Here is a 57,671-nt window from a genome sequence, read left to right on the forward strand (position 1 = left end):
TCTTCAGGAGAATAGAGGCTTCTGAGAGGCGTTAATTTAAATGACACAGTTCCCGTTACACTCCCTAGTTATGAAAAAGGAGTTTGAAACTATCCTTGCCATATACTCTAATGGCAATCAAATGGATAGACAAGGTTTTGAGAAATGTTACAAGTTGTTCTTTTTTGGTTTAACTGAATTTGAGAAGTCGTATCCTCATGACACTAGTTTCATCGAAGTTCTCTATAATGCTAGGAGAAATCATGAGCAGCCGTCGAAACAATCAATTACTACTAACAAGGCTAGAAAGGAGTTTTCACAAACCGCACAGCTCTATTTTAATTACAAGCCCTATTCCGGGCATGAGCAAAGGCTCGGCCATTACTTTCGCCATCTGTTTTTAACAGTGAAAACAATTGCCAATAGTGAGTTAATTCCCTCTTATGAACAAAAAATGAAGTTTCTAAAAATATTAAGAGCACAGCTTTCCAATCATGAACAAGTCCTATTATTTTACAACTGGCTGGGTGGATTTGGAAATAATTGGGAAAATGATAAAAATTCGTTTTTCGCCGAATATGGTATGATTCACAATCTACCTCACAATACCTTATTTCATGACAAGTACATTACCGACAATATTAACCATTTAAGAAACACAAAAGTAAATTATAGAAAGGGTAATATGTTTGAAATAGATCGAGGCAACGCATATCTGAACTAATTGATGCAGTATACAATTTGCGGGAAAGCCTTTTAAAAAGGGAGTAAGCCCTAAATTTCGGATTTTACAACATTTGTTTATAAAAAATAATCCTTTTTAATTTAAAGAATTCAGTTTCATTAAAAGTATCTAATGAAGTTCGTAACTTCATGTGCCACTTCGCCCATACCAATACTGTCACTTTACCTTTTTGCTTCTTCTTTATCTTCTGTTTATAAGTTACTTTAATAACGCCTGCGGCGGGCCCTCCTAAGAATAGAGGATAGATTTTGGAGAAATAACGAAAAAATTTACATTGCTTCCATTATCTTATATACAAGCATACCTAGGTTTCTATTATCTTTTAATTAAAGGGAGATGTCGGTAACGCTCTGTTCTAACTACCTCCTATCTTATCTTTCCAAGGGCAGCTGTTATTTGATGTCGACTAGTTGAACGATCTTGTCAGCTGAATTTTCTATATTTAATTTTAATCACGGAAAATGCAACGAGGCGAGTTTTGGGCTTGCTATTCAACCAGTCACAAACTCATTCTTATAAATGATTGATATAAAATCTATTTTCGATATAGCTTTTTCTTGGGTTATTAATGAATCAAACTTATTTATTAAGACGCTAACGCTACCTGTGTTATATGTTGCTATAACAAAAGGTTGGAGATGGATTTACAAAAAAATCAAAGACGCGAATGAGAAAAGAAACCTACACCCATTTTATAGTTCGCAAACTATAAAATATGCTAAGCAAAATTACATCAGAACTAAATGCCAAAATATAGATCCCGCAAACGAGTTAAATTATAAAAGTACCTTTGCATTTAGTACGAAAGAGGATTTGTTGTCATTTTTCTTAAATAAGGTTTTTAAGATTAAAGATAACGAGACAAGATTCTATTTGATACTCGCAGATTCAGGGATGGGTAAGTCAACGTTTATGTTAAACCTTTTTTCAAGAGCTACATCGCTCATGAGTTGGTTTTCAATAAAAAGCAAAATTAAACTGTTTCCATTAGGCGAAAATCTTCCAGATCTTACTGCAAGAATACAACGAATCGAAAACCAGCATGATACAATTCTGCTCTTGGATGGGTTTGATGAAATCCCTACTGTCGACAACAATAATAATATAAAAGAGAAGTTTGATCATATCATTGATCTAGTTAAAAATTTCAAGACTGTGATTATAACATGCAGAACTCATTTTTTTTCTTCCGAATTAGATGAACCCTTCGAACTTAAAGTCAAGAAGTTCAATACAAATGGTAATGGATACCATCAGGTAAAAAAACTATACATATCTCCATTTGATGAAATTGACATAAGGAAATATATTAATAAGAGTTTCAGAATTTATCAGTTCCGTAGGAAGAAAACTGCATATGAAATAATACACAACACAGGCGATCTAATGGTTCGGCCGATGCTGCTTTCATATATAACTGATTTAACGGAGATTAATCGGCAAAAGCTAAGGAGCAACTTCGAAGTTTATGAGTCTCTTATCGATTCTTGGATGAACAGAGAATCCAATAAATATGAAGTTTCAAAAAGACATGAGTTTAAATATAATCTAGTATATTTTACATACTCCGTAGTTAGATATATACACTCTAACTATGAAACAAACGGCTTATATATACCTCTTGAAAAAGCTGTCAGCATAGCTGAATCCTTTCAGATAAACTTAGACGATATTGAAATTAAAAGTCGTTCATTATTGAATAGGAATTCTTTAGGCGATTACAAATTCTCACATAAATCGATTTTTGAGTTTTTCATTGCTTATCTTTCATATATGGGTAGAGATATTGATGGAGACATCTATAGTTTCCCATTCGATCTTTCACTATATGATGAGTCAAAAAACTTTATTGAAGAAATCATTAAATTCGACAAAACTGAGTTTCTACTTCCTGTAATTGACGAACGTAAGGACACTCAGAATTACAACAAAAAGCTTTTTGCGGAGATAATGAAAAGAAGAAATTTAGAAATTAACATTGAATGGCTTACTGAAAGGTCTTTCAAACTCAAGCGAATAAATACTTGATTTTTTACACATAACAATACAATTTTATTAATAATGCTTGCAGCTATCCCTAGTAAAACAAGGAAAAGTGATTTTTGCAAGAATTTGTCATTGTACCTCATTCATTAAGAGGGCCAACTTCCGAAGCACAAGCAATTAAAGCAATATCCAAAGTCTGGTAATACCCCTTAAAAAGAGAGATTATCTTATTTTTTGGATATTGCAAATTGTAGATAATTAAAGCTCTGGCATAAATTCCTTTAGTCGCTCGTCATTAACCTCTCCTAAGCCCCTCAAGTAATTGAGTGTTACCACCATGTTTGAGTGTTGAAGAAGTTCCTGAAGAATGTGCAGATCCTTTGTTTTTTTATAAACGTTTACCGCTGCTGTGTGTCTAAATGAATAGATTGTCTGGTCCTTCTGAATTAGCCCGATATTAAACATCTTTGCTTTTGCTCTAGACCACTGCGTGTTTAAGTAGCTAACATTATACGGCTCGACCGACCTACTCATCAAATTAGTATGTGGGTTGAGCCCTATATTTGCCAAATGTCTCAGTTCTGATTGGACATAAGGAGGAACATTAACAATCCTGATTTTTTTACTTTTGTTTTCGCTACCAGACAATTTGATTTTCGTACAATCATCGCTTATATGTCCGATACAAAGTAATCTGGATTCCTGATGTGGACGCAAGAAACATCCGTAGGCTAAAAGGCAACATAGGTGAAGGTTCGGGTAGTTAGGTTTCAAGAACTCTAATATTGATTGTAATTGCTCTTTGCTATATATTTTATGTAGAGATGCTTTTTGTTTCCTTCTTGAGGAAAGTTGTACCGGGTTTTCGGTTATCAGTTTCGTTCTTAAAAGCTCAGAGAATAACACGCTAAGTGTCCTACGTTTGTTCATGTAATGTGTTGCAGATGTGTTAAATTGATTTAGAAAGCGTTCAACTTCTCTTGGATTTAGCGCTGATGGACTGCCAGATAGTTGCTCAGCCGGAAGAAAGGACAAGAATTGCTGCAAGACTTTCGCTAAATCTCTTTTGTAAGTCAAGCTTAAATCCGAATTCATTTTTGTGGAGTGAATCAACTCCAATGCATTCTGCAAAGTTGGTTGATCTGTCTTAGGTGAACTCTGTAAAGGACTCCAACCCGAATCCAAAGCCTTGGTAATTTCAAATGCGAGCTTACGGAACTGCTTCAGTCGATCATTATATGACTTGCAATTATTAGGATTGATCTCCAGATTGATCTTTTTACCATTATACTCTCTTTGTCTTTTACCATCGTAATAGTAAGTTACATAGCCCCTCTGAGAAAGGTCCATGATTAAAATAATTTTAGGTTCAGTAAACATAATTTGGCGCATATATTGGCGCATAATCTTCTTTACATCATAAAATCGGTGTTTAAACGATAGCTCAGTCGGTAGAGCAAAGGACTGAAAATCCTTGTGTCGCTGGTTCGATCCCAGCTCGCACCACGAAAAAGCTTCAGAGAAATCTGGAGCTTTTTTGCGTTATACGCGGAGAACATGCCGCATATTACAAACGCTTACAATGTAACACCAACGTTCGCCGCCTTCTGGGACAAAGAGCGTGTTGGTGCATTTGATCAGCTGGTGGCAGAGGAGCGTTTGAAGCCAAAGGAACTTCAGGTTGTTATTGAGAATTATCTGTATACGGAGCAGGAGCCACTAGGTGACGAGATTGTGAATATGCTTGAAGAAAAGCCTAAGATTCTGACAAGAAGAAATACGATAGATCGTGTACTGGAGAAGGTCAAGAAGTTTGTTAATACCTTCTTTGATGGGGTGAATAATAAGGCTGCTTAGGACAGAATTGATTTAATTATTATACCCTTTCGGGTCTTTAATAGCCATTTAAGTAGTATTTGTACCCTAACGGGTGCTATTTAGGTGTAATTTTGTATATTGTACCCCTAAGGGTATAGTTATGCGATCAATTATCGAATATATAAAGGAGTCCAGGAAGAAGAACGGTATGACGCAAGAAGATCTGGCCTTCAAAGCTGGGGTTGGCTTACGTTTCATTCGCGAATTGGAAAGAGGGAAACCAACTGTCCGCCTGGACAAGGTGAATGATGTGTTAAATCTATTCGGAAAAGAATTAGGTGTAACTGATAAACAGCGGGAAAATGATCAATAAAGCAAAAGTTTTGTATAGTGGTCAGCTGGCAGCATACCTCGAAAAAACAGATAATGGATACAGCTTTACGTATGATCAGACGTATTTGAAGAGCCAAAATCCCAAGCCTGTTAGTCAAACACTGCCGCTGAGTCCTTATGTACAGACCAGCCGCATTTTGTTCCCCTTCTTTGACGGTCTGATTCCAGAAGGATGGTTGCTTAACGTCGCAAGTAAGCACTGGAAAATTGACAGATCGGACCGCTTTGAACTGCTCATCACCTTATGCCGGGATACCATCGGTGCTGTAACAGTTGAACCAATTGAGGAGGAGGTTGTAAATGGCTAATTGTCTCTTTTGTTACCAGGAATTAGAACCAGCAAAAGCATACCATGCCAAATGTTGCAAGAAGTTCTTCGGGACAGAGATACTTCCCGACTTGGATATAAACCAGGCAATGCTGGATGAACTTGCCGAAGAGACAGTGAATAAACGTATCGCTGTAACAGGCGTCCAACCGAAGTTGTCTCTGGATCTAGAGCATAGTGCCGCCGGTCAGCGGCTCACCATTGTCGGTCTTTGGGGAAGATATATTCTAAAGCCTCAGAACACAGAACTGAAGGCAATGCCGGAAGTTGAAGACCTAACCATGCATCTGGCTGAGCTATTTAGAATCAACACCTGCCAGCATGCCCTCATACCAATGGGAGATGGAGCTCTTGCCTATATTGCAAAAAGATTTGACCGGGTCGGAAATACAAAAATCCACATGGAGGATTTCTGCCAACTCGGCGGATTTCAAACTGAGCAGAAGTACGACAGTTCCTATGAGCGATGTGGTAAACTGATCACCAAATATTGCAGCAATAGTGGGCTCGATTTGTTGACCTACTTTGAGGTTTTGGTTTTCTGTTTTCTTAGCGGCAACAGCGATATGCACATGAAAAACTTTTCCATCCTTTACCAGGGGGATGAGATTGTACTTTCTCCGGCTTACGACCTGATCAACAGTGCGCTCGTTTATCCAAAGGATAAGGATGACGTTGCGATGCTTTTAAGCGCAAAGAAGAGTAAAATCAAACTTATAGACTTTGAAAATCTTGCGAAATCTTTAGGTCTCTCAGAGAAAGTATTCCAGCGCGTGATAGGTAAATTCACAAGTGCGCAGGATAAGGTTTTTGAATTAATTGACCGCTCATTTCTTAGCAATGAATTTAAAGATTTATACAAGCAGATTTGGCGGGAACGCAGGGCGCGGTTAACTCTATAAACACGAATAGACTGTTAAAAGATAGATCACCATTTTAACGCAACTATTTTAAAGCTAGTTAGATTTGCGAATGTGCTAGCTGATCAGCTGATTCGATTTACGCAGCTGGCGCAATGCCCCAGTAGACCATAGTGCCCATAAGATCAGCACGGGCTGAAAAAATAGTCTTCCTAATCTTTTCCCATCAGTATCTAATCCAAAAGCGCTCTTGTGCCCGGTATACTGCGCAATGTTTCCTGGAAATACCAGCACGTAGAACACCGCCAGAAACAAACCTGTATTTACTCGTTGCTTTTTCCAGAAGATCAGGGTTAAACCCAGCGCGATTTCAACAAAGCCGGAGGATACCACCGTAAAGTCTTTGGGTAAGGGCAGGTAGTCTGGAACCTGCGCCTGAAATGCCTTCCGCTGGAAAGTCAGATGTCCGAGGCCGGCGAAGACCATGAATGTGCCAAGCAGGATTCTTGCTGCTTTCTGGAGTGTACTGGTTTGCTGCTGTTGCTGGATTTTCATGTTTGTTTTTTTAGTTTAACAAAGCTGACGAATGAATGTTTAAGGCGGTAAAGCCGGGTACTCGCAGATGTACTATCTTTGGCGCCAGATTTACAATTATGACTGCTCATCTAGATAATCCGATTTGGTCGGCCCTAACTTCAGACTGCAAACCGCTCGGTAACGGGACCCAGGTGGCCAAATGTTTTCTCCCGGATGTGGCACCATTCGGAGCAGTGCAGGAGGATACGTTTGAGAACTTCCAGGCGCTGTATGACCTTTGTGCTGCGGAACAAGTTGTGGTGCTGTTCTCACCAAAGGACCAGTTGGATCCTGCCCCATGGACGATGATCAATCAAGTGCCAGGCATTCAGATGGTGTTTGAAGGAGCTATTGTGCCGTCCGCGCTAGAAAACAGGACTGTACCCTTAAGGGAAAAGGACGTGCCGCAGATGCTGGCGCTGACGAGTCTTACACAGCCTGGCCCTTTCCTGCCGCGTACCATTGAATTCGGTGGGTACTATGGCATCTTCGAGGGGGAAATGCTTGTTGCAATGGGTGGTGAAAGGCTTCAGGGGGACTTGTCAACGGAAATCAGCGCAGTATGCACCCATCCTGATCATGCAGGTCGGGGATTTGCAAACGCAATTTTAACCCGTGTCATTGAGAACATCAAGCAGAAAGGCCGTTTGCCCTATCTGCATGTTCGTGCTGATAATACAAATGCGATAGCGCTTTATCTTAAGATGGGTTTTGTGCAGCGATCGGTCATGAACTTCTACATTCTTAAAAGGTAATCCGCACCTGGTGTAAAATGAACAGTTTCCACCTACTTGTAACTTGCAGGTGAAAACTGTCTTTTCATGCTAATTGGCTAGTGAAAAGCTGATTGGGATATTATACTTTACCCGCACCTGCTTGCCATTCTGCACGCCAGGTATCCAGTTTGGACTTGCTTTTAAAACGCGCACAGCTTCTTCATCTGTTCCGCTGCCAAGGCTTCTTAAAACCTTGATGTCTGTTAATGCGCCGTTCTTTTCCACGACAAAGGAGACGAAAACCTTTCCTTGAATGTTCTGCTCCGCAGCCATTAACGGGTATTTGATAGCGCTGTTCAGATACTTGTAGAACTTGTCCATCCCGCCCGGGAATACTGGCGCCACCTCCAGAATTGCAATGTCATATACCTGCGTATCGTCAACCACTGCTGTAGCGTCCTTTTTTGGCCCCTCACCGGCAGTTTCAACAATCACGATTTCCGCATCAGGAGAACCGGCAATAGTTTTCTGCCCCGGATCTGCGTTTTGAAGTTCTTTAATTTGCGGTGGTTCGACGTCTCTGACCATCGGATCTGGAAGCACTACAGGCGGTAAAAACTTCACCTGATCCTGCCTTGCAGCCGGCGGTTCATTAGCTGGTGGCGGCGGTGTTTCCGGATTTACAGCAGGGGGCGGCGCAACCACAACTTCTACCGGGTTGGTTGTTACCTCTACAGGTGTGGGTCCTTTGATTAAACTGATAATTCGTGGGCTGAGGAAGAGGAGAAGGAAGAATGTTCCGGCATAAAGCAGTGATTTGGAAGTGTTCGCATCACTTTCACGCCGCAGCGCATATGCTCCATAACTTTTGTTTTTCTGATCGAAGATCACGTCAAGCCACGCTGCTCTGTGCAACTTAATTTTGGAACCAAACATAACATTAAGGATTAGGTAAATAGATTTATTTTAAATTGAGGATGTCTCGTATGGCGCTTTTCCATAAAGAATCCACGAAAGAAAATAAACCAGTTAGCGGTCCTTAAAGTGAAGACATGCTGACGAAGCTCTTATCGGACTTCCCATCGTCATAGAAATACAGCACGAGGATTACAGGTGTAGGTGTATTTTGGTTCAGGCGGTCTGCTACATCGACACCCACCGCAGCTTGTTCAAGGCTTCTTAAAACTGCCTTTTGAAGGTTCCTGTTCTGGAACTTCTTCAGACTACTCACTTTGGTGATGGAAAGGTTGTTATTTACATCTACCTGGAAAACCGCAAACCGATTATTGTTCCTGTAGCCTTTAATCAGTTCTAGTCCTTGCGGCGATACATTCAGCCCTTCAGCATTTAGCTTTACGATCCGCTGCTTGTAAAAGAAATTCAGCACCTGCGCTTTCATCTTCATTTCTTTCTTAAAGTTGCGGTCGGCATTCGGATATTCCGGGTCCGTAATTCTCCTGGTGAGATCAACACTACCTGAACAATAATGAAAGCTGAGTTTACCCTGAAACTCGTCTGCAAACACGATCCAGGTTGAATTTACTTTGGGCAAAAAAGCACAGGAACTATTAAGATTGCTATGAATCTTTATGGTGGATAGCCTGGGACCTTTATACACGTCGAGAATCTGAATATCTGCATCATGGTATTCTTCGTTAGTCGCGTCCGGCCGGATATCGAGCAGTCGGACTTTGGCGACGAACCTGGCATTTTCAAAGTTCCTGGTGATGGTGGAAAAGGAACAGTCACACGCAAGCGCTGGGACTGAGAAAAGCATGAAAGCGGTGAGGAGGAGTGCGTTAATTTTAAACATACATTGAATGTAGAAAAAAGTGCAATCTATTGCAAATCTGATCTATAACTTCATCCCATATGCTTATTCTGGATAAGAATCATTCCGACCAACAACTCTCGGATTTGTTTGTTAATATTGCTGAACCAGCGCCCTATTTATACCTTACCGCACCTATGTCATATTTTGCCAAATCCATCCAAGACGTGCTCTCTGAATTGAATGTTGATCCTGCTAAAGGCCTTTCAACCGATGAACTTACGAAGCGGCAGCAGCAGTACGGGCCAAACAAACTGATTGGCAAAAAGCGTAAGAGCATCCTTCAATTGTTCGTCGCACAACTGCAGGACTGGTTGATTTACGTATTGTTTGTGGCCGTGGTTATTACCCTGTTTATGGGCGAATACGTCGATGCAGTCATCATTCTGATCGTAATCATCCTGAATGCGGTACTTGGTGTGGTGCAGGAGATTAAAGCAGGAAACGCCATTGAAGCCTTGCAGAAAATTGCCTCCCCAAAGGCGATTGTTAAACGAGATGGCAACATAAAAGAAGTGGATTCTGAGACGCTCGTCCCAGGAGATATTTTAGTGCTGGATACCGGCCGATTTATCGCTGCAGATATCCGGTTGATTGAATCGGCGAATCTGCAAGTGGAAGAATCTTCCCTGACCGGGGAATCTGTTCCCTCTAGCAAAGAGGCCGATGAAGTGCATGATGAAGATACCTCCCTGGGTGACCGGAACAATTCAGCCTTCATGTCTACCCTGGTCACGTATGGCCGTGGGATAGGGGTCGTTACTGCGACAAGCATGGAAACGGAAGTCGGCAAAATTGCCAACATCATCGGCAATGAGCAGGAATCTAAAACACCACTTGAAGAAAGGCTGGACAAGCTTGGGAAGACCCTGGGTTTGTTGGCGATTGGCATCTGTGTGTTCATCTTCATCGTGGCCTGGTTTCAAGGGCGCGAGTTGCTGGAGATGTTCCTAACGTCAGTTTCTCTGGCTGTAGCTTCAATCCCGGAGGGCCTTGCGGCCATCGTGGCTGTGGTGCTTTCCATCGGCGTCACCAGCATGTCTAAGCGCAATGCCATCATCAGGCAGTTGCCGGCAGTAGAAACCCTGGGCTCTGTGAACGTTATCTGCTCCGATAAAACGGGCACGCTCACGCAGAACAAAATGACCGTCACCAGAAGCTTTACCCTTGATGGAGAGCAGGAAATTTCCGGGGAGCAGGAGGGTACGCCCGACACGCAGCTGCTCGCAAAAGCTATGGTTCTCTGCTCAGACGCAACCTATGAAAATGAGGAAGGCACCGGAGACCCTACGGAAATCGCACTCCTCATATATGCCGATAACCTGAATGTAAGTCGGCAAGCCCTGGCCAAAGAAAACAAGCGGATTGGGGAATTTGCATTTGATTCCGACCGTAAGCTGATGTCGACCCTGATTGAGTCAGACGGAAACTTCCATGTTTATACAAAAGGAGCCATAGATAACCTGCTAGACAAATGTACCCACGTACTTGAACACGGAAAGGAAGAACCCATCACAGATGCACATAAAAAGACCTTCCTGAATGCAGCAGACCAGATGTCTGACCTTGCCCTGCGTACCCTGGGTGTCGCTTATAAACAGGTAAATGGCCCTTTGCCGGCGGATGAAATGGAACAGGATCTGGTGCTGATCGGCATGGTCGGCATGATCGATCCACCACGACCTGAAGTCATAGAATCTGTAAAGCGCGCGAAAGCGGCAGGCATCACCTGCGTCATGATCACTGGCGATCATAAGAATACCGCTTTCGCCATTGCACGTGAACTCGGCATTGCCGATGATATGAAACAAGCACTGACCAGTCAGGAATTAAATGCCATGGCTGAAGCAGATTTCATCGCCAACGTTGAACAATATCATGTCTTTGCAAGGGTATCGCCAGAGGATAAGGTGCGTATTGTGCGTGCGCTGAAATCCCATGGTAACATCGTATCAATGACCGGCGATGGCGTGAATGATGCCCCTTCACTCAATGCCGCTGATATTGGTGTCGCCATGGGCATCACCGGGACAGATGTTGCCAAAGGCGCGGCAGACATGATCCTTACGGATGATAACTTTTCTACCATTGTGGTCGCCATTGAACAAGGGCGTAACATCTACAACAACATCAAGAAGTCTGTGATCTTTCTCCTGACCTGTAACCTGGGTGAGGTTATCACGATGTTCGTAACACTCAGCATTGGCTGGGAAGTGCCACTCGTGGCCACGCAGCTGTTGTGGATTAACCTGATCACCGACTCGCTGCCAGCTGTGGCTTTGGGTATGGATCCCGGTGATCCGGATGTGATGAAGGAAAAGCCCCGTGGCAAAAACGAAAGCTTCTTCGCTGGTGGCAGTGGCTGGAACGTGCTTGTAGGTGGTTTGCTGATCGGGATGCTTACGGTAATTGCCTTTTGGTACGGCTATTACGAACATGGGGTAAGTCCTTTTGATCACAGCGTAGATGCCGCCGTTGTGGAATACGCAAGGACTATGGCCTTTATGGTGCTTGTAGCCAGCCAGCTTTTCTACTCCCTGGCCATTAGAAATCATGTGAAATCAATCTTCAGCATCGGGCTGTTCAGCAACAGGTACCTTGCCAGCGCGATTGTACTTGGTTTAGCATTGCAATTATTGGTGATTGGCATTCCTTTCATGCAGGATGCATTTGGATTACAGATGCTGGATCTCAAAGGTTGGGTGATGGTTATTGCACTCGGACTAGTGCCCTTGTTCTTAAGTGAGTTTCTGAAGATCTTCCGTAGGAAACATCAGCCAGCCTAGCACAAAAAAATAAGTCTATTTGCACCCAAACGCCACTGCTTGCGTATATATCATCTAAAACGACACTGTGAAAATACTCCTGACCGGCGTAACCGGCTACATTGCCCAACGATTATTACCTGTGCTGCTGGAACAGGGCCATGAAGTGGTTGCCTGCGTGCGGGACAAACACCGCTTCAATTCTGTTTATGAAACTTCCAGGCTCCAGATTATAGAAGTAGATTTCCTTAAAGAAGAGACTTTACAGCACATTCCCAAAGATATTGATGCTGCTTATTACCTGATCCACTCGATGTCTACACAGGCTGCGGATTTCGCTGAAATGGAAAAGATCTGCGCGACAAACTTCAAGGTTGGCCTGGAGAAAACAGCAGTGAAACAGGTCATTTACCTCAGCGGCATTGTTAACGATACCGGGTTATCGAAACACCTGAGCTCCCGCAAGAATGTCGAAGATGTGTTGGGTGAGGGGAGCTTTGCTTTAACGACACTGCGCGCGGGCATCATTGTTGGTTCTGGTAGTGCCTCTTTTGAAATCATCCGTGACCTGGTTGAAAAGTTGCCCATCATGATCACTCCGAAATGGCTTAAAACCAAGTGCCAGCCCATCGGTATCCGCAACGTGGTAGAGTTCTTATGTGGGGTGCTGGGCCGTTCAGATACCTACAATCAATCTTATGATATCGGTGGAACGGAAATCCTGACCTATAAAGAAATGCTTTTACGCTTCGCGAAGATCAGAGGTTTAAAGCGGAGCATCTTTATTGTCCCAGTCATGACGCCGCGGTTGTCTTCCTATTGGCTTTACTTTGTTACCTCCACCTCATATGTACTCGCAAAGAACCTGGTGAACAGCATGAAAGTGGAGGTTATCTGCACACCTAACAACCTGGCAGAACGCCTCGGGATTCAGTTGTTGGATTACGATACCTCGATCAAACTTGCATTCGACAAGATTGAACAAAACCAGGTGCTTTCCAGCTGGAAAGACGCGCAAACCAGCGATTTGTTCAAGAACAGCCTCACGCATTACCTGGATGTTCCGGTTAATGGCTGTTTCAAAGATGTGCGGGTTCGGCAGGCTGAAGATCCAGCGCTGGCATTGCAACGGATCTGGTCTATTGGCGGGAAAACAGGCTGGTACTACGGTCGCTTTCTCTGGCAGATCCGCGGGATCATGGATCAAATGGTTGGTGGTGTAGGCATGCGGCGGGGCCGGAAGAGTGACTCGGAAATCTTTGCCGGAGATGCGCTGGACTTCTGGCGCGTACTCATCGCCAATAAACAGGAAAGGAGGCTCCTGCTGTATGCAGAGATGAAACTGCCCGGCGAAGCATGGCTGGAGTTCCGGATGGATGATCAGGATGTGCTTACGCAAACCGCAACTTTCAGACCTTTAGGTTTGTTCGGCCGCATTTACTGGTATTCCGTACTGCCATTTCATGGTTTTATTTTCAGGGGGATGATCGACAACATTGTTAGGCCTGCAAAGCCGATTGTAAGGAAATCATCCATTTAAAATCTTTATATTCGGCGCATCATTACGCCGCCAATGTTTCTCGGACGACTGACTTATCGCTTTACACTGCTCTTATCATGTTTGATATTGTTTCTCTGCGCTCCTGCATCAGCTGAAACACCCACCCCTCAAGCTCAAAATGGGATCCTTGATCTTCGCAAACATAACATTACAGAAAACATAACCTTAAATGGTGAATGGTTGTTTTACTGGAACCAGCTCCTGGAATCTCCAGCACAGATCAATCAAGCAGGGCTGAAAGTTCCAGTCCCGAAGATCTGGACAAAATACGATATCAATGGAAAGTCCTACCCTTCAGCAGGCTTTGCAACCTATCAACTCACCGTTTTACTGCCGAAAAATGCAGGATTACTGCGCATTAGTATGCCTGAGGTGTACACATCTTATAAATTGATTATTAATGGCCAGGTGGTATCAACCAATGGCAGGGTAGGGAAGACGGCCACCGATTCGGAGCCGCAGTGGCAAAACAAAGATGTTGATCTTCAACTCGGCGCGGATACGTTGAATATGCTGCTTCAGATATCAAACTTCACGCACAGCAAAGCAGGTATTGCCAAGCCCATTTTTATAGGTCCCAAGGAATTCGCCAAGCTGGACCGTAAGCGTACAGAGGCTTTCGACTTACTCTTAAGTGGCTGCTTGTTCATGGGGGGATTGTTTTTCCTGGGCCTCTACCTTTACGGTAATCGTGATAAAGCCATCCTGCTGTTCGCCCTTTTCGCAGTGGTATACAGCTACCGCATGATTGGTGCCGACAATTATGTGCTCCATAGCCTTTTCCCTGATATCAACTGGTACTTTGCCATCCGTATCGAATATGTAAGCTTGTTTGCGGCCATCGGCCTTTTTGGCTTGTATAGCCGCTTTCTCTATCCTGAGGATATTAACAAATACGTGGTGTATGCGATAGGCACCATTTGCTTTGGCTTCGCCGCAGTGGCCCTGGTAACGCCGCCAATGTTCTTCAGTAGTCTGATCAACCCTTTTCTGGTTGTCACGGTATTTTGCCTGTTATACGTGCCCTACCTCTATATTCATGCTTGTCTTAAAAAACGGCAGGGCTCCGTCTATGCGCTTGCAAGTGCATTTGCCCTGATGTCCGTGTTTACGATTTCATTGCTCCATTACTGCGGATTGATCCCACAATTACAACTCCTGAGCTTTTTCGGCTACATCGCCTTTTTCTTCCTGCAATCATTGGTGCTCTCGCACCGTGTTTCTTTCGTCCTAAAACAAGCGGGTGACCAGGCAGCAGAAGGATTGGTGGCCAAATCGGAATTCCTCAGCACCATGAGTCATGAGATCCGCACACCGCTGAACTCTGTTATCGGTATGAGTCACCTGATGCTTAAAAATGACCCCCGACCAGATCAAACAAAGCTTCTGGACGTGATCATTTTTTCCGCGAACAACTTGCTCAATATTGTGAATGATATTCTCGATTACAGCAAGATAGAAGCTGGCAAGATCACCTTCGAGGAAATTGAAATGGACATCCCGGCCTTGGCAAACAACCTGGTGACCAGTCTGGACAGTGCTGCGCAGGATAAAGGCATTACGCTAACCTTACATCTGGATGAATCCCTTAACTACCGCGTAATCGGCGATCCAACCCGTGTATTTCAGGTGATCAGTAATCTGGTGCACAATGCCATCAAGTTCACGGCGGAAGGCGGGGTATCCCTGCACATCAATGTTACGGATGTTGATGATGAAAATGTAACCATCCTGTTCCAGGTAAAAGATACGGGGATTGGCATATCTCCAGAAAACCAGCTTCGCATTTTCGAGCGCTTTACACAGGCGGATTCTTCCACGGTGAGGAGTTTCGGTGGTACTGGGCTTGGCCTGGCCATCACCAAAAGAATTCTGGAGCTGCGAAACTCCACCCTGCAGGTTAAGAGTCAACCCGGAGAGGGATCGAACTTTTTCTTCTATCATGTTTTCAAGAAGACAAGTATCCTGATTAAGCCGAAGAAGACAGAAGATTTCAAAGTGAGTGACAACAAGCCATTCTCCGGATTGGAAATCTTGCTGGTAGAGGATAACCCCATGAACGTCATGGTTGCAGAATCCTTCCTTAAACGTTGGGGGGCAACGGTGGACGTCGCCGTAGACGGGGGTGACGCACTGGAGAAGGTAGACACAGCACGGCATAAGCTCATATTGATGGACTTGCACATGCCCGTTATGGATGGCTATACTTCCTCTATTGCCATGCGGGCGAAAGGCATAAAGATTCCGATTGTAGCGTTAACAGCAACCTTGCCTTCGGAAATTGAAACCAAACTGGCAGAAACAGGCATTGATGATATTCTGGTGAAGCCCTTTTTGCCAGATGAGTTGTTCCGCAAGGTTTACCACCATATTATCCAGGAGAATTAAGTAACGGTTTACATTTGAGTACCTTCAAGTACTCAACGGAATACCTTGCATTTGGTTAATGCTTGATATTTTTACCTTTGATACTTTAAGCCAGGTACCTGATATGAAATTCCGACTATTACTTTTTTTCACGCTGCTTACTCCATTTACAATTGTACATGCGCAAACAACACCAAGCTTTCGGACCCCGTCACGCGGCTTTGTGAGTCTGGAGCCCGCCCCACACTGGTCTCATGCCCTGCTTACCGGGAACGGTACGATGGGCGCATTGGTCATGGGGCAGCCGCATGAAGAAACCCTCATCTTCAGTCAGGCAGATCTTTATATCCCGCTAAACGAACCCAAACCACCAATCAATCAGGCGAGTCGCCTGACGGAAATCCGGAAGTTGCTATTGGAGGGTAACGGTGAAGCTGCGGCAAAGATTCCGGTAGACCAACGTAATAAAGAAGGTTTCAACATCGGCCGCGATCCCTTTATTCCAGCTTTTGACATGCAGTTGTCGCAAACGGCCGCAAAAATAAGCCGGTACCAGCGGAGTGTAAACTTCGAAACCGGGGAAGCAATGGTAACCTGGACTGATGATAACGGCACTTTCGAGCGCCGGGTGTTTGTATCCAGGGCCGACAGCATCATTGTGGTTTCCATCAAGGGTGACGCAAAGATCAACATGGGCATCGACTTTGCGCAAAGATCCATCCAGCCAGATCAGGCAGATTTCGTCAAGGCTGGTATAGCAACGGTAAAGCCAGCTGCGGAAGCCGGATACCTGACTTACCAGTCTGAATTTAAAAACCACTTCAAAGACGGTTTGCAGGGCTATGAAGGTGTAGGACGACTGATTCTCAAAGGCGGAAAATCTGAAGTTAAAGGCACCAGGCTTCAGATTACCGATGCAGACGAAGTGTTGATGCTCATTCAAATTAAACCATCTACAAACTGGAAAGCTTCGCAACTGGAGTCCATCAAGACCCGGCTAAATGCCATAAACAGTACCTATACAGAACTGCGGGATCGCCATGCGGCGATACACAACAAGCTTTTTAGTCGTTCAAAGCTAACGCTTCATGCAGATCCGGCAAGCATGCAGCTAAATACCGAAGCATTATTACTTCAAGCGAAGGATAGTGTTCCTGCGGCATTGATCGAGAAAGTGTACGATGCGGGCAGGTATAACATCATCAGTGCCATGGGCACCAACCCACCAAACCTGCAGGGCATCTGGTCCGGCACCTGGACCGCGCCATGGTCGGCCGACTTCACGCATGACGGCAATCTGCCTTCCGCCATTGCCAGCGTGCTTAGCAGCAACATGCCCGAGCTGATGGATGCCTACTTCCGCTATATGGAAAGTAAGCTGCCGACCTTCCGTGAAAATGCGAAAATGCTTTACGGCGCAGCGGGCATCCATATTCCTGCGCATACAAGCAATAACGGCCTGGATACCGACTTCGGAGATATCTGGTGCCTTACCTATTGGACCGGCGCAGCCGGATGGGCTGCCGATTTCTTCTATGACTATTATCAATACACGCAAAATCGGGAATTCCTGAAAACGCGTGCCTATCCTTTTATGAAGGAAGCTGCTGCTTTTTATGAGTCTTTCTTAGTTGTAGGTGAAGATGGAAAATACGTATTCAACCCCTCGTACTCGCCAGAGAACAATCCGGGGAATGCCAAGTCACAAGCGGTGATCAACGCCACTATGGATGTGATGATTGCACGGCAACTGCTCAGCAACTGCATCGCGGCAGCAAAGACACTTTCCCTCGATGCACCCAAAGTGAAGGTCTGGTCGGAGATGCTCAGCAAAATGCCGAAATATGAAGTTGCCACCGATGGTACCCTGCGGGAATGGCTATGGCCGAGATTGGAAGAAAACATGCCGCACCGACATGTTTCACAGCTGTATTCCCTTTACAACAAAGCTGATGCAGACATCATCAGCAATCCGGCACTACTTGCTGCCGTAAACAAGACCATAGAGGGGAAAATGAACTTCAGGGAAGCAGAAGGCGGTGGTGAAATGTCCTTCGGACTTGTACAACTCGGACTTTCAGCAGCGCACATTGGTAATGCGGAGAAAGCAAAAACAGCGGTAGACTTTCTGGCATCCAAGTACTGGTCTACAGGTATGGGTTCCTTTCACAACGTCGCTGAACTATTCAACACAGACATCAGCGGTGGACTGCCTGCAGTAATTCTGGAGATGTTGGTTTACGCTGAACCAGACATGATTAAACTCCTGCCAGCTTTACCTGCAGCCTGGAATAAAGGTAAACTGGAAGGCGCGCTACTACGTGGAAATGTACAGCTGAAGAACCTGGAATGGGCCGGTAAACAAATCAAAGTGACTTTGAAGTCTGGGGTAAGGCGTACGCTGACGCTGGTGATGCCGGCAGAAGTAGAAAGCTTAAAAATCAATGGTTTTACGGTAAGCCCATATCGCATCAAGGACCGGAAGTTCCAGCTGAACCTGTTACAAACAAGGGATATGGATTTGGAAATTATGCTTAAGTAGCAGCGTTTGAGCCCTGAAGCAAGTAAATTCTTTGCCGAATATGCTTGTTTCAGGGCTTAAGTTTTTTATTTTCGTTGATCCAAATATACCTAATGGGTTAGCACCAGAATATAAATGTTGCAGCAAAGACTACTTGTTTTCCTGACACTGCTCTTTACCTATGCTGCGGCTTTTGGCCAACAGAACCAGATACAGTTCGCCAGGCTGGACCTCTCCGACGGGCTTTCCCACAATCAGGTAAACACCATCCTAAAAGATACCAAAGGCTTCATGTGGTTCGGAACCCTCTCCGGATTAAACCGCTACGATGGCTATCAGTTTAAAACCTTCAGAAATGATCCCCGTGATACCACATCCATTGTGGATGATTTTGTCACTGGCATTTACGAGCTGCCCGACCATAAACTGTATATAGATACCCGAGGTGGCCCCAATATCTACAATAACGTTAATCAGCGTTTTATAAGGGATGTAAAAGGCTATCTGAAATCCCTGAATATTAACGCCGATGCTATTCGCGACATCATCCGTGACGATGCGGGTAACTTCTGGTTTAATGGTCTTGAAGATGGTATCTTCAAGTATGATCCGCTCAGGAAAACAACATTACACCTAAACACCTTGGGCCAAGGTACGAGTGCACTGGACCGGGCGCCGGTATCTGGCATTCAGAAAGATGTGAACGGCAACATCTGGGTCATCCACCGTAATAAAACCATTGAACTGCTGGACCGCAATACCGGCAAGGTGCGTAAGCAGTTTAAGAACCATCAGCTGAAACAAGCTTCTCAATATCAGGACTTCCGGCTTTTTGTAGATCGGGACCTTGATCTCTGGATCTACACCATCAATACTCAACATGGCATCGATTACTATTCCCCTTCAACGGGTGTGAGTCGTTACCTGGATAAGCGTCCCGGTGTATTAAACAACAACCTTATTGCAGGTTTGCTACAGGATGACCGTGGATTAATATGGATTGCAACAGATCATGGTGGCGTAAACCTCCTGTCGAAGCAGGACTTTAAAGTCCGGTATCTGCTAAACAAAGAAGATGATCTGAAAAGTCTTAGCCAGAATAGCATCACTAGTCTTTACAAAGATCCTACAGGTATTATCTGGATCGGTACTTTTAAACGTGGACTAAGCTATTACCATGAAAAGATCCTGAAGTTTCCGTTATACAGCCATCAGGGAGTAAATCCAGGGGGACTCGTGTATGATGATATCAATCGCTTTGTGGAAGACAAACAAGGGAATCTTTGGATCGGTACTAATGGGGGCGGCTTGTTTTACTTCAACCGCAAAACCGGCACCTTCAAGCGTTTTCAGCATGATGCAGCCGACCCGGGTAGTCTAAGTAACGACATCATCGTTAGCTTGTATATTGACAAGTCGGAAACGCTCTGGATCGGGACTTATTTCGGCGGACTTGACCGGTTTGAGAACGGACGTTTTTACAACTATAAACATAATGTAGCGGACCCGGCCAGTCTTGCGGACGACCGCGTCTGGGATATTCTGGAAGATCGGAAGGGAAGGTTTTGGGTAGCCACGCTAAGTGGTGGATTGGATTTACTGGATCGTAAAACGGGTAAGTTCTCCCATTATAAAGCGGGCATGCAGAACAGCATTGGCTCCAACTTTATATCCTGTCTGCTTGAAGATCGTGCTGGCAACATCTGGGTCGGCACCTCGGATGGCATCGATAAACTAACACCGACAGGTAAGTTTGAACATATCGTTGCCCAGCCAGGTAAGAAAAGCACCTTACTCAACAATACCGTTTATGATCTGATGGAAGACAGTAATGGCTTCATCTGGATCGCTACAAAAGATGGCTTAAGTCGCCTGAACCCCGCAACGATGGATTTCCTAAACTTCGATGGGCCAAATGCCTTGATGGAAAAAGCAACCTTAAAAGTTATAGAGGACAAACATAAAAACCTCTGGGTAAGCACATCAAACGGACTCTTCAAAATCATTGTGCAAAAAGACCAGCAGAACCGCTTTGCATACACCATTCGTAAATTTGATGAAGATGATGGGCTGCAGGGAAGCGCCTTTAACGCCAATGCGGGATATAAGACACGAAAAGGGGAGTTGCTGTTCGGAGGTGCCAATGGCTTTAATCTCTTCAATCCCGACGACATCAAAACGGACAATACCAAACCATTGGTTGTGCTTTCCGAATTGCAAATCTCCAATAAGACCGTCGGCATTGGCGAAGCGCTGGATGGCCGCGTGCTGCTGAACAAGTCCATCGTTTTCACCGATACCTTGCAGCTAAAATACAGTCAGAACAGCATTACCCTGAGCTTTGCGGCGCTTAATTACTTTGGGCCACAAAAAATCAAATACAGGTACAAGCTTGAGGGTTTCGATAAACAATGGCAGGAGCTTCAGGAAGACATCAGGCGCGCCACTTACACCAATATAGATCCGGGAACATACGTATTCAAAGTCGTGTCTACGGATGCTTCGGGCAATTGGTTGAACAATCCGGCCAGCGTCCATATTGTCATCCGTCCACCCCTCTGGCGAACCAACTTCGCCTACATCATGTATGTCATGCTGATCGGCGGGTCCTTGCTTTACCTGCGGCACCGGGGCATAAAACGGGCGAGAGAGGAATTCCTGATTGAACAGGAGCGCCAGCAAGGCAAACGCCTGCACGAGCTGGGTCTGTTGAAAATCAAGTTTCTCACCAATGTGAGCCACGAATTTCGGACGCCATTATCCCTGATCATCACCCCTCTGGAGAAGCTGATCAAACAGGCGAACGACTCTGAGAAACAGCAACTCCAGATGATCCAGCGCAATGGACGGCGATTGCTCAACCTCGTAAACCAGTTGTTAGACTTCCGTCGCATGGAGGTGCATGAACTGAAGTTACACCCAAAAACAGGCGACATCATCGCCTTTATCAAGGAACTATGCCTTTCTTTCACCGATGTTGCCGACCGTAAACACATCTCGCTGAACTTCAAAGCAGACCGGAGCAGCCTGATCACGCTGTTTGATCACGACAAGATCGAACGTATCCTCTTCAACCTCTTGTCCAATGCTTTCAAATTCACGCCACAAGGCGGAAGTGTAGGCGTGGCGATAAGCACCCGGTATACTTTGCAGAACAAAACAGAACTGGTCTTAAAAGTTATTGATACAGGCATTGGCATCGAACCAGATAAGATCGACCGCATCTTCGAACGCTTTTTTCAGAATGAAGTCCCAGACTCTATCGTTAATCAGGGCAGTGGCATTGGGCTTTCCATCACGAAGGAGTTTGTAAAACTTCATGGCGGTGAAATTAAAGCAGAAAGCATTGTGAATGCAGGGAGTACCTTCACCATCACCTTAAGCTTTGCAGAACAGGACGCCTTATACAACAGCGCCCTGCCGCAACATGCCTTATTCATCAGCGGCAAAGCTGAGGATCGGAAGGAGCAGCATGCGCTGGACCCGAAAAGTAAAAAGCCAGTGCTGATGTTGGTAGAAGATAATGACGACTTCCGTTTCTACCTCAAGGACAACCTTAAGGAGTTCTACCAGATCGTTGAGGCCGTAAACGGACGGGAGGGCTGGCAAAAAGTGTTGGCATTGCATCCGGATCTTATCGTCAGCGACGTGAGTATGCCTGAAATGGATGGCATTGAACTCTGTAAGAAAATTAAATCAGATAAGCGCAGTGCACATCTTCCGGTTATCCTGTTAACGGCACTGACCACGGATGATGAACAACTTACGGGACTGGAGACTGGTGCAAACGACTACATGACCAAGCCCTTTAATTTCGAGATCCTGTTATCCAAGATTCGAAATCTTCTTGCCCAGCAGGCGCTCAGCAAGAAGACTTACCAAAAGCAGGTCGACTTCAAACCACAGGAATCAGAAGTGGAGTCTGTAAACGATAAGTTCATCAGACAGCTGTACCTGCAAATTGAAAAACATCTTGGAGACAGCAATTATAGTGTTGATCAGCTCAGCGCAGATATGAATATGAGCCGCGTAGGTTTGTATAAAAAGATCGTGCCTTTAACCGGAAAATCACCTGTGGAGCTGATTCGTTCCTGCCGGCTGCAGAAGTCCAAAGCACTGCTCGAAGCACAGCTCAGCATTGCCGAAGTTGCCTACCAGGTTGGCTTCAGCAACCCTAAACATTTCAGTAAATACTTCAAGCAGGAATTCGGTATTCTCCCTTCTGCTTACGCACAGTCGCGACAGCCAAAGACGCCCGTAGGGTAAAATCAGGCCGCTTTGTTAACATTTTGATACCATATTGTTATCATTTGTATCCCTTCTTTAAAGCTCCATTAAGATACTTTTAGGTTAATAAACCGAATGTAAACCATCATGTATTCTTATGAATAATTTTAAGGCGAAATCCTTATTGTTTATGGGCAGCTTTTTCCTGTACCTCCACGTATCTGCCCAGGAAGGTAAAGACTATGTTAAAACCGCTAAAGGCATAGAGGTCACCCTTGGCCACTCCCTATCCGGCATCAAAAAGTTAAGACTCGAGCCGGTCACAGATCAGATCATCCATGTTCGCGGAATCTCCGCCATTGCGGAAGGCTTTCCGGAAAGTAAATCTTTAATGGCCATCAAAACCAATAGCGACGTAAAGTTCAGCGCAACATCAGACGCGCAGCGCGTATCCCTAAGCACTGCAGCTGTTAAGGTCGAAGTTTCTAAAGAAACGGGTCTGATCACCTACCGCGATGCCAACAACAACATCTTACTCGCGCAAAGCAAAATCGCAGAACCTGCATTAAAGGCTAAAGTATTCAATGGCGAACCCTCGTATCAGATCACGCAAATCTTCGATGCACAGGAAAATGAAGCTTACTACGGCTTGGGACAACACCAACAGGGTATTGTTAATTATCGCGGGAGAAGGGTAGACCTGGTACAATACAACACAGAAATTGCGGTGCCATTCGTGATTTCTAATAAGAACTACGGCATCCTATGGGACAACTATTCAATCACCCGCGCTGGTGATATTCGCGATTATGAACCGCTGAGCGCCATGCGGCTCTTTTCAAAAGACAATAAAGAAGGCTGGTTAACCGCCAGCTATGCTAATAAAACAGAACCCAATAAGCCCTTATTCACCACGGCAGTTTCTGAGCTTTCGATCAACTGGCTTACAGATCAGCACAAGTTTCCATCCGACCGCATCAAATTACAAGATGCATTGGTTACCTATGAAGGTTCCGTTTCCAGCGGGCTGTCTGGCTTGTACCAGCTGCAACTTAAATATGCCGGTTACATCAAAGTATGGTTTGATGGCAAGTTGGTTGCCGACTACTGGCGCCAGGCATGGAACGCCGGTTCTGCAGTGCTTGACCTAAACCTGCAAAAAGATAAAAAGACAAAAGTAAAGATCGAGTGGATTCCCGATGGTGGCGAATCTTATATCGGACTGGAAGTGCTGCCACCAGCACCCGAGACGCATAAAAACACTTTCGCACTAAGCTCCGAATCGGGCAGTGCATTAGATTACTATTTCATTCAGGGTAATGATGCGGATCAGGTGATCTCCGGATACCGTACCGTTACCGGCAAAGCTGTATTGATGCCGAAATGGGCTATGGGCTTCTGGCAGAGTCGCGAGCGTTACAAAACGCAGGACGAAATCCTCGCTACGGTAAAGGAATTCCGCAGCCGTAAAATTCCTTTGGACAACATCGTGTTGGATTGGTCGTACTGGAAAGAACCAGAATGGGGAAGTCAGTCCTTTGATCCTGCGAGGTTCAAAGACCCGGATCAGATGATCAAAACCATCCACAACCAGCATGTTAACCTGATGATCTCGGTATGGCCAAAATTCAACAAAGGGTTCGACATCTATGATGAGTTCGACAAAAACAACTACTTATATAAGCGCAACATCGAAGATGGTCGTAAAGACTGGATCGGTAAAGGTTATTCAAACACCTTTTATGATGCTTTCAACCCGAAAGGTCGTGAGGCATTATGGAGCCTGATGAACAAGCGCCTGTACAGTAAAGGTATTGATGCCTGGTGGATGGATGCGACTGAGCCAGACATGCACTCGAACCTGCCTGTAGAGATCCGTAAGGAGCTGATGACCCCGACCTATGAGGGTTCTGCAACAACCTACTTCAATGCTTTTCCTCTTGTAAACGCTAAAGGTGTGTACGAAGGGCAGCGTAAAACGAACCCACAGGATCGCGTATTCATCTTAACACGTTCTGCATACGCCGGTCTGCAACGTTATGCAGCAGCAGCATGGAGCGGTGATATTGCTTCCCGTTGGGAAGATATGAAAGCACAGATCGGTGCTGGTATAAACTTCTCGCTATCTGGAATGCCTTACTGGACCATGGATATCGGTGGTTTCTCCGTAGAACGCCGGTATGAAAAGCCCAATGAAGCCAACCTGGAAGAGTGGCGCGCACTTAACACACGCTGGTTCCAGTTTGGTACTTTTGTGCCTCTGTTCCGTGCGCACGGTCAATATCCATTCCGTGAAATCTACAACATCGCACCAGAAAGTCACAAGGCCTACCAGTCTATGTTGTACTACAACAAACTGCGTTACCGCCTGATGCCTTACGTGTACACACTTGCCGGTATGAGTTATCAGAACGATTACACCATTATGCGTGGTCTGATGATGGACTTTCCGCAGGATCTGAAAGCATCAAATCTTAACGATGCCTATATGTTCGGTCCTTCCTTATTGATCAACCCGGTTTATAACTATGAAGACACCAAGCGGAGCTTATACCTGCCTGCTGGACAAGGCTGGTATGATCTGTATTCAGGGAAATACCTGAAAGGTGGCCAGCAGATCAATGCCGATGCACCTTATGAAAGAATGCCGGTATATGTAAAAGAAGGATCCATCATCCCGACCGGACCGGAGTTGCAATACACTGCTGAAAAGAAAGCCGATCCACTAACCGTATTCGTTTACGGGGGAAAAGATGCATCATTCACGCTGTACGAAGATGAAGGCACCAATTACAACTACGAAAAAGGCGCTTTCTCTACCATCACCATGAATTACAGTGAAGCAAACAAAACTTTGAGTATTGCAGACCGAAAAGGAAGCTTTAAGGGGATGTTGCCAAGCCGGACCATCCGCGTGGTGCTGATCACAGCCAACAATGCGAAAGCACTGGACTTCGATCAGAAAACAGAAAATGTGATTAAATATTCAGGTAAGGCGACTTCCCTGAAGCTGAAATAAACAGCACAAAACCAACCAAATATAAATGAATCAATTATTTACTCAATCGTTATGAACGGAATGAAGACGAAACCCCGTATTAAAAAAGCAGGCTTTTACCTGCTGTTTCTACTCTCGTTGCTTGTTCTGGCACCCCCTTTATTTGCACAGCAAAGGCAAGTTAGTGGTAAAGTGACCGGAGCCGGAGACGGACAGCCCATCCCAGGGGTGGTGATCAAAGTTAAAGGTAAAACTGGTGGCACGGCCACGGATGCCAATGGTAACTATACGCTGCCGGCACAAACCGGAGATGTTTTGCAATTCAGCTCCATCGGCTTTACCACCAAAGAAGCTACTGTAGCCGCATCCGGCAACATCAACATCAGCCTGGCCGACGACAATCAGGAACTTGAAGAGGTTGTTGTTGTCGGTTATGGCGTGCAGCAAAAGAAACTCGTAACCGGCGCGACAGTGCAGGTGAAAGGGGAAACATTGCAAAGACAAAGTACCACCAATGCGCTTCAGGGTTTGCAAGGTCAGACACCCGGTGTGCAGATCGCATCTACCTCGGGACAACCGGGGGAGGCCATGCGCGTAACCATTCGTGGACTTGGTACCATCGGTAACTCCGGACCGCTGTATGTGGTTGACGGGGTTTTAACCGGCGACATCACGTACCTGAATGCTGCGGATATCGAATCCATCGATGTGCTTAAAGATGCCGCTTCTGCGGCAATCTACGGTTCACAGGCTGCAAATGGTGTGGTACTCGTAACCACGCGTACCGGTAAACGTGGTCAAGCTGCTGCCATCACCTTTGATGCTTATGCAGGTGTTCAGAACGTAGCTAAGAAAACAGAAATGCTGAACGCTACGCAGTATGCTTCCATCATGAATGAAGCTGCAATCAACGGTGGTAAAGCACCAATCTTTACCAATGACCAGATCCTTGCCTACGGCGAAGGTACCAGCTGGCTTGATGAAATGTTCGTGAAAGATGCCCTGACCCAGAACTACTCCCTTGGTGCATCAGGCGCATCGGACGTTTCGGTATTCTCGACCGCCTTCTCTTACACCAGTCAGGAAGGTATCGTTGGCGGTAAAGACCTCTCCAACTATGAGCGTTATAGCTTCAGGATCAACTCTGAACATAACTTCTACAAAGACATCCTTAAAATCGGACAACACCTGACTTATACCGACATCAATAATAACGGTATCGGTGTAGGTAATCAGTACAACAACGCCTTGCGTGGTGCATTCAACACCAGTCCATTTGTACAGATGTATGACGAGAACGGAAATTTCTTCGATAACTCGAACTCCAGCTGGAACAATGGCGAAGCCAATCCCTACGCGCAGATGGTTTATGGCAACCAGAACAGAAGGAACAATCAACGTCTCTTGGGTGATGTGTACCTAACGGTGGAACCGATAAAGAACCTAAGGTTCCGGACCAGCCTTGGTATGGACTACAATGCCGGTGAAAGCCGTTCTTTCGTGCCGACCTATCAACTTTCTATTTATGCTTACAACCTGGTAACACGTGCCAGCCAATCCATGAACAAGGGCAAGTCTTTGATCTGGGATAACTTGTTGAGCTATAAGTTTAATGTTAAAACCGACCACGAATTTGAAGTTATGGCTGGTAGTTCAGCTTACCGAGCTGACGGCTCCAACATCTTTGGAACCAATACCAACCTGATCTTCGAAGACCTGGATCATGCATGGCTAAGCAATGCTACGGGTAAAAACATTGCCGGGATTTCTTTAGGCGGTGCACCTTATGATGAGGACCGCAGAATGTCTTACTTCGGCAGGTTAAATTATAATTACAAACAGACTTACCTGTTAAACGCCACTTTCCGTGCAGATGGATCTTCAAGATTCTCTTCACAAAACCGCTGGGGATACTTTCCTTCTATTTCGGCAGGCTGGGTAGCCACCAACGAGAAATTCATGGAAGGCCAGAAAAACTGGTTAGACTTCTTCAAGCTGCGTGCAAGCTGGGGCCAGGTGGGTAACCAGAACATCGCGGCATTCCAGTACCTCGCGCCAATCATGCTAAGTAATACCAATTACATCTTCGGCCCTGAAGAGGGTGCATTGGTACCGGGAGCTTACCCAAGCCGTATTGCCAATCCAGGTTTGCAGTGGGAAACTTCCGAGCAAAGCAACATCGGTTTCGATGCGAATATCCTTAAAGGCATGTTGAGCATTAACTTCGACTGGTACCAGAAAACCACCAAAGACTGGTTGATCTCTGCACCAATTCTGGCAACAGCTGGAGCAGATGCGCCATTCATCAACGGTGGTAACGTAAAGAACACCGGGGTGGAACTTGCCTTAACGTTCAAAAACAATATCGGCGATTTCAACTACAGCATTGGTGTTAACGGTGCCTACAATAAGAATCGTGTAGGTAATATCCCTACTGCAGATGGTATTGTCCACGGTTTAACCAATCAGCTTTTCGATAACGCACAGGAATTCTATCGTGCGCAAAGCGGATTTCCAATCGGCTACTTCTGGGGTCTGAAAACCGCTGGTATCTTCCAGAATGAAGCGGAAGTTCAAAGCTATCGTGCCAACGGTGCCTTGATCCAGCCAACTGCAGCACCTGGTGATGTACGTTACCAAGATCTGAATGGCGATGGCCAGATTGATGGTTCAGACCGCACAATGATCGGTAACCCGAATCCAGACTATACTTTTGGTATCACACTATCAGGCGACTACAAAGGCTTCGACTTTTCTGTTGTCGCTTCTGGTGTTGCGGGGAATGAACTGGTTCAATCTTACCGCAACCAGGCGAATCCATACGGTAACTACACCAGCAGAATCTTAGACAGATGGCATGGTGAAGGATCGTCCAACACAACGCCAAGAGTAACCGAAGATAACCGCAACTGGACAAACTTCTCCGACTTGTATATCCAGTCGGGCGACTTCCTGCGTATCAGCAACGTAACCTTAGGTTATGACCTCGGCAGGGTGTTCAAAAAGAGCTATCTTAAACAAGTAAGGCTTTATGCGTCAGCGCTTAACCTTTATACCTTCACCAAATACGATGGTATGGATCCAGAAATCGGTTACGGTTCTGAAGGTTTCTCTTCAGGTGTGGATGTGGGTTATTACCCAAGACCAAGAACCTTTATGTTCGGTGCAAACTTTAGATTTTAATCAACAGATTTTACGATTATGAAAGCTATAAAAATATGTGCAATCGCCCTGGTATTACTATCTGCAGGCGCATGCAAGAAAAGTTTTCTGGATACTGAACCCATTACCTCAGTGACAGATGAAAACTTCTATAAAACACCAAAGGATGCTTATGCCGCACTTGTCGGTTGTTATGACGGACTACAGATCGTGTGGTCGGAGGGTGTTTCGCTTCCGGTTGCTGCAGAAGTAATGTCCGACAATACTTTTGGCGGCGGTGGTGCTTCCGACGGATACAACTACCAGATGATTGATGAGTTCGATAAGAACCGCTCCCCATCAGATCAGAACCTTTACGAGCGTAACTGGATCCTGTACTATAAAGCGCTGTACCGCTGCAACATGTTGCTAAGTAAAATGGACCAGATCCAGTGGGGAGATGATACCACCACACGCCTTGCCTATGAGTCAGAAGCACGTTTCCTGCGTGCCTACCTGTTGTTTGACATGGTGCGCCTTTGGGGCAACATTCCACTGTTAACCGCTGCATCTGCAGAAGCCGTTCCGCAGGCGACGCCAGATGAGGTTTACAAAGTCATTGCTGAAGATTTGAAGTTTGCAGCAGACAATATGCCTGCAGTAAGCTATAACGCTCAACCAGTAGCACAGCGAGGCCGTGCAACCAAGTACGCCGCAGAATCTTTGCTTGGCCGTGTTTACCTATACTATACCGGTTACTACGGTAAGGCAGACCTTGCTGGTGTGGTTACGAAAGCACAGGCCTTAACTTACCTTGAAGATGTGATCAGCAATAGCGGTCACGGATTGGTTGAAGATTTCGCAAGCCTTTGGCCAGCGGCTTCATTGGGTAACTATGCCAAGGAAGACAACAAAGAAACCGTATTCGCAATCAAGTACACCTACACCAGCGATTACAACGGTAATACCGACGGTAATCATTGGATGATCATGGGTGGTATGCGCGAGCAAGCCATTTATCCTTATGGAAACGGCTGGGGTTTTGAAACCGTAAATCCAAAGCTTTGGAATGCCTATGCTGCTAACGATACCCGTAAAGTGGCTTCCATCATCTCCATCGTTGATGAAAAACTTCCGTTCACCAACCAGAGCAAAGCAAGAGAATATACCGGCTATTATACCAAGAAATACAGTCCGATGGTTACCGAAGATGGTAAGCCACTGCCGGAGAGTTATGGTAATACCAACTTCCAGATTGCACAGTTTCAGGATTACGTGTCCATCCGTTATGCAGATGTACTGCTGATGGCTGCCGAACTTGGTAGTGCAAATGCACAGACCTATTTCGATCAGGTGAGACAACGTGCTTTGAAGGATGCTTTTACACCACTAACCGCTACGCTGGACAACATCATCAGAGAGCGTCGACTTGAATTTGCGTTTGAAGGGATCCGTTATTATGACTTGCTTCGTCAGGGTATAGATCGCGCTGCACAGCAGATTGCAGAAAGCACAACCGTGCTAAACGGTGGTGTAAGCACACAAAAGACAATTTCTGCAGCAAACATCATTGCAACGCAGGGACTACAGCAAATCCCATACAACCAGATCAACCTGGCGAATGGCACGCTGAAGCAAAATCCAGGTTGGTAGTATTGATCAAATAACTTAAGTCAATGAAATTACATCATAAAATAGTTGCAATGTTTATGCTATCCATGGCATTCCTTGCATGTAAAAAAGAAGAGCACCGCCTTGAGCCTGTGCTTGATAAATTGGCCATAAGCTTTAGCGTTACGCAAGACATGGCGGCAGATGCCGGCGGTAACACCGTCATCCTGCAGAACAATACCCCGGGCACCCTGTCCATCTGGGACTACGGTACCGGAACCTCCACCCGAAAGGTGGACACCGTAAAGTTTGCTTTCGCGGGTGACTATGTAATTAAATTCTCGGCAGTAACCGGCGGACTAGTTGTAAAGATGGACTCCGTGGTAGTGAAGGTTACCAAAGACAACCTGAACTATGTGAATGATCCACTCTGGACAGCCTTATCTGGCGGGGTAGGCCAGGAGAAAAACTGGATTCTGGATACCGATGGCATCTTCTTCTCTGGTCCGCTTGCGTTCTACGGCGTAAACAACGGCTGGTTGAAAGAAGGTGGTGCATGGGCAGATGGTGCAAACTCGACTGGTTGCTATGGTGGTGATTGCTGGACCTGGGGACCCGGAACAGCGGACATCTATCCAAACATGATGACTGCTGGCAACTACGGCATGATGACCTTCGGCCTGAAAGGCACGGCTGCTTATAAAGCGGTAAAGCCAATGGAGAATAACATTACCCAAAATGGTTCTTATTACCTGAATGTTGCTGCAAAAACGCTGACCATTAACAATGCGTCAATTCTAAGAGGCTATAAGCCTGCTAAAAACGGCATCACCGGGGTAAGCAACTGGACCACTTACAAGGTGCTTTCTTTGGATGAGAACAGCATGCAGCTGGGTGTGATCCGTGATCGTGATGTGGATGGTGAAGGACCTGCAATGCTGGTTTATAACTTCATCACCACAGCCTTTAAAGAGAGCTATGTGCCACCAGTGACAGGACCGGATGAAGGCTTCGATCCAACATTCAAAGCAGGTGAATTGCTGAACATGTTAACCGGTACGACATCTGGCAGACTTTGGAAGCTTGATGCAACTGGTAATCCAGTAGACTGGATTGGCAAAGGCAAAGGCTGGACCAAATCACACGCGGACTCCAGAGACTGGGGATGGAACAACAGCTGGGACGCTGTGGCTTCAGGATCCTGGATCTTGTTCGACCGTGTTGGTGGACAGAAGTACACCCGTAACCAGAATGGCGTCGTAACCACGGGTACCTTCACCATAAACGAAGCAACCAATGAAGTTACGCTGAATGGAAACTTCCTAATTCAGAACCCGGGTAACTTTATGTCGCCTGCTAAAAACACTTTCAAGGTGGTAAAAGCATTCCCAGGAAAAGTGGAGACTAAAGGCATCTGGTTCGGAACAGATTACAATGCAGAAAAAGACGAGTGGTTCGCATTCCACTATGTGCTTTAATCAATCATCATTGCATAAATAAGAAGAAAAAACATTTGAAGAAGTTCATGACATATTTGGTTCTCCTGTTTGCGTTTAGCAGCGGGGGAATCAATTTATTTGCACAGCAGCATCCACGCCAGGAGGTGGATTTCAACAAAGGCTGGAAGTTCGCTCTGGGCGATCAGCCGGGCTGGTCGGCCACAGATTTCAACGATAAATCCTGGAGAACACTCAATTTGCCGCACGACTGGAGCATTGAGGGTAAGTTCGATCAGAAGCATCCTGCTACAGTGGGTGGTGGTGCATTGCCAGGCGGTACAGGCTGGTACCGGAAGCAATTTCAGGTGCCAGCAACGGCCAAAGGTAAATATATCGCCATTGACTTTGATGGGGTGTACCGGAACAGTGAAGTCTGGATCAACGGACATTACCTTGGTAAAAGACCAAACGGCTACATCGCTTTCCGCTACGAACTAACCAAATACCTCCGCTATGGCGGTCTGAATACCATCGCCGTGAAGGTGGACAACGCTCAACAACCGAATTCACGTTGGTACAGCGGTTCAGGTATTTACAGGGATGTGAAGTTGATTACCCTAAACCCGATACATGTGGCGCAATGGGGGAGCTACGTAACCACACCCGAAGTGAGCAACCAATCGGTAAAAGTGGATGTCGCCCTCCAAGTTAATTCGGGTACGAACAAACAAACTGCAGTGCTAAAAACGATTGTGCTTGATGCCGATAAAAAGGTGCTTGCCACAAATACACAGCAGGTTCAGCTTGGCACAGGGCAGCCCATAAACACCACCTTGCTGATTAAAAATCCAATACGCTGGTCCGTGGATCATCCATATTTGTATACGGTGCAGTCGCAGATTCTGGTGAATGGCAAGCTGCTGGATCGTTACGACACCCCATTGGGCATTCGCAGCTTCAGCTTTAATTCGCATAAGGGTTTTACGCTCAACGGCAAAGCGATGAAGATCAGGGGTGTTTGTATGCACCATGACTTAGGCGCACTCGGTGCAGCATTCAACCTCCGCGCTGCGGAAAGACAGCTGGAGATCTTGAAGTCCATGGGCGTAAATGGCATCAGAACTTCACATAACCCACCTGCAAAAGCATTATTGGAGCTTTGCGACAAAATGGGTTTCATCGTGATGGATGAAGCGTTCGACATGTGGGAGAAAAAGAAAAGTGAATTCGACTACCACCTGGATTGGGCTAAATGGCACAAAAAGGATCTGGAAGATCAAATCCTGCGGGATCGCAATCATCCTTCTGTGATGATGTGGAGCGTGGGGAATGAAATTCCTGAGCAGGGTGGAACAGGGGCGGACACCAGCGGCAGGGTCATCACCCGTTCGCTCGTGGCGATTGTGAAAAGCCTGGATAAAACACGCCCGATAACCACAGGAAACAACAATGTTGAAGCGAATAACAACCTTGTGCTTTCCGGTGCACTGGATCTGATTGGTTACAATTACAACCATGATAAATGGAAAGACTTCCATAAGACTTATCCAGGGCAGAAGTTAATCGCTTCGGAGACCACATCTGCACTGCAGACCAGAGGTAGTTACGACATGAAATCAGACAGTGCCCGCATCTGGCCAGTGCGCTGGGACCTGCCCTTGCTGACGGGAAATGCAGACTTCAGCTGTTCTGCATACGACAACTGTTATACCCCATGGGGCTCGTCGCATGAACAAACCCTTCAAGCCTTTGAAAACAATCCAGCCGTATCGGGTATGTTCGTATGGACCGGCTTTGATTATCTTGGTGAACCGACACCATATACCTGGCCGGCAAGAAGTTCTTACTTCGGCATTATGGACCTTGCCGGATTTCCTAAAGACGTTTATCACCTTTATAAAAGTGCCTGGACCGATAAACCAGTGTTGCATATTTTACCGCACTGGAACTGGAAAGCAGGACAGGAAATTGATGTAATTAGCTATTACAGTCAGGCAGACGAGGCCGAATTGTACCTTAACGGTGTGTCACAGGGTAAGAAAAGTAAGCAGGGTCAGGACATGAAAGTGATGTGGCGCTTAACCTATGCACCTGGAGAACTTAAAGCAGTATCGCGTAAGGCTGGCAAAATCGTGCTGGAGAAAATCATCAGAACGGCAGGTGCTCCAGCAAAGCTGGAACTAATTGCGGATCGTAGCACGATCAAAGCGGATGGTAAAGATTTATCTTTTGTAACTGTACGTGTGCTGGATAAGGATGGTAACCTGATCCCGAATGCGGATCAGCTGATCAGCTTCAAACTGGAAGGTGAGGCGGAAATTGCTGCGGTGGATAATGGTAGTCCAATCAGTCACGAATCCTTTCAGGCCAACCAACGGAAAGCCTTCAATGGACTTGCCCTCGCCATCATTAAAGCTGGTGAGAAAGCCTCCGATGTAACATTAACGGCTAGTAGTGTAGGCTTGCAGTCGGCAACGGTAGCCATTCAACTGAAGCCCTAACCATTACTTTTTTTCCGAATTCCAATTTCTTCAACACCCTGGTTTATCTTTAAACCAGGGTGTTGAATTTTGAGGATATGTGATTACGCACTTCTTTCTGAAATTCCTCCGGTGTTTGTCCGGTTTGTTTCTTAAAGAATCTACTAAAATATGGGCGGTCTGAAAAGTTAAGGTGGTAAGCAATCTCTTTAATGGTCCGCTCACTATGAATGATGTTGCGTTTAGCTTCCAGAATGACCCGATCGTGGATCAACTGCATCCCCGTTTTATCGAGATTTTCTTTCAGAATCTGGTTCAGCCGCTTCGCACTGATGCCCAGCTGCTCCGCATAAAATTCAATATTCCGCACTTCCTGATAGTGGTTCTCCAGCAGCATAAAAAATGCATATACCCGCTTTTGGTTCACATCATGGCTGGTAAACTGCTGTTCTTTTACCTGCATCAACTTCAACAGGAACACTTTCAGCAATGCTTTTACAATCAGGTAGCTGTTTGTGGCGGTCTGATATTCCTGCTCCAGCAGCGCATAAACGCTGGCAAGTCCCGTTGCTTCGTCGGGCGTGAGCTGTAAACAGGAGAATTCGCCCTGCACATTGAAGGCTTTGAAAAGATCCAGCAGGAATTCCTTGTCCTCATCCTCCAGCAGCTCTTGCTTGAAAGACAACAGCACACCATTCTTACCGGCCTTGTTCAGCTGGTGCACCCGATAGGGTGGAATCAGATAAATCCAGTCGCCCTTCTGCTGCATGGCAGGGTTCTTCAGTGCATGCAATGGAAACTCATCCTTGAGCCATACAATCTCGAAAAATTCCTTCCTGCTGGGATCATTAAGATAGCTAGGTGGACAATTTGCTAAGTTTCTGATGTAAATAACAGACTTCTGTAAAGGCGGTTGATTTGTGGTGTTCATGTTTTACAAAGGTAATTGCTGTAATGAGGGCGTGTTGGATGATCAGGCAATAATGGTGCACAATCTGGAAATCCGCTAAAAAGCAGATCCGTTTATGACTTTTGGCTTACTTCTATTTCCAAATAGTACCACATCAGGGGCATATCGTTCAACCGGATGCCCTGCGATCCAGATTACTTTTGATGCATAAACTAAATGAGCATGCAAACGATAATCAAGCAAACGGAAACGGCAAAAAAGCTGAAGTCGCACTTGAACATGATTCTGGTGGAGAACAACTGGCTTCTGAATCAGATCGACTTCAATGAAGTGGAAGGCCTGATGAACCAGATGCAGGCAGCAGAACACATTTTTATTACCGCTGCGGGCAGATCTGGCTTCGCCATGCGATCAGCAGCAATGCGACTGATGCATTTCGGTTTTCAGGTGTACTTTGTAGGGGACACCACAACACCGGCGATACAGGCTGGCGACCTGCTGGTTGCGGCTTCCGGCTCAGGAACCACAAGTACCATCGTGAAGGCTGCAGAAAAGGCAAAAAGTGTAGGTGCCCAGGTGGTTGCACTAACCACGCAGCCTAAATCGCCCCTGGGTGAAACGGCAGACCTGATCGTGAACATACCCGCTGCGGAGAAACAGGATCACGATAGCAGCAAATCCAGACAGTATGCAGGTGGCCTGTTCGAGCAGTTTCTGCTGTTGCTAAGCGACGCCATCTTCCATGAATTGTGGAAGGCATCCGGCATCCCTGCCGAAGAACTCTGGAAAAGGCACGCAAACCTGGAGTAAACAAGCAGTTATAACATTAAAACATCAATAATAAACATAGAACAATGGCAAAATTACAAGTAGCAATAGATTTATTAACAACAGACGAAGCTTTAGCATTAGCAGCAAAGGTTGCACCTTATGTAGACATCATTGAATTGGGTACACCCCTGATCAAGAATATGGGCTCAAGCGTGATCACCGCAATGAAAGCAGCACATCCGGATAAACTGGTTTTTGCAGATTTGAAAACTGCAGATGCTGGTGAACTTGAAGCAGACATCGCTTTCAAAGCTGGTGCTGACTTGGTAACGGTATTGGGTGTTTCTGGAAATGCAACCATCATTGGTGCAGTGAAAGCAGCAAAAGCACATGGCAAAGGCGTGGTGGTAGATACCATTGGTCACCCTGACCGTGTAAGAAGAGCACAGGAAGTAACTGAACTTGGTGTAGCATTCGTGGAACTTCACGCTGGCCTTGATGAGCAATGGGCAGATGGTTATTCCATTCAGGTACTTATCGATGAAGCTGCACGCGTAGGTGTACCAGTTTCGATCGCTGGAGGGGTAAACCTGGAGAACATTGAAGCGGTAATCAAAGCTGGTGCTCAGGTTGCTGTTGCAGGTGCTGCAATTTATGCCGCAGAAGATCCTGCTGCTGCAGCAAAGGCACTTTCAGAAGTGGTTCGTCGCGCATAAGCAAACAATATAGTCGCCGGGCGGCGCTTCTGCTATAGCGGAAGCGCCGCTTTGTGTATAAGGAGTTTTGCAGCAAAAGATTAGAACAAGGGCTGCGTAGCACCTGCTGCAATATTTTTGCATAACGTGTAGCGTTTGCCTGAGTGCCTCCGTTATATGGTTAAAATGTTAAGGCCGTAACATTCATCCATTTAATCATTTAACGAATATGAAAATTTCAACTAATCTAAAATCATCCTTTAAACTATTGTTCGCGGGGCTTGCATTATCTGCTGTGCTGGCTTCCTGTTCAAAGGATTTTGATAATACGCCTGCACCTGCGGTATCAGGTTTTAATATCATCCATGCCTCCCCAACAACAGAATTGCTCGACTTCTATGTGAACAACACCAGGGGAAATAATCAGAACTTCGGTTTTACGCAGCGTTTTGGATACTACGAAGTGTATTCAGGTACGAGTAAGATATCTGTAACTAAAAAAGGAAGTGGAACGCCACTCATCGGTGAGAACTTCAACTTCCAGCCAGAGCGTTTGTACTCCCTGTTTATCGTTGGTAAAGTAGATTCTCTGAAGTACCTTATGGTGAAAGATAGCGTTTCGTTGCCAGCTTCAGGAAAAGCGAACATCCGTTTTGTTAACGCAAGCCCGGATGCACCTGCTCTAAACCTGATGGTTGGAACTGCAGCGGCAGACCTGGTTACAGACAAAGCCTTCAGACAATACAGTGAATTCTTAGCGGTAGATGCTGCTTCGAAAGTAACTCTAACTGCTAAAAATAAGACAACAGGCGCAATTGAAGCGACCTTGCCAAACGTTAATATTGAAGCTGGCCGTACCTACACCGTATGGGCAAAGGGGCTTAAAGCCGCAACAGATTCAACAAAACTTGGACTTGCCATTTTTACACACTAAGTTTGACCCTTAAGCCGGTCCAGCATACCGGACCGGCTTAAATAAAATCCATCGTTAATTTGTTTGCGCATCACTATGATCGTATACGCTGCTGTCAAGGGTCTCTATGTCTACATTTGAGGAAATCCTGGCAGGTTGTTTAAAGCAGGACAATAAGAGTAAGGAAATGATTTACAAATCATTTTACGGCTACCTGATTGCCGTTATTTTGCGTTATGTCCGGGAGCGTGCAGATGCGGAAGAACTTGTGAACGATAGTTTCATCAAGATCTTTAAAAACATACACACCTTCCGCCACCCACAAGATCCGGAGCAACTGCAAAATGCGTTCAGAGCCTGGTCTTCCAGGATCTCTTCACGTACGGCGATCGACTTCCTGCGCAGCAAGAAGGTGTACCTGAACATTGACGATATTTCTGAGGATCAGCATCGGGCAACGTCTGAAAGCGCAATTGCGCAGTTGAATGCACAGGATATCCTGAAACTACTGAATGCTTTGCCCGATACGCACCGCATTATATTTAACATGTATGAGATTGAAGGATTTTCACATGATGAGATTGCTAAAACACTTGATATTCCGGTAAGCTCCAGCAGGGTTTACCTGACCAGAGCTAAAAATAAACTAAGAGAACTTTATTCCATACCTACCAACTAAGTGCATGAAACCGTCAGAAGATGATTTAATTTCCCAGATAAAGAAGACGATGGCCTCGCATGAGGAGCCATACCTTCCTGGTGCATGGGAAAAGTTTAATGAGCGTGCAGCAGCGGAGAAGAAGCCAGTCTTTGGCCTCTACAAAATCCTGAGCATCGCAGCCATGCTGCTGGTCTGTACCTTCGTGTTTCTGTATGTGGATAAAGTTGTGGAAAACCCGAAAACAGACCTCAGCAAAAAGAAGATTACCCCTACAGAGCAGCAACAGCAACCGGAAGTTGCACTACCGGAAATCCCGGAAGAAAGCATCATCATTCCGGAGCTTGAACGAAGCATATACACAGCGAGAAGCAAGTCTGCCAGTGAGGTAATGGACTCTGTAATTGACAATTCGCTGGAGCAAGCATACGTATACCAAGCCGTCGATTCCGCTGCTATACTTCAACAGAACGCGATATTGACTGCACCTGAACAGGATAACCAACTTCAGAATCTTGCCACCAGCAGAAGCCTTCAGTTGAACAGGGGCTTATCGTTGAGCGCTAAAATTGCAGCTCCGACCATTGCACCACTTCCTGCGGAACAGCAGCAAAGCGCAACCGCACGCGGCTTTGAGCATTTTCTGGAACAAGAAACGTTGTTAACAACCGCTAAGATGAAAGCTGCTGAAAAACCAGCATCACAGCAGCAGGATAAATGGGAATTGGGACTAATGGTTGCGCCATCAATCGGCAACAACAACAAGCTTAATCTCGGCTACGGGGTGAGCATGGCTTATGCATTATCCAAAAAAGTAGAAGTGGTATCCGGTATTACTTACAATGATATGCATGCTTCCAATCAGGTCGCACAGCCACCACTAAATACAGCCGCTTTCTTTTCTGGCGAATCTAAAAACCTGCAATCCGTTGAAGCAAGTGTTTCCGGACTGGATATTCCGCTGGGCATTAAATACAACCTGAGTAAAAAAGTGTACGCGAATGTTGGTGTATCTGCATTTGCCGTGCTTAATGAGCGCAAGAACAACACTTATGTTCAGGAGACCTCCATGCAGACGGTTTCCACTGCGCCGGGAACTGCAGGCGAAATGCGAATCGTGGTGATGAACCAACGGGTAACGGAGAAAGCACCTGATCCATCGGTTGGGGATAAGTACATCGGCTTCTACAATCTATCTTTTGGGGTTAGACAGCCGCTTTCTAAAAAGAATACCCTCTCGTTTGAACCTTTCGTGAAGCTCCCGATGAAAGAAACGGCAGCTGATAACCTCCGACTAATCGGAACGGGGATCAAGTTGAAACTAGATTTTTAATATTACCTTTGCCCAATAACGTAAACTCCTTGATGCCTAAAAGACTTTATCGCCCCCTACTTGCCTTCCTGGTAAAACCAAAGTACTACCTTTCCTTATGTTGCATCATAAAAGATGAAAACCGCTACCTGAAGGAATGGATTAATTATCATCTTAAAATTGGTGTAGAGCACTTTTATATCTATGATAATGACAGTGCTGTTCCAGTTGCAGAAACCCTGCGGGAACTTGGCCTTATGCAACATGTCACCGTAATTCCAATAAGCGGACCCTCCATGCAGCTTACAGCTTACAAAAACTGTCTGAACCGTTTTGGTACTAAATCCTTCTGGATTGGCTTCATCGATATGGATGAATTTCTGGTGCCAAAATCTACCAATGGTGATATGCAGGCCTTCCTAAAGGATTATGAAGCGTATGCCGGCCTCGGTGTGAATTGGTTGATCTTTGGTTCCAGCGGATTTAAAAACAGAACAGATGAGCCGCAGCTGAGCCGCTTTTTAATGCGCTCTGATGTGCAATTTGCGGCAAACAGCCACATCAAAAGCATTGTGCAGCCCAAATATGTGAAAAGGTTTCAAGATCCACATGCCCTTAAGTACCGCTTCGGCAAGTACTGCGTTAATGAAAATTTTGAGCAGGTTAATACTGCTTTTTCTCCACCTAGTGTACATAAGATCCAATTGAATCATTACTACTGTCGCTCCCTGGAAGAGTATGAGGAGAAGATGAAACGTGGCCGGGGTGACGATGTGAACATGAAACGCAAAATGGACCACTTCTATGAACATGACCAGTCCTCCAATAAAGTTAAGGACACCGTGATCTGCGATCTCGTGGCACGTCTGAATGATAAGAACTAAAGCATTTTTAATCCAAACGCATCCAGTCCGAAAGACTGGATTTTTTTGTGAAACTGTTTCGGAAAAGCCCGGAGATGGCCACGGGAAAACACAGGGGATAACAGGGTCCCGACAGGCCCCCCACAGGGGGTCCACAGGGGGTCCACAGGGGGTTAACAGGGCCGTTGCCTTGTAGTGCCCTACTGGGCTCCTTGTGGGCCGCCAGCATGCCTGTTTACTGTCTGGCAAGCATTACTTTTTATTTGTGAATGTGCTGGAAGTCGACTTAGTTTAAGTCACGGTGCAGGAGGATGCCTTCGCGGATGGAATTAAGCAGCGGCAGGTCAATTTCACAGTCCACCGCTTTGCAATGATCGTGGCTGTCGCCGTCAATGTGGATCATGCCAATTCTATCACCTGCTTTATGAATTTCGTAATTGTTATCGCCCAGTTCAGTGATGCTGAAAATCTGAAGGGTATCGTTTTCGGGAACTTCTATACGGAATTGCTTCATCATTTTATTTGTTTTAATATTTAACAAAGACTCCGGTTGATTGTTTATGCTATAAACCAAAGCAATTGATTGTTGGACCTATCAAAATAGAAACTATGGAAACCCAAGAAAAAAGCACTTTAGAAAACGGTGAATATACACCCTCAGCGCCACTGACGACAGGAACAGGATCTAACCGCTCCCTTCCAACAGATGGTCCATTAGCGCAAACACTGGATGATGACGATGATGATTTAACAGATATCGGCACACCGCTGGACGATGATGATGACGACGAGCTGGTAGACGGAGACATCCCGGATGATCTGGATGCTGACTTCGATGATGACGATGATTTGTTAGCAGATGACGATGAGGATTTTGATGACGACGACGATGTGACCAACGTTCACGAAGATGACCTGGATACATTAGACGGCCCGCTAAGGGACATCAACAATCCAACCTAGACCGCTAAACCATTTTATTCAAACGCAAGGTGTTTGGTTGCATTCACCTTGTGTTTGTAAAACATAAATCCCGCTGTTGCAAGTAAACCGATTCCGCCTGCAATGGTCACGGCCATCCTTGGCCCGAAAGCATTGGCTGTCCAGCCGATGAGTAAACTTCCAATAGGAATCATTCCCTGATAAGCCATAACAAAATAACTGATTGCCCTTCCGCGCATCTCGGGAATGGAATGCGTTTGTATGTACGTATTGATGGAGCTCGTTTGGGCCATCATACCCAGACCAGTGATGGTCATGAAGAAGAGTGCAACGGCGAGCGTGCCCGACAAAGAAAGAAAGATCAGGCTAGCGCCGAAGATCGCACTGGCAACCATGGTGATTTTCACCAGAAACCTGGATGATTTCAGGTTAGCCATGTACATCGCACTGGCTACTGAACCTAAACCTGCGGCACTTTCAAACCAGCTGAAGGTTTTCGCACTGCCATTGAAGATGTCTTTCGCAAAGATCGGCATTAAGGTGTTAAATGGAATCACAAACAGGCTGCTGATACCGATCAGAATGATCATGCTGGTAAGGCCTTTATCCGCAGTTACATATCTGAATCCCCCTTCAAGTTCAACCCAGATGCTTTTCTGGCTCGGAGCACTGACGGTGAGGTTTAATCGCATCATGAATAGGCACAGGAGCACAGGAATGTAACTCAGGAAGTTTCCGATGAAACAAAAATCTTCACCAAAGGCGCTAAGGAGCATACCTGCAAGGGCCGGGCCGGCAATCCTCGCCAGGTTGGTCATCGTTGAATTTAAAGCGATGGCATTTGGCAGGTCTTCTTTATTGTCGACCATCTCCACCATGAGCGACTGGCGACAGGTAACGTCAAATGCGTTGATAATACCCTGTACCAGACTCAGTGCTATAATCATGGGGATATTGTAGTACTCGAAAAATATCAAAGCTGCGAGTGCACCAGCTTGCAGCATGGATACCACCTGCGTAATCACAAGAATTTTGTAGCGGTCGTAACGGTCGATCAGGCTTCCCGCAAAGGGAGACAAGATTAGTGAGGGGATCAGACTTACGAAACCAACAAGTCCAAGGAGCAGGGCGGAGCCTGTCAGTCTATATACCAACCAACTTACTGCTGTCTTTTGCATCCAGGTTCCGATGAGGGATATGGATTGGCCGTAAAAGAAAAGCTTGAAGTTGCGGTACTTTAAAGATCTGAATATGCTCATAGGTTAGTGTTGTTTTTACACTTACAAATATCCGGATTATGATTGTAGTGGTAAAATTGATTGTTTTAATGACTTTGATTAGTTTTAGCGATCGATATTTTGAAGATTATGGAACTGCGCCAACTGAATTACTTCATCAAGGCAGCCGAAATGCTGCACTTTACGGATGCTGCGGCAGCTTCATTCGTCACACAATCAACTTTGTCGCAGCAAATTAAGTTGCTGGAGGATGAATTGGGGATGCTGTTGTTTGACCGCATAGGGAAGCAGGTGAGGCTTACCGAAGCCGGCAAGACCTTTCTGGCGCATGCCAGGCAGATACAGCTGGAGGTAAAACGCGCCAAGCAGTCGATCTCGGAGTTGAATAACCTCGTTACCGGTGAGCTCAGGATCGGGGTTACTTATGCCTTTAGTTCCATGTTATTGCCGGCATTGCCGCCCTTTTCTGCAAAATACCCAGGTATAAAGATCGTGGTGGAATATGGAACGGCGGGGGAGTTGGAGCAAAAGCTGAAGATGGCGGAGCTGGATGTGATATTGGCTTTCCATGAGCAATCGGAAACGGATGATCTTGGCCTGGAGATGCAGCATCTGTACGCTTCGCGCATCATGATGGTGGTTTCTAAGAAACATCCTTTGGCGAGTTTGAAAAAGATCTCCCTTGCAGAGCTCGGGAACGTAGAACTTATATTGCCAAGCAAGGGTTTTAGCTCCCGGGATTTGCTGGATAGCCTGTTTAGTCGTGGGAAAATCAAGCCACTGATTAAGATTGAGATGAACGATGTGCATTCTTTGCTATCGATGGTAGACGAGGGCAACTGGGCAACGATCATCAACGAGAAAGCCATCCTGACCTGGGAAGACCTGGTCGCAATTCCAATTTCAGGGAAGGAATACTTCAAGCAAGCTTTTATACTTTGGCAGAAAGGGGTGAACAAGAAGAAGTCTGCAACGCTTTTTATTGAAGAGCTGTTCCGGATCTTGAATGTTGGCGACTAATTATGCTTCGTTAAGGCGGGTTACGCAAGCTCTTCGAATTCGTACAGGTCTTTGATGTAACTGTTGAAGTACTTTCCCTTAGACACTGCGCCGCGCATGCCAACGTAGACTTGTTTCGGCACTGCTTTATAGTTGTACACTTTGCCGGAAACAAAGGTGATGCGCAGGGTATGATCTGCGGCATTGTACGTGTAAGCTTGTATTACAGTTGATGGCATAATAATTTCCGGTCTGATTGAAGACTAAAAACTATGCCAGTGGCACTTAATCTTTACTGTAGAAGCAGCAGCGGCAACGTGGTTCGTAGCTTTCCTTTTCGCCGAGCAGAATTTTAGCGTCATTGGTTATGGTGCGGTAGGAGTACATCGCCGGACTGCCACAGCGGACACATACGGCGTTTACTTTGGTCACGTGTTCTGCAATGGCCATCAGGGCAGGCATTGGTCCGAAGGGCTTTCCAGAGAAATCCATATCCAGTCCGGCTACAATCACCCGGATGCCTTTATTGGCAAGCTTATTACAAACTTCCGGAAGGTCATCATCAAAGAATTGGGCTTCATCGATACCCACGACCTGTGTGTTTGCACCTAGGAGCAGAATGGCAGAAGAATGATCTACGGGTGTAGATTGCACGGCATTGGCGTTGTGTGAAACCACTGCCGATTCATCGTAGCGGATGTCGGTTCTGGGTTTGAAGATTTCGACGTTTAATTTAGCGATCTGTGCACGTTTCAATCTACGGATCAGCTCTTCGGTTTTCCCGGAAAACATGGAACCACAAACTACTTCTATGCTGCCGCAGAACTCGCCCCGTCTGTAATTTTGCTCACTAAATAACATTTGAAATCTTCTATTTATTTGATCGGAAAGGCTGTTGCCTTGCGGCTGCAAAAGTAACAAAATTTGTAACAACCGTTACGATTTGCCCCCGCCTTTGATATTGTTAGTTCCATTCACTTATATTTGAAATAACCAAAAAACATAAAACTTAAATCACCGTTTAATAATCATGATGAAGCAGGAAGATCTTTTAAAAAAAACTGGTGCCATTCTGAATGAACTTCAGGAACAGTATGAATTCATGATGCAGGAACCACAGCAAATCAGTGAATTGGAACTGGAGTTGTTTCTCGCCAATGCGAACTTCTTAACGGAGCATGTGCAGATCCTGAAAAAAATCAGCAATTATCAACCGGTTAAAGCCCTGCCGGAACATGCACAGCCATCCAGCGCAGCGGATACTAATGTTGCGCCGACACAGGTGTTTGATGATTTTTTTACGCCGGACAAGGAGACGCCTACTTTCGAGTTTATTGTGAACGACCGAAAGGATGAACCGCAGTTCGTTGCGGAAAGCACCAGTCAGCAGATCAATCCGGAAGAACCTGAAGAAGAGGATGATGATTATCCGGAAAAGGAACTGTACGAGATTGAAGAGCCGGAGGAGGAACCCTATGAGCAGGCACCCGTTGAGGAGCCTGTGGAAGAACCGAAGCCGCTGAACCGCTACGTACATCCTGTTTACAGCAATATGGACATCAGCAGCATTCCGCCGGAGCAGATTGCACATGACGAGCCAATTGCAGAAACGGAGGCTATTGAAGAGGAGGATGAAGTTGGTCCGGAGCCCTTCCTGGTATCCCAGGAGCCGGAAACACCAGCACCAACGCCGATCGCAGCAGCAGTGCCCGAGCCAGTAATACCAGTCTTTTCGACACCAACACCGGCTGTTGAGCAGGTACCAGCGCCTACACCGGCAGCTGCGCCAAAGGCTGAGCCAGCGGTAGCCCCAGCAGCAGCTTTTGAGCCAGAGCCCGTTGTTATTCCAGAAGCTAAGCCTTTCACCCCGCCTGCAAGTACACCGTATACTGAGCCGGAAGCCCCAAGATATACAGCACCTGTGGTGCCTACATATACAGAGCCAGTAGCTCCACGGTATACAGAACCTGTCGCGCAACAAACCAGTACACCAGCAGCATCGGCCCATCAGCCAACGCTAAATGAGTTGCTTGCTGCCGGCAGAAATGCTGGACAAGCACGTCCGGAGCAAGAGCAGGCGCGACCTGAAATTATAGACCTGAAGCGTGCAATCAGCCTGAATGAAAAGTTGTTGTTTGTGAAAGACTTATTTGATGGCTACAATCTGGCGTATGCCGAGGCGATTGATTTGATCAATAAAATGCCAGACTTCAAGACAGCCGATGCTTTTCTGCAGAAGCATTATGCCGGCAAACACAATTGGGCAGCAAAACAAAGTACAGCAGATCAGTTTTACGAATTGCTGCACCAGCGTTTCCCTAGATAAAGCCCATTCGGTTAGAGTCCAGTTTCAGGAAGATAAAAAGCAGTACACAGAAGCTCCATAGGGAAGATCCACCATAGCTGATGAAAGGCAATGGAATACCAATTACGGGTATAATACCAATGGTCATTCCGATGTTGATGAACACGTGGAAGAAGATGATGCTGGCCACACAGTAGCCGTACACCCTGGAGAAGCTGGACCGTTGCCGCTCGGCAAGGTTGATGACGCGCAACAGCAGGAAGCAATATAGCCCTATAACCACACTACATCCGGCAAAACCCCATTCTTCACCAATGGTAGAGAATATAAAGTCGGTACTCTGCTCAGGTACGTAGCCATATTTAGTTTGTGTACCTTGTAAAAATCCCCTGCCCAGGGTTTGTCCGGAACCAATTGCAATCTTGGATTGAATCACGTTATATCCGGCCCCTTTCGGGTCCGTTTTAAGCCCTAACATAATTTCAATCCTGCTGCGCTGATGTGGTTCCAGAACTTTCGCATAGGTTAGTTTCACCACATACAAGTAGGCGATGGAGACAACTGCAGCGATAACGATGGTAAAGATCATCTTCTGCTTTCGTCTGTTCTGGTAGATGAAAAATGCAGAGATCATCACGATGATGAAAATGATGAGTCCGATGGGCATCAGGAAATCCGCGATAAACAGCACAATCATGCCCAGGAAAATCAGTAGGAAATAGCCCGAAAGCCCTTCGCGGTATAGCGGAAACATGAAGGAAAGGAATACCAATGCCGACCCGGTATCGGGCTGCAGCATGATGAGTCCAAGTGGCAGGAGCACGATCATGGCCGCAAAGGCGATGGACTTAAAATCGCGCAGTTTAGGGTTAAACGTGCTGATGTATCTGGCCATCAGTAATGCCGTTCCAAATTTCGCAAACTCTGAAGGCTGCAACCTAAAGCTTCCTATGGGGATCCAGGCCTGATTACCAGCTACATTTCGCCCGACGATCAGTACCACGAGGAGCAGTAAGATCGTGGCGCCGTAAATAATGGGGGAGAACACACTGAAGAATTTCTCATCCACCAGCAAGATGGAAAAGCCAAGGATCAGCGCCGTTAATATAAAAATCAGCTGCTTGCCATAGTTGCTGCTGAAGTCGAAAACATCTGCCGTATCGGGGTTGTAGACCGATGCATAAATATTTACAAAGCCAATGGCACAGAGTGCAACAAAGATGAGAATGGTAATCCAATCAACGTTAAAAAAGAATCTGTTCCCTTGTTGTGTACTCATTTAGTGATTTCAATTGGTTTTGGCTGCGCCGTGATGTCCGTCACCGGTGTAGCTTCCAGTTTCGCAGGTAATTGTTTTTTTGTGGTGTCTTCCGTTTGCTTCGGCTGGTATTTAACCTTCGGCTTCGGCATAATTGGTAGCACCACTTGTTTTTTCATCCACTCTACCTGTGCCTGACGGCCTTTCGAGATGGAGTCTGTTAAATACTTTTCGGTGATGTAACTTGCGATAGGCGCTGCATAGGTACTTCCGTAGCCAGCATTCTCCACAATCACTGCAATGGCAATCTTTGGATTGTCGCGCGGCGCAAAGCCGATGAACACCGAGTGGTTCTTGCCATGCGGGTTCTGCACCGTACCAGTTTTTCCGCACATGATGATGTTTGGAACGCGGGATAATACGGCTGTTCCCCAGGGACTGTTTACCGCTTCCTGCATACCATCAATTACCGGGGTAAAATGTCTTTCATCAACGCCCACGTAGTTCTTCTGTACGTATTCCTTGCTGATGGTTTTTTTATCGCCAATGGCTTTAATCAGGTGCGGCTTAACATAGTAGCCTTTGTTGGCGATAATGGCCATGATGTTCGCCATTTGCAGTGGAGTGGTGTTCATCTCACCCTGACCGATCGCCAGGGAGATTACCGTGGTGTAACCCCAATATTTACCGAATCGCTTGGTGTACTCATCGGAATTAAAAAGAATACCTTTTTTCTCAAACGGAATGTCGATATCCAGTTTCTGACCGATACCCCATTTACGCACCATCTGTTCCCAGTTGTTGTAAGCAGCAACTTTGCTCTTAAACTTCTTCTGCGTCATGATGCGGGCGAAGACATTACAGGCGTAGGTATTGCATGATCGGGCAAGTCCGCGGCGAAGACTGATGTTTCCATCCACGTGTTCGCATTTCACCGTGTGATTACCGGCACGATAACCACCCGGGCAGTTAAATGGTGTTTCTGCATCTATAACACCTTCCTGCAATCCGATAAGTGCATTTACAGGCTTAAAGGCGGAGCCGGGAGAATAGTAACCCGAGGTCGGGCGCACCAGGAAGGGGCGGTTTGGGTTACCGAAAATCTCCATGTAGTTGTTCCCCTGACTACGGCCAACCATGCGGTTTGGATCGTATCCGGGGGCACTGACGAAGGCCAGCACTTCACCTGTAGAGGGTTCAATGGCAACGATACTGCCAACCTTGTTCTGCAGCAGTTGTTCGCCAAGCTTCTGGATGTCCATATCCAGGGAAGAATAAACTTTTTCACCGGCTTTGGCCAGCGTATCAAACTTTCCTTCAGCGTAGCTACCCTGTGGTACGTTACGGGCGTCATAGAGCATGTTGATGACGCCACGCTCACCACGCAGCACGTCATTGTACTGCTTTTCTATTCCCGCTTTACCGATGTAATCACCAGGGCGATAATAACCCTCGTGCTCCTCAATATCCTTCTTTGTAACTTCCTTCACGTAGCCAAAGAACTGTCCGGCAACACTATCAGGATAGTGCCTGATGGTTCTGTTCTGCACCATGAAACCTGGGAACCTGGAGAGTTTCTCCTGTAGGGAAGCATAGATCTGCACCGAAAGCTGTTTCTCGAAGATGGAGGGCTGGTAGCGCGACTGGTTCATTGCTTTTGTAAAGCGCTTATGAAAGCCTTTCATGTCAATACCAATGGTATTGCAAAGATCCAGTGTGTCAAACTCTTTTACTTGGTTGGGGATAACGATGAGGTCGTAAACGGGCTCATTCTGCACGAGCACTTTTCCTTTACGATCATAGATTACTCCACGGGCAGGAAAGGTGTAAATCTTCTTCAGCACATTGCTTTCTGCGGAGATGAAGTATTTGTCGCTCCCAACTTGTATGTAAAACAGCTTGGCCATAAGGATCAGGCAAACCAGGATAAACAAGCCCTGGATCGTATATTTCCTGTCGAACAAATTGTCCATTAGCGTAATTTCCTATTATAAAAAACGAATTCTATCAGTAGAACAGTTAACATGGTAAATAAACCACTAAATAAACACCGCATTAAGGTGTAAGAGAGCTCTGTTAATTTAAAGGCTTCCAGCACATAAAGTACCAGATGATGTGCAAAGATACAAAGTAGTGCATAAAGGGAAAACCACTTAAATCCCATATTTCCCAGGGTGGGTTCAGGTTCATCAAAGCCATCGCGGTTTACGCTGACGCTGATGAAAAGGATACGTACATAGATTAACGTTACGGAGGCGGCGATATGTACACCAATGGTATCATAAAAGGCATCTAGTGTGATGCCGGTTACAAATGCGATGAGGTAGAGTAGAAGGTTGGGCGTTCTAAAGGGCAGTAACAGCAGGAAAAGGACATACACGAAAGGTGTTGCCAGGTTATAGAAACCCAGATTGCGCAACAGGAATACCTGAATGAAAAGGAGGAGCAACCACCTGACGATGTTGATGAAAACTAATTTACTGTTCATTTGGTATTTTCGCTTCTAAAGCCTTTTCTTCATGAGCATACTTGTGTTTGATGACGTTTACGTACTGAAGGGTACTAAAGTCATTAAACAAAGCAATTTCAATGGTCAGGAAGTTGTCGCCCGTTGCAATGCCGGTATTGCTAACCCGTCCTACAGGAATTCCTGGGGGGAAGGAGCCATACCCTGAGGTTACAACGGTATCTCTCAGGTTGATCTTGTATTGATTTGGTATTTCTTTCACGTAAGCTTTACGGAAATCAACGTTGCGTTCGCCCCATACCAGTGAGCCGAGTGCCTGGTTCTTTTTGATGTTTACGCTGATCTTGGTGTCTTTGTGCAGGAGCGATTGCACAGTGGCCAGATGCGGCGACACATCGCGTACAAATCCAACAACGCCTTTGTTCGAGGCAATCACAGCCATACCTGGTTCAATACCATCCAAGGCACCTTTGTTAATGGTGATGATGTTATTTCGCAGGGTAATGGAGTTTTTGAGCACCCTCGCCGCCAGGTAGGTGTATTGGTAGTTGGTGACGGTATCTTCGACAACAGTATTCTTTGCAGAATCGATGTTGCGCAAAGCAAAGATGGCCGAATGCAGTCTGGCGTTTTCTGCCGCCAGACTATCATTAACACGACCTAAGTTGATGTATTTCTTGAAAACATTAAGTTTTTCATAAGCATTGCCGATCACCTCATTTGAAGAGTTTACGGCGGCGCTTTGCTGATAGATGTTGTTTTTAACGGTTAATATCAGGCCTACAGAGAAAAAGATGATGAATAGAAAAAATGCGTTGTATCTGTTTATAAAAATCCAAAGGTTACGCATAGTTGAGGTTCACCACGTTTTTTACTGCATTAAAAATTTGTATCCACCAATGTTTTTAAGGGCAATACCAGTACCACGAACAACTGCACGAAGTGGATCTTCGGCAATGTGCACCGGTAATTTGGTTTTAGCTGCAACACGTTTATCTAAACCACGAAGTAAGGCACCACCGCCAGTAAGGTAAATACCGGTCTGGTAGATATCTGCAGAGAGTTCCGGAGGGGTAATCTCCAGCGCTTTCAGGATCGCTTCTTCAATTTTTGAAATGGATTTATCCAGGCAATGCGCGATTTCAGTGTATGAAACGGTGATCTGCTTCGGAATACCAGTCATTAGATCTCTACCTTGAACGGCGAAGTCTGCAGGTGGATCTGTAAGCTCAGGCAGTGCTGCACCAACTTCAATTTTGATCTTCTCCGCGGTACGGTCACCAATCATGATGTTGTGCTGGCGACGGATGTAGTTTACAATGTCAGAGTCAAAATTATCTCCCGCAACGCGGATACTTTGGTCACATACAATACCTGAAAGGGCGATTACCGCGATTTCTGTTGTACCACCACCGATATCAATGATCATGTTACCCATAGGCTCTTCCACGTCAATACCGATACCTACAGCAGCAGCCATGGGTTCGTGAATGAGGTAAACTTCTTTGGCACCGGCAATTTCTGCAGAGTCACGTACAGCACGTTTCTCTACTTCAGTGATGCCTGAAGGGATACAGATAACCATTCTAAGGGAAGGGAACATCCAGCCTTTACCGCCATTAAGCATGCGGATCATGCCTTTGATCATGGCTTCTGCCGCGTTGAAGTCGGCTATTACGCCATCTTTTAAGGGGCGTACAGTGCGGATGTTATCGTGGGTTTTGCCTTCCATTTGCATGGCCTGGCGTCCTATAGCTATAATTTTGTTTGTCTGGCGGTCGAAAGCAACGATAGAAGGTTCGTCAACTACTACTTTATCGTTATGTATAATCAGGGTATTTGCGGTTCCCAAATCAATGGCAACCTCTTGTGTAAACCAATTAAATAAACCCATTTATAGGTAATAATTTAAGTATGAAAAATTCTGTGTACTATAAGTAATGTAAAACTACAGCTTTTTATTGTATCCTCGGAAAAAAAACTTAGTGTTTAAAGTGTCTGATTCCAGTGGTTAACATCGCTATACCTTTCTCATTTGCCATATTCACAGAATCTGCATCCTTGATCGATCCACCTGGCTGTAATACGGCCGTAATACCTGCTTCAGCTGCAATTTCAACGCAATCCGGGAAAGGGAAAAACGCGTCTGAAGCCATCACCGCACCCTGTAAACTGAAGCTGAATGACTCCGCTTTAACGATGGCTTGTTTCAAGGCATCAACCCTTGAAGTCTGACCAACGCCGCTGGCAACAAGTACCTGGTTTTTGACGAAAACAATGGTGTTTGATTTGGTATGTTTAACAATTTTATTCGCGAAAAACAGGTCTTGTAACTCCTGCTCGGTCGCTTGTTTATCGGTAACGGCGGTCATCTGTTCCGGACCTTCAATGCTTAGATCTTTGTCCTGCTCAATTACGCCGTTTAGTAAAGTTTTGAATTGTTTTGAGGCTAAAGCCACTTCGTTTCTTTGCAGAATGACGCGATTTTTCTTTGCACGGAAAAGCTCGACAGCTTCAGCTTGGTATGAAGGTGCAATTAACACCTCAAAGAAGAGTTTATTTATCTCTGTTGCGGTTGCAAGGTCAATCTCGCGGTTTGCGATCAGCACGCCACCAAATGCAGAAACCGGATCACAGGCAAGCGCATCGTTCCATGCTTCCAGGATGGTCGCTCTTGAGGCTACGCCACAAGCGTTGGTGTGTTTTAGAATCGCGAAAGTAGGTGCTTCAAATTCATCAATCAATGCAACTGCTGCGTCAACATCTACGAGGTTATTGTATGAAAGTTCTTTACCGTTTAATTTGGTGAACATCTCATCAAGGTTTCCGTAGAATACACCTTGCTGGTGTGGGTTTTCGCCGTAACGAAGCACTTGTGCGGAAGAGATGTTTTGTTTGAATACGTTGATCGGCTCTTCGTTGTTGAAGTAGTTGAATATGGCCGTATCATAACCTGAAGAAACATGGAAAGCCTTTTTAGCATACGCTTTACGCTGTGCTAAGGTTGTTTCTCCATTTTGCGTTTCCAGTTGTTGTTGCAGGCTGCTGTAGTCATCTTTTGAAGCAAGGATAACCACGTCGTTGAAGTTTTTAGCTGCTGCGCGGATCAGGGAGATGCCACCGATGTCAATCTTTTCGATGATTTCCTGCTCGCTTCCACCAGCTTTCACCGTTTCTTCAAATGGGTATAGGTCAACAATTACAAGATCAAGCTCAGGAATCTCATAAGATGCGATTTGTTCCTGGTCTTCTTTTAACGCTCTGCGGTTTAGAATACCACCGAAAACTTTAGGGTGCAAAGTTTTTACGCGGCCACCCAGAATTGAAGGGTATCCGGTTAAATCTTCGACTGCTGTAACGGGTAAATTAAGGTCTTTTATAAACTGCTCGGTACCACCGGTAGAGAATAGTTGAACACCTTGGGCTGCCAGCAGACGTACTAAAGGTTCTAAACCATCTTTGTAATAGACTGAAATTAAAGCGTTTTTGATCTTTATTGATTGACTCATCTGTGAAGAATTTTGAGCCGCAAAAGTAGCCTTTTTTGATGATTTATTTATGAGCGCCGCAATAAAACTACGCAGGTAGCTTTTTTATGATGTTTTCCACAATTTTAGGATAGTGCAGGTGCTCCAGTTGCTGGCCTTTGAATTTGATCATTTCCAGGTTATCGGTCTTGTCAATCTTGTATTTCGCCTGAAAGATGTATTCACCTTCATCGTACTTTTCGTTCACGTAGTGGATGGTGATGCCGCCTTCTGGTTCCGCTGCGGCGATGACAGCATGATGGACATGATCACCATACATGCCTTTGCCACCGAACTTCGGTAGGATGGCAGGATGAATATTAATAATTCTGTTTGGATAGCGTTTTATCAGATTTGCAGGAATGAGCCATAGGAAACCTGCTAAAACAATCAGATCTATGCCCAGATCATTTAGTAGATCTAAGATATGCTCTGTATGATAGAATTCATTTCTGTCGAAGATGTGTACGGGAATTTCAAAGTTGTCGGCACGTTGTATAACGTACGCATCGGGGTTGTTGGTTAGCACAAGCACGATTTCTGCTTCTGTGCTACCTTTGAAGTGTTCCATCAGTTTTTGTGCATTGGAACCTGAACCGGAGGCAAAAATGGCAATTCGTTTTTTCACGATCATTCTTTTTTCCAAAAGTAGTATTTTAGCGTTTTATAGGAAGGAAATGCCGGTATTTTAATTGGTTAATAAAAATATTCTTCCCAGGGTTTTGTAAATTAAAAACATTAGTTCTATATTTGCAGTCCGAAAAAAATAGAAAATATAGGCTAAAAACAATGGCAAATCATAAATCAGCTTTAAAAAGAATAAGAGCAAACGCAACAAAGCGTTTACGCAACAGGTATCAGGCGAAAACAACTCGTACTTTCATCAAGAGACTACGCGCTGCAGAAGATAAAAAATCTGGTCAGGAATTACTACCTAAAGTGATCTCTATGTTAGACCGTTTAGCTAAGAAAAATATTATACACAAAAACAAAGCAGCTAACAACAAATCGAAGTTAACTAAATTTGTTAATGGCTTAAGCTAAGTATATACTATACGATATTCCGAACGGGGTAAGCATTGCTTATCCCGTTTTTTTGTTTATGGATTTATATGAACAAAAGTTAGGAATCAAGATGTGGGCCGAAGCCGACCGGCCCCGGGAGAAGCTGATGCTTCATGGCAGAAGGCAGTTGACGGACGCAGAGCTGGTGGCCATATTGATCGGCTCCGGCAGTCGCAATGAAACCGCTGTAGATCTTAGTAAACGTATGCTTGGTGCTTATCAGCATGATCTGGATGCCTTCGGTAAGGCTGGCGTTAAAGAACTCTCCAAATTCAAGGGGATCGGGGAGGCCAAGGCGATCGGCATTGTGGCCGCATTGGAGCTTGGACGTCGCAGGAAAGAAACTGCGAAACCCGAAATCATCAAGGTAAGCAGTTCTAGAGATGCCTTTGTGTGTCTCCAATCCGATTTTGCAGATCTCAATCACGAAGAATTCTGGGTGCTGCTGCTGAACCGCGCCAACCATGTGCGCTCCAAACACCTGATCAGCAAAGGGGGACAATCCGGCACGGTGGCCGACCCAAAGGTCATCTTCAAAACCGCGCTGGAACATCAGGCGGCATACATTATCCTCGCCCACAATCATCCCTCAGGAAACCTGAAGCCGAGCAACGAAGATCTGAAACTCACAAAGAAACTGGTTGAAGCAGGGAAGCTGCTCGACTTGCTGGTGGTAGATCATTTGATTCTGACCGACAATGGCTTCTATAGTTTTTGCGATGAAGGGCTGATTTAATGGCTGATGGACCATCAACAGCATAATTTTATATCTTTGCGCTTTATACTGAATAACGATGAAAATTTCATATAACTGGCTAAAGCAATTCATTCAAACGGATAAAACACCTCAGGAACTTTCTTTGATACTGACGGACATCGGTTTGGAGGTTGAGCATGTCGATAAAGTACAGCCGATTGTGGGTGGTTTAGAAGGACTGCTTATCGGAAAAGTAATGAGCTGTGTACAGCATCCAAATGCAGATCGTCTGCGGGTTACGACGGTAGATGTAGGCGGGCCGGAGCTGCTGCAGATTGTCTGTGGTGCCCCGAACGTTGCTGAAGGTCAGAAAGTAGTGGTCGCAACGGTAGGTACAACCGTATACCCGAATGAAGGCGAACCTTTCAAAATAAACAAATCTAAAATCCGCGGCGAAGTTTCTGAAGGCATGTTATGTGCTGAAGATGAAATCGGACTTGGTGGCTCGCATGCCGGCATTATGGTGCTGGATGATAGTACCCAGATCGGGATTGCAGCAAAAGATCACTTCCAGATGGAAGATGATTACGTCTTCGAGATCGGGTTAACACCTAATCGCGCAGATGCGGCCTCGCACCTTGGTGTAGCGAGAGATCTGGCTGCTTATTTCCGATCGTCTGTTCAGATGCCGGAAGTAGAAGCCTTCCAGGTGTCTGACGAATCCCTAAGTATTCCTGTGCGTGTAACGGATGAGACTGCGTGTCCACGCTATAGCAGTGTGACCATTTCGGGGGTAACAGTTAAACCCTCACCAGATTGGTTACAGGACCGTTTGAAGGTAATCGGTATCCGTCCGATTAATAATATTGTAGACATTACGAACTACGTGTTGCACGACCTTGGTCAGCCGCTCCACGCGTTTGATGCCGACCAGATCAAAGGTGGTGTAATCGTGCAGAAGTGTGCGGAGGGTACGCCTTTCATTACGCTAGACGGTGTAGAACGCAAGCTTTCCGCTGAAGATCTGATGATCTGTGATGAAGCAGGACCGATGACCATTGCCGGTGTATATGGCGGTAAGAATTCGGGTGTTACGGAACAAACCACAAACATCTTCCTGGAGAGTGCTTACTTCAACGCGGTGAGCGTGCGTAAGACTGCCAAAAGACACGGCCTGAAGACAGATTCGTCTTTCCGCTATGAGCGTGGTACCGATCCGGAGATCACCGTTTATGCTTTAAAACGCGCAGCGCTCCTGATCCAGGAACTTGCTGGTGGCACCATCAGCAGTCAGGTAGGAGATCTATATCCAATTTCAATTAACCCCTTTGACGTTGAAGTAAGCTACGAGAACATCCAATCTTTGATCGGGGTTCAAATTCCAGAGACGCAAATCAAAGAAATCATAGAAGCACTAGGCATGCGTGTTACTGCAGAAACTGAAGGTGGTTTAACACTTCAGGTGCCAGCTTACAAAGTTGATGTTACCCGCGAGTGTGACGTGACAGAAGAGGTACTTCGAATTTATGGTTACAACAATATTCCAATCCCAACAAAGGTCAACGCCAGCTTGTCCTATGGTGTTAAACCGGGTCGCGAGTTCACACAGCATGTGATCGCCGATATGTTAACGGCCAATGGGTTCCTTGAAATCTGGTGCAACTCTTTAACAAAGGCCGCCTATTCTAAAAACGAAGACGAGGCCGTAAGAATCCTGAACCCACTTAGCGCCGACCTGAATGTAATGCGCCAGAGCCTGCTTATGCCGGCATTGGAAAGTGTTGCTTACAACCAGAACCGCAAACGCCCGGACCTGAAGTTTTACGAGTTTGGGAAAACTTACCACCTGATCAATGCGCAATACGTCGAAAGGCCACGCTTGCTGGTGTTAATCTCCGGGAACCTGGAAACCGAGCAGTGGAATCAGAAACCGCGTGCAGTAAGTTTCTATCACCTGAAGGCAACTGTTGACGCCGTGATGAGCAGACTTGGTTTAGGCACTTATCAGGTGGCAGAAGTTGCGGATGAGAATTTCGCTTATGGCTTGAAGTATTTCCGTGGCGACAAAGCCATTGTGACTTTCGGAGCCGCGACAGCGAAGGACCTGAAGACTGCAGATGTAGACAAAGCAGTCTTCTATGCAGATTTTGACTGGGCGCTACTGATGGATATGGTTAAGAAAAACAAGATCGTAAACAAGGATATTCCAAAATATCCGGCTGTGCGAAGAGACTTATCTATGTACGTTGATCTTGCGGTTACTTTTGAAGACCTGAAAGGCATTGCTTTCAAAACAGAGAAGAAGCTGATCAAAAACATTCAGGTATTCGATGTTTACATGGGCGATAAGATACCAGAGGGCAAGAAATCTTATGCTTTAAGTTTCACCTTACAGGATGAGCAGCAGACATTAACCGATAAGCAAATCGATGCTGTGATGCAAAAGATTATTTCTAACTTAGCCCAAACAGCAAAAGCAGAGATAAGGAAATAATATATTTTTTTATTTTAGCAAGGTTTAACAGTTAGCAAACAGAAATCAAATGTCCACCGTTGCAGAACAATTAGATTCCGTACTACATAAAACTACTCGCCTGATCGAGCTATGTAATGCACTTCAGGAGGAAAATGATCTGCTGAAACAGGAGAATGAATCTGTTAAAACTGCTTTAACAAGCTCAAGAAACAAGAATACCGAACTGGAGGATA

The 57,671-nt window shown here is 45.6% G+C and carries 46 protein-coding genes and 1 tRNA gene (1 of these 47 running past the window's edge); 31 read left to right on the forward strand and 16 right to left on the reverse strand.

Annotation, left to right across the window (positions count from 1 at the left end):
* The first annotated feature begins 70 nt into the window (after nucleotides 1-70).
* The gene (locus IEW69_RS15940) at nucleotides 71-703 is read left to right on the forward strand and encodes a putative phage abortive infection protein (protein ID WP_188627880.1); all 633 of its coding nucleotides are present in this window, start codon (nucleotides 71-73) and stop codon (nucleotides 701-703) included.
* A gap of 540 nt (nucleotides 704-1,243) precedes the next feature.
* The gene (locus IEW69_RS15945) at nucleotides 1,244-2,752 is read left to right on the forward strand and encodes an NACHT domain-containing protein (RefSeq protein ID WP_188627881.1); all 1,509 of its coding nucleotides are present in this window, start codon (nucleotides 1,244-1,246) and stop codon (nucleotides 2,750-2,752) included.
* Nucleotides 2,753-2,968: 216 nt separating this feature from the next.
* Here IEW69_RS15945 and IEW69_RS15950 read toward each other — a convergent pair whose 3' ends face one another.
* Entirely contained in the window at nucleotides 2,969-4,090 is a 1,122-nt protein-coding gene (locus tag IEW69_RS15950; protein WP_188627882.1) for a tyrosine-type recombinase/integrase, read from the reverse strand.
* Nucleotides 4,091-4,147: 57 nt separating this feature from the next.
* Here IEW69_RS15950 and IEW69_RS15955 point away from each other — a divergent pair.
* The 5 genes from IEW69_RS15955 (at nucleotide 4,148) to IEW69_RS15975 (ending at nucleotide 6,151) form a co-directional block, all read left to right on the forward strand.
* A tRNA-Phe gene (locus tag IEW69_RS15955) sits at nucleotides 4,148-4,216 on the forward strand.
* Nucleotides 4,217-4,267: 51 nt separating this feature from the next.
* Nucleotides 4,268-4,567 (forward strand): type I restriction endonuclease subunit R, EcoR124 family, encoded by a 300-nt coding sequence (locus tag IEW69_RS15960; protein ID WP_188627883.1) that lies wholly within the window; start codon nucleotides 4,268-4,270, stop codon nucleotides 4,565-4,567.
* A gap of 121 nt (nucleotides 4,568-4,688) precedes the next feature.
* Nucleotides 4,689-4,901 carry a helix-turn-helix transcriptional regulator gene (locus IEW69_RS15965; RefSeq protein WP_188627884.1) on the forward strand — a complete coding sequence of 71 codons (213 nt, stop codon included), beginning with the start codon at nucleotides 4,689-4,691 and terminating at the stop codon, nucleotides 4,899-4,901.
* Nucleotides 4,891-5,229, forward strand: coding sequence for a HipA N-terminal domain-containing protein (locus tag IEW69_RS15970; RefSeq protein WP_188627885.1), 339 nt, complete (start codon nucleotides 4,891-4,893; stop codon nucleotides 5,227-5,229). Before IEW69_RS15965 ends, IEW69_RS15970 begins: the two co-directional genes overlap by 11 nt.
* A complete protein-coding gene (locus IEW69_RS15975; RefSeq protein ID WP_188627886.1) occupies nucleotides 5,222-6,151 on the forward strand; it encodes a HipA domain-containing protein in 930 nt (309 codons plus the stop codon). The genes IEW69_RS15970 and IEW69_RS15975 overlap by 8 nt, the downstream gene beginning before the upstream one ends.
* Nucleotides 6,152-6,226: 75 nt before the next feature.
* Here the strand turns inward: IEW69_RS15975 and IEW69_RS15980 are convergent, their stop codons facing one another.
* The gene (locus IEW69_RS15980) at nucleotides 6,227-6,664 is read right to left on the reverse strand and encodes a DoxX family protein (protein WP_188627887.1); all 438 of its coding nucleotides are present in this window, start codon (nucleotides 6,662-6,664) and stop codon (nucleotides 6,227-6,229) included.
* Between the two features lie 98 nt (nucleotides 6,665-6,762).
* Between IEW69_RS15980 and IEW69_RS15985 the strand changes: the two genes are divergently transcribed.
* Nucleotides 6,763-7,440, forward strand: coding sequence for a GNAT family N-acetyltransferase (locus tag IEW69_RS15985; RefSeq protein WP_188627888.1), 678 nt, complete (start codon nucleotides 6,763-6,765; stop codon nucleotides 7,438-7,440).
* Nucleotides 7,441-7,509: 69 nt separating this feature from the next.
* On the opposite strand, the gene IEW69_RS15990 is transcribed toward IEW69_RS15985, so the two are convergent.
* The gene (locus IEW69_RS15990; RefSeq protein WP_188627889.1) at nucleotides 7,510-8,337 is read right to left on the reverse strand and encodes an energy transducer TonB; all 828 of its coding nucleotides are present in this window, start codon (nucleotides 8,335-8,337) and stop codon (nucleotides 7,510-7,512) included.
* A gap of 103 nt (nucleotides 8,338-8,440) precedes the next feature.
* Complete coding sequence (locus IEW69_RS15995) at nucleotides 8,441-9,214, reverse strand: hypothetical protein (protein ID WP_188627890.1); 774 nt, start codon at nucleotides 9,212-9,214, stop codon at nucleotides 8,441-8,443.
* A 155-nt stretch (nucleotides 9,215-9,369) separates the two neighbouring features.
* On the opposite strand from IEW69_RS15995, the gene IEW69_RS16000 reads away from it, so the two are divergent.
* From IEW69_RS16000 to galB, 10 genes are all read left to right on the forward strand, one after another.
* A complete protein-coding gene (locus IEW69_RS16000; RefSeq protein ID WP_188627891.1) occupies nucleotides 9,370-12,018 on the forward strand; it encodes a cation-translocating P-type ATPase in 2,649 nt (882 codons plus the stop codon).
* A 67-nt stretch (nucleotides 12,019-12,085) separates the two neighbouring features.
* Complete coding sequence (locus tag IEW69_RS16005) at nucleotides 12,086-13,537, forward strand: SDR family oxidoreductase (RefSeq protein WP_188627892.1); 1,452 nt, start codon at nucleotides 12,086-12,088, stop codon at nucleotides 13,535-13,537.
* 201 nt (nucleotides 13,538-13,738) lie between these two features.
* Nucleotides 13,739-15,946: an ATP-binding protein gene (locus IEW69_RS16010; protein ID WP_229663655.1), complete on the forward strand. Its 2,208-nt coding sequence runs from the start codon at nucleotides 13,739-13,741 to the stop codon at nucleotides 15,944-15,946.
* Between the two features lie 103 nt (nucleotides 15,947-16,049).
* Nucleotides 16,050-18,467: a glycosyl hydrolase family 95 catalytic domain-containing protein gene (locus IEW69_RS16015; RefSeq protein ID WP_188627894.1), complete on the forward strand. Its 2,418-nt coding sequence runs from the start codon at nucleotides 16,050-16,052 to the stop codon at nucleotides 18,465-18,467.
* 114 nt (nucleotides 18,468-18,581) lie between these two features.
* Entirely contained in the window at nucleotides 18,582-22,712 is a 4,131-nt protein-coding gene (locus IEW69_RS16020) for a hybrid sensor histidine kinase/response regulator transcription factor (protein WP_229663656.1), read from the forward strand.
* Between the two features lie 118 nt (nucleotides 22,713-22,830).
* Nucleotides 22,831-25,692, forward strand: a complete 2,862-nt coding sequence (locus IEW69_RS16025) for a glycoside hydrolase family 31 protein (protein ID WP_188627895.1) — start codon at nucleotides 22,831-22,833, stop codon at nucleotides 25,690-25,692.
* A 60-nt stretch (nucleotides 25,693-25,752) separates the two neighbouring features.
* The gene (locus IEW69_RS16030; protein ID WP_229663657.1) at nucleotides 25,753-28,854 is read left to right on the forward strand and encodes a SusC/RagA family TonB-linked outer membrane protein; all 3,102 of its coding nucleotides are present in this window, start codon (nucleotides 25,753-25,755) and stop codon (nucleotides 28,852-28,854) included.
* Between the two features lie 18 nt (nucleotides 28,855-28,872).
* Nucleotides 28,873-30,465, forward strand: a complete 1,593-nt coding sequence (locus tag IEW69_RS16035) for a RagB/SusD family nutrient uptake outer membrane protein (RefSeq protein ID WP_188627897.1) — start codon at nucleotides 28,873-28,875, stop codon at nucleotides 30,463-30,465.
* Nucleotides 30,466-30,488: 23 nt separating this feature from the next.
* Nucleotides 30,489-31,901 carry a hypothetical protein gene (locus IEW69_RS16040; RefSeq protein ID WP_188627898.1) on the forward strand — a complete coding sequence of 471 codons (1,413 nt, stop codon included), beginning with the start codon at nucleotides 30,489-30,491 and terminating at the stop codon, nucleotides 31,899-31,901.
* Between the two features lie 47 nt (nucleotides 31,902-31,948).
* The gene (galB, locus tag IEW69_RS16045) at nucleotides 31,949-34,363 is read left to right on the forward strand and encodes a beta-galactosidase GalB (protein ID WP_188627899.1); all 2,415 of its coding nucleotides are present in this window, start codon (nucleotides 31,949-31,951) and stop codon (nucleotides 34,361-34,363) included.
* A gap of 49 nt (nucleotides 34,364-34,412) precedes the next feature.
* Here the strand turns inward: galB and IEW69_RS16050 are convergent, their stop codons facing one another.
* Nucleotides 34,413-35,273 (reverse strand): AraC family transcriptional regulator, encoded by an 861-nt coding sequence (locus IEW69_RS16050; RefSeq protein WP_188627900.1) that lies wholly within the window; start codon nucleotides 35,271-35,273, stop codon nucleotides 34,413-34,415.
* 201 nt (nucleotides 35,274-35,474) lie between these two features.
* Between IEW69_RS16050 and hxlB the strand changes: the two genes are divergently transcribed.
* The 6 genes from hxlB (at nucleotide 35,475) to IEW69_RS16080 (ending at nucleotide 40,485) form a co-directional block, all read left to right on the forward strand.
* Nucleotides 35,475-36,062 carry a 6-phospho-3-hexuloisomerase gene (hxlB, locus tag IEW69_RS16055; protein ID WP_229663658.1) on the forward strand — a complete coding sequence of 196 codons (588 nt, stop codon included), beginning with the start codon at nucleotides 35,475-35,477 and terminating at the stop codon, nucleotides 36,060-36,062.
* Between the two features lie 44 nt (nucleotides 36,063-36,106).
* On the forward strand, nucleotides 36,107-36,739 hold the full coding sequence (gene hxlA, locus IEW69_RS16060) for a 3-hexulose-6-phosphate synthase (RefSeq protein ID WP_188627902.1): 633 nt from the start codon (nucleotides 36,107-36,109) through the stop codon (nucleotides 36,737-36,739).
* Nucleotides 36,740-36,947: 208 nt separating this feature from the next.
* The gene (locus IEW69_RS16065; RefSeq protein ID WP_188627903.1) at nucleotides 36,948-37,652 is read left to right on the forward strand and encodes a DUF4397 domain-containing protein; all 705 of its coding nucleotides are present in this window, start codon (nucleotides 36,948-36,950) and stop codon (nucleotides 37,650-37,652) included.
* A 106-nt stretch (nucleotides 37,653-37,758) separates the two neighbouring features.
* Nucleotides 37,759-38,310 (forward strand): RNA polymerase sigma factor, encoded by a 552-nt coding sequence (locus tag IEW69_RS16070; RefSeq protein WP_188627904.1) that lies wholly within the window; start codon nucleotides 37,759-37,761, stop codon nucleotides 38,308-38,310.
* A 4-nt stretch (nucleotides 38,311-38,314) separates the two neighbouring features.
* Nucleotides 38,315-39,622 (forward strand): hypothetical protein, encoded by a 1,308-nt coding sequence (locus IEW69_RS16075; RefSeq protein WP_188627905.1) that lies wholly within the window; start codon nucleotides 38,315-38,317, stop codon nucleotides 39,620-39,622.
* Between the two features lie 32 nt (nucleotides 39,623-39,654).
* A complete protein-coding gene (locus IEW69_RS16080) occupies nucleotides 39,655-40,485 on the forward strand; it encodes a glycosyltransferase family 92 protein (RefSeq protein WP_188627906.1) in 831 nt (276 codons plus the stop codon).
* A gap of 265 nt (nucleotides 40,486-40,750) precedes the next feature.
* Here the strand turns inward: IEW69_RS16080 and IEW69_RS16085 are convergent, their stop codons facing one another.
* Nucleotides 40,751-40,981 (reverse strand): hypothetical protein, encoded by a 231-nt coding sequence (locus tag IEW69_RS16085; RefSeq protein ID WP_229663659.1) that lies wholly within the window; start codon nucleotides 40,979-40,981, stop codon nucleotides 40,751-40,753.
* A 92-nt stretch (nucleotides 40,982-41,073) separates the two neighbouring features.
* On the opposite strand from IEW69_RS16085, the gene IEW69_RS16090 reads away from it, so the two are divergent.
* Nucleotides 41,074-41,427, forward strand: a complete 354-nt coding sequence (locus tag IEW69_RS16090) for a hypothetical protein (protein ID WP_188627907.1) — start codon at nucleotides 41,074-41,076, stop codon at nucleotides 41,425-41,427.
* A 14-nt stretch (nucleotides 41,428-41,441) separates the two neighbouring features.
* On the opposite strand, the gene IEW69_RS16095 is transcribed toward IEW69_RS16090, so the two are convergent.
* Nucleotides 41,442-42,665, reverse strand: a complete 1,224-nt coding sequence (locus tag IEW69_RS16095; protein ID WP_188627908.1) for an MFS transporter — start codon at nucleotides 42,663-42,665, stop codon at nucleotides 41,442-41,444.
* 108 nt (nucleotides 42,666-42,773) lie between these two features.
* Here IEW69_RS16095 and IEW69_RS16100 point away from each other — a divergent pair, with 108 nt between their 5' ends.
* The gene (locus IEW69_RS16100) at nucleotides 42,774-43,664 is read left to right on the forward strand and encodes a LysR substrate-binding domain-containing protein (RefSeq protein ID WP_188627909.1); all 891 of its coding nucleotides are present in this window, start codon (nucleotides 42,774-42,776) and stop codon (nucleotides 43,662-43,664) included.
* A gap of 20 nt (nucleotides 43,665-43,684) precedes the next feature.
* Here IEW69_RS16100 and IEW69_RS16105 read toward each other — a convergent pair whose 3' ends face one another.
* Both IEW69_RS16105 and IEW69_RS16110 read right to left on the reverse strand, forming a co-directional pair.
* Entirely contained in the window at nucleotides 43,685-43,882 is a 198-nt protein-coding gene (locus IEW69_RS16105; protein ID WP_188627910.1) for a KTSC domain-containing protein, read from the reverse strand.
* Between the two features lie 46 nt (nucleotides 43,883-43,928).
* A complete protein-coding gene (locus IEW69_RS16110; protein ID WP_188627911.1) occupies nucleotides 43,929-44,504 on the reverse strand; it encodes a thymidine kinase in 576 nt (191 codons plus the stop codon).
* A 169-nt stretch (nucleotides 44,505-44,673) separates the two neighbouring features.
* Between IEW69_RS16110 and IEW69_RS16115 the strand changes: the two genes are divergently transcribed.
* Nucleotides 44,674-45,969, forward strand: a complete 1,296-nt coding sequence (locus IEW69_RS16115; RefSeq protein WP_188627912.1) for a DUF8457 domain-containing protein — start codon at nucleotides 44,674-44,676, stop codon at nucleotides 45,967-45,969.
* Here the strand turns inward: IEW69_RS16115 and rodA are convergent.
* The 7 genes from rodA to purN form a co-directional block, all read right to left on the reverse strand.
* Nucleotides 45,962-47,227, reverse strand: coding sequence for a rod shape-determining protein RodA (rodA, locus tag IEW69_RS16120; protein WP_188627913.1), 1,266 nt, complete (start codon nucleotides 47,225-47,227; stop codon nucleotides 45,962-45,964). The two genes, IEW69_RS16115 and rodA, sit on opposite strands and share 8 nt — an antisense overlap.
* The gene (gene mrdA, locus IEW69_RS16125) at nucleotides 47,224-49,179 is read right to left on the reverse strand and encodes a penicillin-binding protein 2 (RefSeq protein ID WP_188627914.1); all 1,956 of its coding nucleotides are present in this window, start codon (nucleotides 49,177-49,179) and stop codon (nucleotides 47,224-47,226) included. The genes rodA and mrdA overlap by 4 nt, the downstream gene beginning before the upstream one ends.
* Nucleotides 49,179-49,694, reverse strand: a complete 516-nt coding sequence (locus IEW69_RS16130; RefSeq protein WP_188627915.1) for a rod shape-determining protein MreD — start codon at nucleotides 49,692-49,694, stop codon at nucleotides 49,179-49,181. The genes mrdA and IEW69_RS16130 overlap by 1 nt, the downstream gene beginning before the upstream one ends.
* Entirely contained in the window at nucleotides 49,684-50,523 is an 840-nt protein-coding gene (gene mreC, locus IEW69_RS16135) for a rod shape-determining protein MreC (RefSeq protein WP_188627916.1), read from the reverse strand. The genes IEW69_RS16130 and mreC overlap by 11 nt, the downstream gene beginning before the upstream one ends.
* 21 nt (nucleotides 50,524-50,544) lie before the next feature.
* Nucleotides 50,545-51,567 carry a rod shape-determining protein gene (locus IEW69_RS16140; RefSeq protein ID WP_188627917.1) on the reverse strand — a complete coding sequence of 341 codons (1,023 nt, stop codon included), beginning with the start codon at nucleotides 51,565-51,567 and terminating at the stop codon, nucleotides 50,545-50,547.
* Between the two features lie 88 nt (nucleotides 51,568-51,655).
* Nucleotides 51,656-53,182, reverse strand: a complete 1,527-nt coding sequence (purH, locus tag IEW69_RS16145) for a bifunctional phosphoribosylaminoimidazolecarboxamide formyltransferase/IMP cyclohydrolase (RefSeq protein WP_188627918.1) — start codon at nucleotides 53,180-53,182, stop codon at nucleotides 51,656-51,658.
* A gap of 67 nt (nucleotides 53,183-53,249) precedes the next feature.
* Complete coding sequence (gene purN / locus IEW69_RS16150) at nucleotides 53,250-53,828, reverse strand: phosphoribosylglycinamide formyltransferase (protein ID WP_188627919.1); 579 nt, start codon at nucleotides 53,826-53,828, stop codon at nucleotides 53,250-53,252.
* A gap of 161 nt (nucleotides 53,829-53,989) precedes the next feature.
* On the opposite strand from purN, the gene rpsT reads away from it, so the two are divergent.
* The 4 genes in view from rpsT to IEW69_RS16170 are tightly spaced (at most 58 nt apart) and all read left to right on the forward strand, a layout consistent with a single transcriptional unit that may run on beyond the window.
* Nucleotides 53,990-54,244 (forward strand): 30S ribosomal protein S20, encoded by a 255-nt coding sequence (rpsT, locus tag IEW69_RS16155; protein ID WP_188627920.1) that lies wholly within the window; start codon nucleotides 53,990-53,992, stop codon nucleotides 54,242-54,244.
* 58 nt (nucleotides 54,245-54,302) lie between these two features.
* On the forward strand, nucleotides 54,303-55,001 hold the full coding sequence (radC, locus tag IEW69_RS16160) for a RadC family protein (RefSeq protein ID WP_188627921.1): 699 nt from the start codon (nucleotides 54,303-54,305) through the stop codon (nucleotides 54,999-55,001).
* A gap of 58 nt (nucleotides 55,002-55,059) precedes the next feature.
* Entirely contained in the window at nucleotides 55,060-57,456 is a 2,397-nt protein-coding gene (gene pheT, locus IEW69_RS16165; protein ID WP_188627922.1) for a phenylalanine--tRNA ligase subunit beta, read from the forward strand.
* 49 nt (nucleotides 57,457-57,505) lie between these two features.
* On the forward strand, nucleotides 57,506-57,671 hold the 5' portion of the coding sequence (locus IEW69_RS16170; protein ID WP_188627923.1) for a coiled-coil domain-containing protein. The gene runs 125 nt beyond the window's last position; the window shows 166 of its 291 coding nt (coding positions 1-166); its start codon is at nucleotides 57,506-57,508; its stop codon lies beyond the right edge, outside the window.

This window comes from Pedobacter quisquiliarum, assembly GCF_014642175.1.
In the GTDB taxonomy this organism is placed as follows: Bacteria; Bacteroidota; Bacteroidia; order Sphingobacteriales; family Sphingobacteriaceae; genus Pedobacter; species Pedobacter quisquiliarum.

What these genes read in the sequence shown, in the direction of transcription:
- IEW69_RS16015 (WP_188627894.1), top strand. Translation starts at nt 16,050, where the DNA reads ATGAAATTCCGACTATTACTTTTTTTCACGCTGCTTACTCCATTTACA.
- rpsT (WP_188627920.1), top strand. Translation starts at nt 53,990, where the DNA reads ATGGCAAATCATAAATCAGCTTTAAAAAGAATAAGAGCAAACGCAACA.
- mreC (WP_188627916.1), bottom strand. Translation starts at nt 50,523, where the DNA reads ATGCGTAACCTTTGGATTTTTATAAACAGATACAACGCATTTTTTCTA.
- hxlB (WP_229663658.1), top strand. Translation starts at nt 35,475, where the DNA reads ATGCAAACGATAATCAAGCAAACGGAAACGGCAAAAAAGCTGAAGTCG.
- IEW69_RS16115 (WP_188627912.1), top strand. Translation starts at nt 44,674, where the DNA reads ATGATGAAGCAGGAAGATCTTTTAAAAAAAACTGGTGCCATTCTGAAT.
- IEW69_RS15950 (WP_188627882.1), bottom strand. Translation starts at nt 4,090, where the DNA reads ATGTTTACTGAACCTAAAATTATTTTAATCATGGACCTTTCTCAGAGG.
- IEW69_RS15940 (WP_188627880.1), top strand. Translation starts at nt 71, where the DNA reads ATGAAAAAGGAGTTTGAAACTATCCTTGCCATATACTCTAATGGCAAT.
- IEW69_RS15970 (WP_188627885.1), top strand. Translation starts at nt 4,891, where the DNA reads ATGATCAATAAAGCAAAAGTTTTGTATAGTGGTCAGCTGGCAGCATAC.
- IEW69_RS16095 (WP_188627908.1), bottom strand. Translation starts at nt 42,665, where the DNA reads ATGAGCATATTCAGATCTTTAAAGTACCGCAACTTCAAGCTTTTCTTT.
- IEW69_RS16140 (WP_188627917.1), bottom strand. Translation starts at nt 51,567, where the DNA reads ATGGGTTTATTTAATTGGTTTACACAAGAGGTTGCCATTGATTTGGGA.
- IEW69_RS16110 (WP_188627911.1), bottom strand. Translation starts at nt 44,504, where the DNA reads ATGTTATTTAGTGAGCAAAATTACAGACGGGGCGAGTTCTGCGGCAGC.
- IEW69_RS16065 (WP_188627903.1), top strand. Translation starts at nt 36,948, where the DNA reads ATGAAAATTTCAACTAATCTAAAATCATCCTTTAAACTATTGTTCGCG.
- IEW69_RS15965 (WP_188627884.1), top strand. Translation starts at nt 4,689, where the DNA reads ATGCGATCAATTATCGAATATATAAAGGAGTCCAGGAAGAAGAACGGT.
- pheT (WP_188627922.1), top strand. Translation starts at nt 55,060, where the DNA reads ATGAAAATTTCATATAACTGGCTAAAGCAATTCATTCAAACGGATAAA.
- IEW69_RS15975 (WP_188627886.1), top strand. Translation starts at nt 5,222, where the DNA reads ATGGCTAATTGTCTCTTTTGTTACCAGGAATTAGAACCAGCAAAAGCA.
- IEW69_RS15995 (WP_188627890.1), bottom strand. Translation starts at nt 9,214, where the DNA reads ATGTTTAAAATTAACGCACTCCTCCTCACCGCTTTCATGCTTTTCTCA.
- IEW69_RS16100 (WP_188627909.1), top strand. Translation starts at nt 42,774, where the DNA reads ATGGAACTGCGCCAACTGAATTACTTCATCAAGGCAGCCGAAATGCTG.
- IEW69_RS16000 (WP_188627891.1), top strand. Translation starts at nt 9,370, where the DNA reads ATGTCATATTTTGCCAAATCCATCCAAGACGTGCTCTCTGAATTGAAT.
- IEW69_RS16080 (WP_188627906.1), top strand. Translation starts at nt 39,655, where the DNA reads ATGCCTAAAAGACTTTATCGCCCCCTACTTGCCTTCCTGGTAAAACCA.
- IEW69_RS16050 (WP_188627900.1), bottom strand. Translation starts at nt 35,273, where the DNA reads ATGAACACCACAAATCAACCGCCTTTACAGAAGTCTGTTATTTACATC.
- IEW69_RS16035 (WP_188627897.1), top strand. Translation starts at nt 28,873, where the DNA reads ATGAAAGCTATAAAAATATGTGCAATCGCCCTGGTATTACTATCTGCA.
- IEW69_RS16030 (WP_229663657.1), top strand. Translation starts at nt 25,753, where the DNA reads ATGAAGACGAAACCCCGTATTAAAAAAGCAGGCTTTTACCTGCTGTTT.
- IEW69_RS16130 (WP_188627915.1), bottom strand. Translation starts at nt 49,694, where the DNA reads ATGAACAGTAAATTAGTTTTCATCAACATCGTCAGGTGGTTGCTCCTC.
- IEW69_RS15960 (WP_188627883.1), top strand. Translation starts at nt 4,268, where the DNA reads ATGCCGCATATTACAAACGCTTACAATGTAACACCAACGTTCGCCGCC.
- IEW69_RS15980 (WP_188627887.1), bottom strand. Translation starts at nt 6,664, where the DNA reads ATGAAAATCCAGCAACAGCAGCAAACCAGTACACTCCAGAAAGCAGCA.
- IEW69_RS16070 (WP_188627904.1), top strand. Translation starts at nt 37,759, where the DNA reads ATGTCTACATTTGAGGAAATCCTGGCAGGTTGTTTAAAGCAGGACAAT.
- IEW69_RS16075 (WP_188627905.1), top strand. Translation starts at nt 38,315, where the DNA reads ATGAAACCGTCAGAAGATGATTTAATTTCCCAGATAAAGAAGACGATG.
- IEW69_RS15945 (WP_188627881.1), top strand. Translation starts at nt 1,244, where the DNA reads ATGATTGATATAAAATCTATTTTCGATATAGCTTTTTCTTGGGTTATT.
- IEW69_RS16020 (WP_229663656.1), top strand. Translation starts at nt 18,582, where the DNA reads ATGTTGCAGCAAAGACTACTTGTTTTCCTGACACTGCTCTTTACCTAT.
- IEW69_RS16090 (WP_188627907.1), top strand. Translation starts at nt 41,074, where the DNA reads ATGGAAACCCAAGAAAAAAGCACTTTAGAAAACGGTGAATATACACCC.
- mrdA (WP_188627914.1), bottom strand. Translation starts at nt 49,179, where the DNA reads ATGGACAATTTGTTCGACAGGAAATATACGATCCAGGGCTTGTTTATC.
- galB (WP_188627899.1), top strand. Translation starts at nt 31,949, where the DNA reads ATGACATATTTGGTTCTCCTGTTTGCGTTTAGCAGCGGGGGAATCAAT.
- radC (WP_188627921.1), top strand. Translation starts at nt 54,303, where the DNA reads ATGGATTTATATGAACAAAAGTTAGGAATCAAGATGTGGGCCGAAGCC.
- purH (WP_188627918.1), bottom strand. Translation starts at nt 53,182, where the DNA reads ATGAGTCAATCAATAAAGATCAAAAACGCTTTAATTTCAGTCTATTAC.
- rodA (WP_188627913.1), bottom strand. Translation starts at nt 47,227, where the DNA reads ATGAGTACACAACAAGGGAACAGATTCTTTTTTAACGTTGATTGGATT.
- IEW69_RS15990 (WP_188627889.1), bottom strand. Translation starts at nt 8,337, where the DNA reads ATGTTTGGTTCCAAAATTAAGTTGCACAGAGCAGCGTGGCTTGACGTG.
- IEW69_RS16040 (WP_188627898.1), top strand. Translation starts at nt 30,489, where the DNA reads ATGAAATTACATCATAAAATAGTTGCAATGTTTATGCTATCCATGGCA.
- IEW69_RS16025 (WP_188627895.1), top strand. Translation starts at nt 22,831, where the DNA reads ATGAATAATTTTAAGGCGAAATCCTTATTGTTTATGGGCAGCTTTTTC.
- IEW69_RS15985 (WP_188627888.1), top strand. Translation starts at nt 6,763, where the DNA reads ATGACTGCTCATCTAGATAATCCGATTTGGTCGGCCCTAACTTCAGAC.
- IEW69_RS16085 (WP_229663659.1), bottom strand. Translation starts at nt 40,981, where the DNA reads ATGATGAAGCAATTCCGTATAGAAGTTCCCGAAAACGATACCCTTCAG.
- IEW69_RS16105 (WP_188627910.1), bottom strand. Translation starts at nt 43,882, where the DNA reads ATGCCATCAACTGTAATACAAGCTTACACGTACAATGCCGCAGATCAT.
- hxlA (WP_188627902.1), top strand. Translation starts at nt 36,107, where the DNA reads ATGGCAAAATTACAAGTAGCAATAGATTTATTAACAACAGACGAAGCT.